Source organism: Arthrobacter liuii (assembly GCF_014639275.1).
Taxonomy (GTDB): domain Bacteria; phylum Actinomycetota; class Actinomycetes; order Actinomycetales; family Micrococcaceae; genus Arthrobacter; species Arthrobacter liuii.
On record NZ_BMFW01000023.1, the window covers coordinates 1 to 54239 of the forward strand.

The 54239-nt window shown below is 65.7% G+C and carries 62 protein-coding genes and 2 pseudogenes (1 of these 64 running past the window's edge); 34 read left to right on the forward strand and 30 right to left on the reverse strand.

Annotated elements, in window-relative coordinates; all coding sequences use genetic code 11:
* Positions 1-196: 196 nt before the first annotated feature.
* Positions 197-952: an IclR family transcriptional regulator gene (locus IEW19_RS17360; protein WP_188572852.1), complete on the reverse strand. Its 756-nt coding sequence runs from the start codon at positions 950-952 to the stop codon at positions 197-199.
* A 222-nt stretch (positions 953-1174) separates the two neighbouring features.
* Between IEW19_RS17360 and IEW19_RS17365 the strand changes: the two genes are divergently transcribed.
* The 4 genes from IEW19_RS17365 to IEW19_RS17380 are packed head-to-tail and all read left to right on the forward strand — an operon-like array spanning position 1175 to position 6362.
* Complete coding sequence (locus tag IEW19_RS17365) at positions 1175-2623, forward strand: NAD-dependent malic enzyme (protein WP_188572853.1); 1449 nt, start codon at positions 1175-1177, stop codon at positions 2621-2623.
* Between the two features lie 32 nt (positions 2624-2655).
* Positions 2656-4254 (forward strand): malate synthase A, encoded by a 1599-nt coding sequence (gene aceB / locus IEW19_RS17370; RefSeq protein WP_188572854.1) that lies wholly within the window; start codon positions 2656-2658, stop codon positions 4252-4254.
* Between the two features lie 3 nt (positions 4255-4257).
* Positions 4258-5535 (forward strand): DUF6986 family protein, encoded by a 1278-nt coding sequence (locus IEW19_RS17375; protein WP_188572855.1) that lies wholly within the window; start codon positions 4258-4260, stop codon positions 5533-5535.
* Positions 5536-5549: 14 nt separating this feature from the next.
* On the forward strand, positions 5550-6362 hold the full coding sequence (locus tag IEW19_RS17380; RefSeq protein ID WP_188572856.1) for a bifunctional allantoicase/(S)-ureidoglycine aminohydrolase: 813 nt from the start codon (positions 5550-5552) through the stop codon (positions 6360-6362).
* A gap of 82 nt (positions 6363-6444) precedes the next feature.
* On the opposite strand, the gene IEW19_RS17385 is transcribed toward IEW19_RS17380, so the two are convergent.
* Positions 6445-7626, reverse strand: coding sequence for a zinc-dependent alcohol dehydrogenase (locus IEW19_RS17385; protein ID WP_188572857.1), 1182 nt, complete (start codon positions 7624-7626; stop codon positions 6445-6447).
* Between the two features lie 190 nt (positions 7627-7816).
* Between IEW19_RS17385 and IEW19_RS17390 the strand changes: the two genes are divergently transcribed.
* Positions 7817-8065, forward strand: coding sequence for a hypothetical protein (locus IEW19_RS17390; protein WP_188572858.1), 249 nt, complete (start codon positions 7817-7819; stop codon positions 8063-8065).
* Between the two features lie 28 nt (positions 8066-8093).
* Here the strand turns inward: IEW19_RS17390 and IEW19_RS17395 are convergent, their stop codons facing one another.
* The 3 genes from IEW19_RS17395 to IEW19_RS17405 form a co-directional block, all read right to left on the reverse strand.
* Entirely contained in the window at positions 8094-8807 is a 714-nt protein-coding gene (locus tag IEW19_RS17395; RefSeq protein WP_188572859.1) for an HAD family hydrolase, read from the reverse strand.
* Positions 8807-9097: a hypothetical protein gene (locus tag IEW19_RS17400; RefSeq protein WP_188572860.1), complete on the reverse strand. Its 291-nt coding sequence runs from the start codon at positions 9095-9097 to the stop codon at positions 8807-8809. The genes IEW19_RS17395 and IEW19_RS17400 overlap by 1 nt, the downstream gene beginning before the upstream one ends.
* Before the next feature lie 114 nt (positions 9098-9211).
* Complete coding sequence (locus tag IEW19_RS17405) at positions 9212-11020, reverse strand: glycoside hydrolase family 15 protein (protein ID WP_188572861.1); 1809 nt, start codon at positions 11018-11020, stop codon at positions 9212-9214.
* 64 nt (positions 11021-11084) lie between these two features.
* Between IEW19_RS17405 and IEW19_RS17410 the strand changes: the two genes are divergently transcribed.
* Positions 11085-11816 (forward strand): DUF72 domain-containing protein, encoded by a 732-nt coding sequence (locus IEW19_RS17410; protein WP_188572862.1) that lies wholly within the window; start codon positions 11085-11087, stop codon positions 11814-11816.
* A 32-nt stretch (positions 11817-11848) separates the two neighbouring features.
* On the forward strand, positions 11849-12961 hold the full coding sequence (locus IEW19_RS17415) for an App1 family protein phosphatidate phosphatase (protein ID WP_229748546.1): 1113 nt from the start codon (positions 11849-11851) through the stop codon (positions 12959-12961).
* 32 nt (positions 12962-12993) lie between these two features.
* Here the strand turns inward: IEW19_RS17415 and IEW19_RS17420 are convergent, their stop codons facing one another.
* The 4 genes from IEW19_RS17420 to IEW19_RS17435 form a co-directional block, all read right to left on the reverse strand.
* A complete protein-coding gene (locus IEW19_RS17420; protein WP_188572864.1) occupies positions 12994-14556 on the reverse strand; it encodes a glycoside hydrolase family 1 protein in 1563 nt (520 codons plus the stop codon).
* Between the two features lie 99 nt (positions 14557-14655).
* Positions 14656-15033: a hypothetical protein gene (locus IEW19_RS17425; RefSeq protein WP_188572865.1), complete on the reverse strand. Its 378-nt coding sequence runs from the start codon at positions 15031-15033 to the stop codon at positions 14656-14658.
* Between the two features lie 71 nt (positions 15034-15104).
* Complete coding sequence (locus tag IEW19_RS17430) at positions 15105-15440, reverse strand: J domain-containing protein (RefSeq protein WP_188572866.1); 336 nt, start codon at positions 15438-15440, stop codon at positions 15105-15107.
* A 64-nt stretch (positions 15441-15504) separates the two neighbouring features.
* Positions 15505-15930: an Hsp20/alpha crystallin family protein gene (locus IEW19_RS17435; RefSeq protein ID WP_188572914.1), complete on the reverse strand. Its 426-nt coding sequence runs from the start codon at positions 15928-15930 to the stop codon at positions 15505-15507.
* Between the two features lie 140 nt (positions 15931-16070).
* Between IEW19_RS17435 and IEW19_RS17440 the strand changes: the two genes are divergently transcribed.
* A complete protein-coding gene (locus IEW19_RS17440; RefSeq protein WP_188572867.1) occupies positions 16071-16388 on the forward strand; it encodes a MerR family transcriptional regulator in 318 nt (105 codons plus the stop codon).
* 57 nt (positions 16389-16445) lie between these two features.
* On the opposite strand, the gene IEW19_RS17445 is transcribed toward IEW19_RS17440, so the two are convergent.
* The 4 genes from IEW19_RS17445 to IEW19_RS17460 all read right to left on the reverse strand — a co-directional run bounded on the left by IEW19_RS17445 (position 16446) and on the right by IEW19_RS17460 (position 20948).
* Positions 16446-17243 (reverse strand): phosphatase PAP2 family protein, encoded by a 798-nt coding sequence (locus IEW19_RS17445; protein ID WP_188572868.1) that lies wholly within the window; start codon positions 17241-17243, stop codon positions 16446-16448.
* Between the two features lie 187 nt (positions 17244-17430).
* Entirely contained in the window at positions 17431-19248 is a 1818-nt protein-coding gene (locus IEW19_RS17450; RefSeq protein WP_188572869.1) for a S8 family serine peptidase, read from the reverse strand.
* A 181-nt stretch (positions 19249-19429) separates the two neighbouring features.
* Complete coding sequence (locus IEW19_RS17455; protein WP_188572870.1) at positions 19430-20308, reverse strand: NAD-dependent epimerase/dehydratase family protein; 879 nt, start codon at positions 20306-20308, stop codon at positions 19430-19432.
* Between the two features lie 46 nt (positions 20309-20354).
* Positions 20355-20948 (reverse strand): adenylate kinase, encoded by a 594-nt coding sequence (locus IEW19_RS17460; protein ID WP_188572871.1) that lies wholly within the window; start codon positions 20946-20948, stop codon positions 20355-20357.
* Between the two features lie 249 nt (positions 20949-21197).
* Here IEW19_RS17460 and IEW19_RS17465 point away from each other — a divergent pair, with 249 nt between their 5' ends.
* Positions 21198-21941, forward strand: a complete 744-nt coding sequence (locus IEW19_RS17465; protein WP_188572872.1) for a GAF and ANTAR domain-containing protein — start codon at positions 21198-21200, stop codon at positions 21939-21941.
* Between the two features lie 67 nt (positions 21942-22008).
* The gene (locus IEW19_RS17470; protein WP_188572873.1) at positions 22009-22431 is read left to right on the forward strand and encodes a response regulator transcription factor; all 423 of its coding nucleotides are present in this window, start codon (positions 22009-22011) and stop codon (positions 22429-22431) included.
* 164 nt (positions 22432-22595) lie between these two features.
* Here IEW19_RS17470 and IEW19_RS17475 read toward each other — a convergent pair.
* A pseudogene (locus IEW19_RS17475) lies at positions 22596-23430 on the reverse strand (alpha/beta fold hydrolase).
* 99 nt (positions 23431-23529) lie between these two features.
* On the opposite strand from IEW19_RS17475, the gene IEW19_RS17480 reads away from it, so the two are divergent.
* The gene (locus IEW19_RS17480) at positions 23530-23907 is read left to right on the forward strand and encodes an ArsR/SmtB family transcription factor (RefSeq protein ID WP_188572874.1); all 378 of its coding nucleotides are present in this window, start codon (positions 23530-23532) and stop codon (positions 23905-23907) included.
* Entirely contained in the window at positions 23904-24986 is a 1083-nt protein-coding gene (locus IEW19_RS17485) for a cation diffusion facilitator family transporter (RefSeq protein ID WP_229748547.1), read from the forward strand. Before IEW19_RS17480 ends, IEW19_RS17485 begins: the two co-directional genes overlap by 4 nt.
* Before the next feature lie 104 nt (positions 24987-25090).
* Here the strand turns inward: IEW19_RS17485 and IEW19_RS17490 are convergent, their stop codons facing one another.
* From IEW19_RS17490 to IEW19_RS17500, 3 genes are all read right to left on the reverse strand, one after another.
* The gene (locus tag IEW19_RS17490) at positions 25091-26278 is read right to left on the reverse strand and encodes a fatty acid desaturase family protein (RefSeq protein WP_188572875.1); all 1188 of its coding nucleotides are present in this window, start codon (positions 26276-26278) and stop codon (positions 25091-25093) included.
* A 13-nt stretch (positions 26279-26291) separates the two neighbouring features.
* The gene (locus IEW19_RS17495; RefSeq protein WP_188572876.1) at positions 26292-27389 is read right to left on the reverse strand and encodes a ferredoxin reductase; all 1098 of its coding nucleotides are present in this window, start codon (positions 27387-27389) and stop codon (positions 26292-26294) included.
* Positions 27390-27532: 143 nt separating this feature from the next.
* A complete protein-coding gene (locus IEW19_RS17500) occupies positions 27533-28558 on the reverse strand; it encodes an LLM class flavin-dependent oxidoreductase (protein WP_188572877.1) in 1026 nt (341 codons plus the stop codon).
* Positions 28559-28612: 54 nt separating this feature from the next.
* On the opposite strand from IEW19_RS17500, the gene IEW19_RS17505 reads away from it, so the two are divergent.
* From IEW19_RS17505 to IEW19_RS17520, 4 genes are all read left to right on the forward strand, one after another.
* Positions 28613-28972, forward strand: a complete 360-nt coding sequence (locus IEW19_RS17505) for a YnfA family protein (RefSeq protein ID WP_188572916.1) — start codon at positions 28613-28615, stop codon at positions 28970-28972.
* 63 nt (positions 28973-29035) lie between these two features.
* A complete protein-coding gene (gene lhgD, locus IEW19_RS17510) occupies positions 29036-30238 on the forward strand; it encodes an L-2-hydroxyglutarate dehydrogenase (protein ID WP_188572878.1) in 1203 nt (400 codons plus the stop codon).
* 37 nt (positions 30239-30275) lie between these two features.
* Positions 30276-30680, forward strand: a complete 405-nt coding sequence (locus IEW19_RS17515; protein ID WP_188572879.1) for a YidH family protein — start codon at positions 30276-30278, stop codon at positions 30678-30680.
* A 4-nt stretch (positions 30681-30684) separates the two neighbouring features.
* Positions 30685-31017, forward strand: a complete 333-nt coding sequence (locus IEW19_RS17520; RefSeq protein WP_188572880.1) for a DUF202 domain-containing protein — start codon at positions 30685-30687, stop codon at positions 31015-31017.
* Here IEW19_RS17520 and IEW19_RS17525 read toward each other — a convergent pair.
* The gene (locus tag IEW19_RS17525) at positions 31014-31412 is read right to left on the reverse strand and encodes a hypothetical protein (protein WP_188572881.1); all 399 of its coding nucleotides are present in this window, start codon (positions 31410-31412) and stop codon (positions 31014-31016) included. The two genes, IEW19_RS17520 and IEW19_RS17525, sit on opposite strands and share 4 nt — an antisense overlap.
* 84 nt (positions 31413-31496) lie before the next feature.
* Here IEW19_RS17525 and IEW19_RS17530 point away from each other — a divergent pair, with 84 nt between their 5' ends.
* The 3 genes from IEW19_RS17530 to IEW19_RS17540 all read left to right on the forward strand — a co-directional run bounded on the left by IEW19_RS17530 (position 31497) and on the right by IEW19_RS17540 (position 34171).
* Positions 31497-31733: a DUF2630 family protein gene (locus IEW19_RS17530; protein ID WP_056330013.1), complete on the forward strand. Its 237-nt coding sequence runs from the start codon at positions 31497-31499 to the stop codon at positions 31731-31733.
* The gene (locus IEW19_RS17535; RefSeq protein WP_188572882.1) at positions 31733-32527 is read left to right on the forward strand and encodes a carbon-nitrogen hydrolase family protein; all 795 of its coding nucleotides are present in this window, start codon (positions 31733-31735) and stop codon (positions 32525-32527) included. The genes IEW19_RS17530 and IEW19_RS17535 overlap by 1 nt, the downstream gene beginning before the upstream one ends.
* A 324-nt stretch (positions 32528-32851) precedes the next feature.
* A complete protein-coding gene (locus tag IEW19_RS17540; RefSeq protein WP_188572883.1) occupies positions 32852-34171 on the forward strand; it encodes an ammonium transporter in 1320 nt (439 codons plus the stop codon).
* Between the two features lie 63 nt (positions 34172-34234).
* On the opposite strand, the gene IEW19_RS17545 is transcribed toward IEW19_RS17540, so the two are convergent.
* Positions 34235-34861, reverse strand: a complete 627-nt coding sequence (locus tag IEW19_RS17545; RefSeq protein WP_188572884.1) for a PadR family transcriptional regulator — start codon at positions 34859-34861, stop codon at positions 34235-34237.
* 178 nt (positions 34862-35039) lie between these two features.
* Between IEW19_RS17545 and IEW19_RS17550 the strand changes: the two genes are divergently transcribed.
* The gene (locus IEW19_RS17550) at positions 35040-37214 is read left to right on the forward strand and encodes a transglycosylase domain-containing protein (protein ID WP_188572885.1); all 2175 of its coding nucleotides are present in this window, start codon (positions 35040-35042) and stop codon (positions 37212-37214) included.
* Positions 37215-37227: 13 nt separating this feature from the next.
* Complete coding sequence (locus IEW19_RS17555; RefSeq protein WP_188572886.1) at positions 37228-37743, forward strand: GNAT family N-acetyltransferase; 516 nt, start codon at positions 37228-37230, stop codon at positions 37741-37743.
* Between the two features lie 44 nt (positions 37744-37787).
* Here IEW19_RS17555 and IEW19_RS17560 read toward each other — a convergent pair whose 3' ends face one another.
* The 3 genes from IEW19_RS17560 to IEW19_RS17570 all read right to left on the reverse strand — a co-directional run bounded on the left by IEW19_RS17560 (position 37788) and on the right by IEW19_RS17570 (position 39373).
* A complete protein-coding gene (locus tag IEW19_RS17560) occupies positions 37788-38384 on the reverse strand; it encodes a DnaJ family domain-containing protein (RefSeq protein WP_188572917.1) in 597 nt (198 codons plus the stop codon).
* A gap of 146 nt (positions 38385-38530) precedes the next feature.
* Entirely contained in the window at positions 38531-39028 is a 498-nt protein-coding gene (locus tag IEW19_RS17565; RefSeq protein ID WP_188572887.1) for an SRPBCC family protein, read from the reverse strand.
* A gap of 12 nt (positions 39029-39040) precedes the next feature.
* On the reverse strand, positions 39041-39373 hold the full coding sequence (locus IEW19_RS17570) for an ArsR/SmtB family transcription factor (RefSeq protein ID WP_188572918.1): 333 nt from the start codon (positions 39371-39373) through the stop codon (positions 39041-39043).
* A gap of 208 nt (positions 39374-39581) precedes the next feature.
* Between IEW19_RS17570 and IEW19_RS23620 the strand changes: the two genes are divergently transcribed.
* On the forward strand, positions 39582-39755 hold the full coding sequence (locus IEW19_RS23620; protein ID WP_229748548.1) for a hypothetical protein: 174 nt from the start codon (positions 39582-39584) through the stop codon (positions 39753-39755).
* The gene (locus IEW19_RS23625; RefSeq protein WP_229748549.1) at positions 39731-40147 is read left to right on the forward strand and encodes a type 1 glutamine amidotransferase family protein; all 417 of its coding nucleotides are present in this window, start codon (positions 39731-39733) and stop codon (positions 40145-40147) included. Before IEW19_RS23620 ends, IEW19_RS23625 begins: the two co-directional genes overlap by 25 nt.
* Before the next feature lie 55 nt (positions 40148-40202).
* On the opposite strand, the gene IEW19_RS17580 is transcribed toward IEW19_RS23625, so the two are convergent.
* Positions 40203-40937 (reverse strand): GAF and ANTAR domain-containing protein, encoded by a 735-nt coding sequence (locus IEW19_RS17580; RefSeq protein ID WP_188572888.1) that lies wholly within the window; start codon positions 40935-40937, stop codon positions 40203-40205.
* Between the two features lie 72 nt (positions 40938-41009).
* On the opposite strand from IEW19_RS17580, the gene IEW19_RS17585 reads away from it, so the two are divergent.
* From IEW19_RS17585 to IEW19_RS17620, 8 genes are all read left to right on the forward strand, one after another.
* A complete protein-coding gene (locus IEW19_RS17585; RefSeq protein WP_188572889.1) occupies positions 41010-41729 on the forward strand; it encodes a GAF and ANTAR domain-containing protein in 720 nt (239 codons plus the stop codon).
* Positions 41730-41738: 9 nt separating this feature from the next.
* Positions 41739-42098 carry a hypothetical protein gene (locus IEW19_RS17590; protein ID WP_188572890.1) on the forward strand — a complete coding sequence of 120 codons (360 nt, stop codon included), beginning with the start codon at positions 41739-41741 and terminating at the stop codon, positions 42096-42098.
* A 186-nt stretch (positions 42099-42284) separates the two neighbouring features.
* Complete coding sequence (locus IEW19_RS17595) at positions 42285-43016, forward strand: GAF and ANTAR domain-containing protein (protein WP_188572891.1); 732 nt, start codon at positions 42285-42287, stop codon at positions 43014-43016.
* Complete coding sequence (locus IEW19_RS17600; protein ID WP_188572892.1) at positions 43013-43264, forward strand: hypothetical protein; 252 nt, start codon at positions 43013-43015, stop codon at positions 43262-43264. The genes IEW19_RS17595 and IEW19_RS17600 overlap by 4 nt, the downstream gene beginning before the upstream one ends.
* Positions 43261-44028: a GAF and ANTAR domain-containing protein gene (locus IEW19_RS17605; RefSeq protein ID WP_188572893.1), complete on the forward strand. Its 768-nt coding sequence runs from the start codon at positions 43261-43263 to the stop codon at positions 44026-44028. Before IEW19_RS17600 ends, IEW19_RS17605 begins: the two co-directional genes overlap by 4 nt.
* Before the next feature lie 228 nt (positions 44029-44256).
* Positions 44257-44451, forward strand: coding sequence for a hypothetical protein (locus IEW19_RS17610; RefSeq protein ID WP_188572894.1), 195 nt, complete (start codon positions 44257-44259; stop codon positions 44449-44451).
* Positions 44452-44651: 200 nt separating this feature from the next.
* Positions 44652-45104, forward strand: coding sequence for an SRPBCC family protein (locus IEW19_RS17615; protein ID WP_229748550.1), 453 nt, complete (start codon positions 44652-44654; stop codon positions 45102-45104).
* A gap of 92 nt (positions 45105-45196) precedes the next feature.
* A complete protein-coding gene (locus IEW19_RS17620) occupies positions 45197-46234 on the forward strand; it encodes a nitronate monooxygenase (protein ID WP_188572896.1) in 1038 nt (345 codons plus the stop codon).
* Positions 46235-46249: 15 nt separating this feature from the next.
* Here IEW19_RS17620 and IEW19_RS17625 read toward each other — a convergent pair whose 3' ends face one another.
* Entirely contained in the window at positions 46250-47290 is a 1041-nt protein-coding gene (locus IEW19_RS17625) for an NAD(P)-dependent alcohol dehydrogenase (RefSeq protein ID WP_188572897.1), read from the reverse strand.
* 150 nt (positions 47291-47440) lie between these two features.
* Positions 47441-48457, reverse strand: a complete 1017-nt coding sequence (locus IEW19_RS17630; protein WP_188572898.1) for a zinc-dependent alcohol dehydrogenase family protein — start codon at positions 48455-48457, stop codon at positions 47441-47443.
* 140 nt (positions 48458-48597) lie between these two features.
* Between IEW19_RS17630 and IEW19_RS17635 the strand changes: the two genes are divergently transcribed.
* From IEW19_RS17635 to IEW19_RS17645, 3 genes and pseudogenes are all read left to right on the forward strand, one after another.
* Positions 48598-49491 (forward strand): helix-turn-helix transcriptional regulator, encoded by an 894-nt coding sequence (locus IEW19_RS17635; protein WP_188572899.1) that lies wholly within the window; start codon positions 48598-48600, stop codon positions 49489-49491.
* A gap of 5 nt (positions 49492-49496) precedes the next feature.
* Positions 49497-49952 (forward strand): annotated as a pseudogene (locus IEW19_RS17640) (LLM class flavin-dependent oxidoreductase); the annotation flags it as partial.
* Positions 49953-50152: 200 nt separating this feature from the next.
* The gene (locus IEW19_RS17645) at positions 50153-50575 is read left to right on the forward strand and encodes a universal stress protein (protein ID WP_188572900.1); all 423 of its coding nucleotides are present in this window, start codon (positions 50153-50155) and stop codon (positions 50573-50575) included.
* A gap of 74 nt (positions 50576-50649) precedes the next feature.
* On the opposite strand, the gene IEW19_RS17650 is transcribed toward IEW19_RS17645, so the two are convergent.
* The 5 genes from IEW19_RS17650 to ilvD all read right to left on the reverse strand — a co-directional run.
* Positions 50650-51045, reverse strand: coding sequence for a (R)-mandelonitrile lyase (locus IEW19_RS17650; RefSeq protein ID WP_188572901.1), 396 nt, complete (start codon positions 51043-51045; stop codon positions 50650-50652).
* A gap of 44 nt (positions 51046-51089) precedes the next feature.
* A complete protein-coding gene (locus IEW19_RS17655; protein ID WP_229748551.1) occupies positions 51090-52319 on the reverse strand; it encodes an MFS transporter in 1230 nt (409 codons plus the stop codon).
* Between the two features lie 98 nt (positions 52320-52417).
* Positions 52418-53236, reverse strand: a complete 819-nt coding sequence (locus IEW19_RS17660; protein ID WP_188572903.1) for an oxygenase MpaB family protein — start codon at positions 53234-53236, stop codon at positions 52418-52420.
* A gap of 72 nt (positions 53237-53308) precedes the next feature.
* Positions 53309-54106: a hypothetical protein gene (locus tag IEW19_RS17665; protein WP_188572904.1), complete on the reverse strand. Its 798-nt coding sequence runs from the start codon at positions 54104-54106 to the stop codon at positions 53309-53311.
* 102 nt (positions 54107-54208) lie between these two features.
* Positions 54209-54239 carry the end of a dihydroxy-acid dehydratase gene (ilvD, locus tag IEW19_RS17670; protein WP_188572905.1) on the reverse strand. The gene runs 1829 nt beyond the window's last position, so the window shows 31 of its 1860 coding nt (coding positions 1830-1860); its start codon lies beyond the right edge, outside the window; it ends in the stop codon at positions 54209-54211.

Here is a 54239-nt window from a genome sequence, read left to right on the forward strand (position 1 = left end):
GAGGCCTCCAGAATCGACAGCCCGCCGCACACCAAATCAACAAACTCAGTGCGGGCATTCGACGGGAACAACTTGACCATCTAACGCTCCATCAATCAGAGCGTTGCAACGACCCTATGACTTTGCCCCCGGGAACATTGCCGTGAACTGCCGTCTCGCGGGTGGAGAACGACGCCGGGGGCGCCGCCTGAGTGCCTCAGGTGCGGTTGAGTTCGCGGGAGATGGCGTCGGCAGCTTCCCGAAGGATGGGGACGGCCTTGTCAGCGAAGTTTTCGTCCACGCGGGAGACCGGCCCGGACACCGAAATTGCACTGGGCGTGGGGGCGTTGGGCACCGCCATGGCGAAGCAACGAACGCCGAGCTCCTGCTCTTCCTCGTCGATGGAGTAGCCACGCTCGCGGATGAGCTTGAGGTCGGCCAGGAGTTCGTCCACATCGCCGATGCTCTTGGCGGTGGGGGTGGGCATCCCGGCGCGGGCCACGATGCCGCGGACCGTGTTGTCGTCGAGCTGGGCCAGGATGGCCTTGCCCACGCCGGTGGCATGGGTATGGGCACGCCGGCCCACCTCGGTGAACATGCGCATGGAGTGCAGCGACGGGACCTGTGCCACGTAAATCACCATGTCCGAATCCAGCACGGCCATGTTGGAGGTTTCCCCCAGCCGGTCCACCAGGATCTTCAGCTGCGGCTGGGCCAGGGCGCCAAGCTGCTTGTTGGCGCCCTCCCCCAGCCGGATGAGCCGCGGGCCCAGGGCGTAACGCCGGTTGGGCAGCTGGCGGATGTAGCCAAGGGAGACCAGGGTGCGGAGGAGGCGGTGGATGGTGGGCAGCGGCAGGTCCGTGGAAGAGGAAAGCTCGCTGAGCGTGACATCGCCACCGGCATCCGTGATGAGCTCCAGCAGTTCGAAGACGCGCTCCACCGACTGCACCCCACCAGAGGCTTTTCCTGCCATTCCGCTGTCTCCTACGGTTCGGAATCCGACAACTCTTATCCGCATCGTGAAAAGAATTGCTTAGAACACCCAAGATACAGCACTGCCGCCACCGCCGCGACGCCGGCCGGCAGTCGCATTCGGAGGGGTTGTATTTCCATAAGGTAGATAATAATATCCATAATACGAAAACAATCCGGATCAATTCACCAGCCGGACAAGGCCTAACCAGGAGGACATTCAATGGCGAACCCCAGCCCCGGAAATTCGATCACCCTGCGCGTGGAAGCACCGTCGAGCTTCAGTGCCACCAGCGAGCTTGCCGCAGCCGTGGGAGCTGCCGGCGCTGCGATCACCGCGCTGGACGTCACGGAGTCCCACCACGAAACCCTGGTGGTCGACGTCACCTGCAACACCACCGACGACGCCCATGCCGCCCGCGTCAAGGACGCCCTGGACGCACTGGATGGCGTCACGGTCCAGCACGTCTCCGACCGCACCTTCCTGATGCACCTGGGCGGCAAGCTCGAGGTCGTGCCCAAAGTAGCCCTGCGCAACCGCGACGACCTGTCCCGCGCCTACACTCCCGGCGTCGCCCGCGTCTGCCTGGCCATCGCAGAGGACCCCGCGGCAGCCCGCAACCTGACGGTCAAGAGGAACACCATCGCCGTCCTCACCGACGGTTCGGCGGTCCTGGGCCTGGGCAACATCGGCCCCGCCGCCGCCCTCCCCGTCATGGAAGGCAAGGCCGCCCTCTTCAAGCAGTTCGCCAATGTGGACGCCTGGCCGGTCTGCCTGGACACCCAGGACACCGAAGAAATCATCATGATCGCCAAGGCCATGGCCCCCGTCTACGGCGGCATCAACCTGGAGGACATCGCCGCCCCGCGCTGCTTCGAGATCGAGAACCGGCTCCGCGAAGAGCTGGACATCCCCGTGTTCCACGATGACCAGCACGGCACCGCCATCGTCACGCTCGCCGCCCTGGCCAACGCCCTGCGCGTTGTGGACAAGAAGCTCGGGGACGTGAAGATCGTGGTCTCCGGCGTCGGCGCAGCCGGCTCCGCCATCATCCAGCTCCTCAAAGCCCAGGGTGCGCGCCACATTATTGCCGCCGGCCGGTCCGGCGCCATCCACGCGGGAGAAAAGTACGACGACGGGCACCGCACCTGGATTGCCGCCAACACCAACGAGGAAGGCTTCTCCGGAACCCTGCACGATGCACTGAAGGGCGCCGACGTTTTCATCGGCGTCAGCGCCCCACACGTGATCGGAGAGGAGCAGGTGGCCTCGATGGCGCAAGACGCCATCGTCTTTGCCATGGCCAACCCGACACCGGAAATCGATCCCGTCATCGCGTCCCGTCACGCCGCCGTGGTGGCTACCGGCCGCAGCGATTTCCCCAACCAGATCAACAACGTGCTGGCCTTCCCGGGCTTCTTCCGCGGCCTGCTGGACGCCGGAGCCTCGGACATCACGCCGGAGATGCTGGTGGCCGCCGCGGACGCCATCGCCAACCGCGTGGCTGACGACGAGCTGAATGCCAGCTACATTATCCCCAGCGTCTTCGATCCCCATGTGGCTGCCGACGTTGCCGCAGCGGTGGCCGCGGCCGCCCGGTCCGCACACGTTGCAACGGCTGAACCGACCGATTCCGCCACGGAACCAGCAGCAGCGCCAGCTTCCGCCTGACCGCCCGACGTCCAGCCAAGGAAAGGACCACAATGGCCATCACCGTCACAGATCCCCGGCCCATCGCACGCGCAGAGGAGATCCTCACGCCCAAGGCACTGGCCTTCGTCGAAGAGCTCCACAACCGGTTCGCCGGCACCCGCAACGAGCTCCTGGCGGCCCGTGCCGTCAAGCGGCAGCGGGTTGCCGCAACCGGCAAGCTGGACTTCCTGCCGAAGACCAAGGACGTGCGCGACGGCGGCTGGAAAGTTGCGCCCGCACCGGCAGCTTTGCAGGACCGCCGGGTCGAAATGACCGGGCCGGCGTCGCCGGCAAAGATGGCCATCAATGCCCTGAACTCCGGCGCCAAGGTGTGGCTGGCGGACCTCGAGGACGCCAGCACGCCCACCTGGGCCAACGTCGTCGACGCCATCCTGAACCTGCGGGACGCCGCCCAGGGCACGCTCAGCTACACCTCGGACGAAGGCAAGGAGTACCGGCTCCGCACAGACGCACCGCTCGCCGTCGTGGTGGCCCGGCCGCGCGGCTGGCACATGCAGGAAAAGCACCTGCTGGTCAATGGCGAACCGGCCGTTGGCGCGTTGGTGGACTTCGGGCTGCATTTCTTCCACATCGCCAAGCAGTTGGTGCTCAACGGCCAGGGCCCGTACTACTACCTGCCCAAGATGGAGAGCCACCTCGAGGCCCGGCTGTGGAACGACGTGTTCGTGTTCGCCCAGGATTTCCTGGGCCTGCACCAGGGCACCATCCGGGCAACTGTCCTGATCGAGACCATCCCGGCCGCCTTCGAAATGGACGAGATCCTCTACGAACTGCGGGACCACGCCTCCGGCCTGAACGCCGGCCGCTGGGACTACCTGTTCAGCATCATCAAGTACTTCCGCGATGCCGGCAACGAATTCGTCCTGCCGGACCGCGCCTCCGTGGCCATGACCGCGCCCTTCATGCGCGCCTATACCGAACTCCTGGTCAAGACCTGCCACAAGCGCGGCGCCTTCGCCATGGGCGGCATGGCGGCCGTGATCCCGAACCGCCGCCAGCCCGAGGTCACCGAGGCGGCGTTCGAGAAGGTCCGGGCGGACAAGACCCGCGAGGCCAATGACGGGTTCGACGGCTCCTGGGTTGCCCACCCGGACCTGGTGCCCACCTGCCGCGAGGTGTTCGATTCGGTGCTGGGGGACAAGCCCAACCAGGTGGACAAGCAGCGCCCGGAGGTTTCCGTCACCGCGGAGCAGCTGCTGGACGTTTCCTCCGCCGAGGGCCAGGTCACCGAGGCCGGCCTGCGACTGAACCTGTACGTTGCCGTGGCCTACACCGCCGTCTGGCTGTCCGGGAACGGCGCGGTGGCCATCCACAACCTGATGGAGGATGCCGCCACCGCGGAGATCTCCCGCTCGCAGGTGTGGCAGCAGATCCGCAACAAGTCCGTCCTGGCGGACACCGGCAATACCGTGACCCGCGAGCTGGTGGAGCGGGTCCTTGGCGAGGAGACCGACCGGCTCCGCACCGAGTTCGGCGACGAGGCGTTCCGCCGCTACTACCAGCCCGCCAGCGAGCTGATCGCGGATATCTGCCTGTCCGAGGACTACACCGACTTCCTCACCACCCCGGCCTACGAACTGGTGGGCTAGGCCATGGCAGCAACACCAAAACCGTCACTGAGCGCCGGGGACCTCGCGCACATTGACGGCCAGCTCGCCGCCACCGACCGGCTGCTGGAACAGAACTACCCCGGCGACGACGGCTCCCGCCAGCCCGTGCACACGGTGTACGTGCCCGCGGACCGCTTCACGCCGTCGTTCGCCGCCGAGTGGGGCGCCCAGGCAACCGCGACGGCGGACGCCCACGGCGGTTTCGAAGCGCTGGGCCGGCTCCTGGGCCAGGAAGCCACCCTGGCGGAGGCCGTGGCCCCGCGCGTGGCAGCAAAGCTGGCCGACGAGCCCATCGAGGACCTGCGCCTAGACTTCGAGGACGGCTTCGGGGACAGGGGCGACGACGCCGAGGACGCCGCAGCTGTTGCTGCGGCGTCCGCTGTGGCCAAGGCCGTCACGGCCGGGTCTGCACCCCCGTTCATCGGCATCCGCTTCAAGTGCTTCGAGGCGCCTACCCGGGCCCGCGGGCTGCGCACGCTGGACCTGTTCGTGTCCGGCCTCGCCGCGGTCGGCGAGTTGCCGGCGGGCCTGGTCCTGACCCTGCCCAAGGTCACCACCGTGGCGCAGGTCAAGGCGATGGATTACGCGGTGTCCCGCCTGGAGGAAGTCCACTCGCTGCCAGCGGGACGGCTCCGGTTCGAGGTCCAGGTGGAAACCCCGCAGCTGATCCTCGGCCCGGAAGGCACCTCCCCGGTGGCACAGCTGCCGCACGCCGTCCCGGGACGGATCAGCGGCCTGCACTACGGCACCTACGACTACTCGGCGTCGCTGCAGATCTCCGCCGAGTACCAGTCCATGGAGCACCCGGTGGCCGACTTCGCCAAGGAAGTCATGCAGCTGGCCGTGGCTGGGACGGGCATCCGGCTCTCGGACGGGTCCACCAACATCATCCCGGTGGGCGACAACGTGGCGAACGCCTGGCAGCTGCACGGCCGGCTGGTCCGGCGGTCGCTCGAGCGCGGCTACTACCAGGGCTGGGACCTGCACCCGGCCCAGCTGCCCAGCCGCTTCGCCGCCACCTACGCGTTCTACCGCCAGGGCCTTCCAGCAGCCGCAGCGCGCCTGCGGAACTACGTGGAACAAACTGCAGGCGGCGTGATGGACGAACCCGCCACGGCCCGTGCCCTGGCCGCATTCGTCCTCCGCGGCGTGCAGTGCGGCGCAGTAGGTGCGGAGGAAGTCCAGGCGCTTGCCGGCGTCGGAATTCCGCAGCTCACCGCGCTGGCCCACCCGCGGCTCGCCACCACTTCCAACTCCTAGGTAAGGACCTCTTCATGGGCAAGTACTACTCCCCCACCGGCGGACTGCCGCCGCAAACGCACCTGACCACCGAGCGGGCCATCGTCACCGAGGCGTACACGGTGATCCCGAAGGGCGTTATGACGGACATCGTCACGTCCAACCTGCCGGGCTTTTCCAACACCCGGTCCTGGATAATTGCCCGCCCCATCTCGGGCTTCGCCACCACTTTCTCGCAGCTGATCGTGGAGATCGGTCCGGGCGGGGGCGCCCCCAAGGCCGAATTCGAGGCCGGCGTCGAAGGCGTCATCTTCGTGACCCGCGGCAAGGTCAACCTCACCCTCGACGGCGAACTGCACCGGCTCGAAGAGGGCGGCTACGCCTACCTGGCTGCCGGTGCGGAGTGGGGGCTGGAGAACGTTTCCGACGACGTCGTGTCCTTCCACTGGATCCGCAAGGCCTACGAACGCCTGGAGGGCCACGAGGCCAAGTCCTTTGTTACGAATGAGAAGGACGTGGAGCCCACCTCCATGCCGGACACGAACGACGCCTGGAAGACCACCCGCTTCACGGATTCCAACGACCTTGCCCACGACATGCAGGTGAACATCGTGACGTTCCAGCCCGGCGGCGTCATCCCGTTCCCGGAAACCCACGTGATGGAGCACGGCCTGTACGTCCTGGAAGGGAAGGCCATGTACCTGCTCAACAACGACTGGGTGGAGGTGGAGGCCGGCGACTTCATGTGGCTGCGCGCTTTCTGTCCGCAGGCCTGCTACGCCGGCGGCCCGGGCGAGTTCCGGTACCTGCTGTACAAGGACATGAACCGCCAGGTCCGACTCACGTAGGCGCCTCCCCCAACTGGGTAGCGGTTGTTGTCGTTTTGGCGCCCCATAACGACAACAACCGCTACCTACTTGGGTTGAGGGCTCAGGCGCCGGGGTTCAGGACCACCTTGATGCAGCCGTCTTCCTTCTTCTGGAACTTCTCGTACAGGGCCGGTGCACCCTCCAGGCCCGAGCGGTGGGTGACCAGGTCCGTCACGCCCAGCGGATCGGCGTCGTCCTCCACCAAGGGAAGCAGCTGGTCGGTCCAGTGCCGCACATTGCACTGGCCCATGCGCAGCTGAAGCTGCTTGTCGAACATGGTCAGCAGGGGCATGGGGCTGGCCTGGCCGCCGTAGACACCGCTCAGCGACAGTGTGCCGCCCCGGCGGACTGCATCGATGGCGGTATGCAGCACCGCGAGCCGGTCCACCCCCGCGGTCTCCATCGCCTTTTGCGCCAGCTTGTCCGGCAGGAGGCCCAGCGCCTGGTGCGCAAACCCGGCCACCGGCGAACCGTGGGCTTCCATTCCGACGGCGTCAACTATTCCGTGCGGGCCCCTCCCATCGGTCATTTCCCGCAGTTCGTCGGCGACGCCTTTGGCGTAGTCAAGCGTTTCGACTCCGTGCCGGGCGGCCATCTCGCGCCGTTCGGGGACTGGGTCGATGCCGATGACCCGGTAGCCGCGGTGCGCTCCGATCCGTGCCGCGAACTGGCCCACCGGCCCGAGCCCGAAGACCGCCAGGACACCGCCGGGTTCAACGTTGGCGTACTCCACCCCTTGCCATGCCGTGGGGAGGATGTCCGAGAGGAAGAGGTAGCGCTCGTCCGGAAGCTCGCTGCCCACCTTGATGGGGCCGTAGTCGGCGTGCGGGACGCGGAGGTATTCGGCCTGGCCGCCGGGGACCGACCCATAGAGCTCGGAGAAGCCGAACAGGGCTGCGCCGGAGCCCTTCTCTTTCACCTGCGTGGTTTCACACTGCGACTGCAGGCCCTGGCTGCACATGAAGCAGTGGCCGCAGGAGATGTTGAACGGGACCACCACGCGGTCCCCCTTGCGGAGGTTGGTGACGGCGCTTCCCACTTCCTCCACGATGCCCATCGGTTCGTGGCCGACGACATCACCCTTGTGCATGTACGGGCCCAGGACCTCGTAGAGGTGCAGGTCAGAGCCGCAGATCGCGGTGGAGGTAATCCGCACAATCGCATCCGTAGGTTCCTGGATGACGGGATCGGGCACTTCTTCCACGCTTACCGACCGTTTTCCTTGCCACGTCAGTGCTTTCACAGTCTCCCTTTCGCTCTACTTTGCCCCTGGGGGTCTGCCCGGGGCGGGCAGGGCGCCCGCGGGCACCCTTTCTTCGACGCTATCGGTTTTGTGCGAAAAAAGTAAGCATGCTGATCAAAAGCTTGTGGGGGCCGCCCGCTGCTCATAGCGTGGGAAGGGCAGGCAAAAGACCACGTGAAAGAGGAACGCCATGTCGCTGTACCAGCCGGAACCGGTCGAGATCTCCACCCGCATGCGGCCTGGCGAGTGGACGGAAGCCAGCCTGGCGGAACTGGTCAGCACCTACCGGGCGCGGGTGCAAGAGATGGGCGCGCCCGCGGCCGAGGTGGTGACGGACGTCGAACGGAACGACGACGGCTCGGTAAAAGTGATGGTGTCATGGACCAAGCCCGCCATTGCCGGCGACGAGGGTTCGGTGCCGGGCGGCCAGCCGCTGTGACCGCCCGCCAACACCGGGAGTAGGGGAGTCAGGGCTTCGGCTGCAGTGCCAACAGGCGGCCGATGGCGCTTGAGCCCAGGTTCTCCAGCAGGTGGCGCGGCCCCTGGTAAACCTCCACCGCTCCGGCGTCGCGAAGTTGGGCTTCCTGGATTCCCCCGCAGGTAACCCCGATTGCGGGTATGCCCAGCGCCGACGCGGCCTTCATGTCCCATACCGCGTCACCCACGTAAACGGCATTGGCTGCGTGCATACCCAGGGAGTCCAGGGCCGCCTCCAGGATGTCCGGCGCAGGCTTGCTTTCCGCCGCATCGTTCGCACTAGTGGCGGCATCGATGAAGGCGTCAGCCTCCAGCACGGAGCGCATGACCTGCAGGTCCCGCTGCCGCGCCGAGGAGGCAAGTGCCACCGCCAGGCCGCCGGCGTGGCACTGGCCCAGCAGTTCCTTGGCGCCGTCGAGGGCCCGGAGCGAAGGCCAGTGCGAGGCGTAGAGGGCACCGTGGCTGGCCATGATGTCTTCGTCTTCGTCGCGGTCCCGGCCGGAGGGCAGGAGGTTGTCCACCAACCGGGCGCCGCCCATCCCTACGAGTTGGTGGATGGCCGCCATGGGCACGTCATGGCCGTACTGGCGGAACGCACCCCACCAGGCGAGGGTGTGGATGTACGACGAGTCGATCAGGGTTCCGTCAACGTCAAAGAGGACCCCCCGGCGCGCGCCGCCGGGGGGTGCAGTGGACTCCACCATCAGCTGACCGCCGCCCGTCGCGCCCCTGGCGCCTTTTTCAACCGGGCCGCCTCCTCCTTGGGCGTGTTGACGGGCCGGACGCGTTCACGGATCACGGATCCCGCGCCGGCCCGGCTCTTGTCCCGGATCAGGCCGGTGCCCGCAATTTCACGGGCCAATGCGACACCTGCCGCGGCGGCCCTCTTGGTGGGGAAGGTTACCGAGATGGCCATCAGGTTCCCGCTTCCGTCCATCATCCTGATCCGGTAACCACCGTCAGGGGCATCAACGAGCTCAAAAAATCCGGCCATAACTATCACTCCTCCGTCAACCACGGCATTGTGCTTGGGAGCACTCCATGAGGTGTAGTAAGTATACTTATCTATCCCGCGAAGGAGAAGTTCCAGGCCCCGGTCCGCGCCGCCTCAGCGCGAATCCGCCCTTGCGGACGGAAGGGGGGTGTCACTGCGCCGAACCGTATCCTGATGGAGCTCCAAGGCGCTAGTCACAAGGGCAAAGTGGCTGAATGCCTGCGGCGTGTTCCCCAGTTGTCGCCCGGCTTTCACCGCCCATTCCTCACTCAACAGCCCTACATCGTTGCGCAGTTCCAGCAGCCGCTCGAAAAGTACGCGCGATTCCTCATGGCGCCCGGCGCCCAGGAGCGCCTCCACCATCCAGAATGAGCAGGCAAGGAAGACGCCCTCGTCGCCCGGCAGGCCGTCGTCGCTCTCTTCCGGTTTGTACCGCAGCACGAACCCGTCCTGGGTCAGCTCCCGTTGGATGGCCTCGATGGTGCCGATGACCCTGGGGTCGTCGTTCGGCAGGAATCCCACCCGGGGAATCAGCAGCAGGCTGGCATCCAGTTCCGGCCGGCCGTAGGACTGGACAAACGTATTGCGCTCCGCGTCAAAACCGTTGGCCATGATGTCCTCGCGGATCTGGTCCCGCAGCGCCTCCCAGCGCTCCACTGGACCAGGGAGGCCGGAATCCCGCACGCCCTTCACCATGCGGTCGGCGGCTACCCAGGCCATGACCTTGGAGTGGGTGAAGTGCCGGCGCGGTCCCCGCATTTCCCAGAGCCCGTTGTCCGGCTGGTCCCAGATGGTTTCCAGGTGTTCCATCAGCGCGATCTGGACATCCCAGGCCTCGTCAGTGTGCTTCAGCAGCGAGTTCCGCGTCAGCGCAAGGCAGTCCAGGACCTCGCCCCAAACATCCAGCTGGAACTGTTCCGCCGCCGCGTTTCCGATCCGCACGGGGGCCGAGTTCTCGTAGCCCTTCAACCACGGCAGCTCCATCTCCGGCAGCCGCCGCTCGCCATGGATCCCATACATGATCTGCAGGTCTGCGGGGTCTCCGGCCACGGCCCGGAGCAGCCAGTCCCGCCAGGCGGCGGCCTCAGCGGTATATCCGGCGGCCAGCAACGCCTGCAGGGTCATGGCGGCGTCCCGGAGCCAGCAGTAGCGGTAGTCCCAGTTGCGTTGGCCGCCCGGCTGTTCCGGAAGGGAGGTTGTGACGGCAGCGACGATTCCCCCGGTGGGGGCGTAGGTCAGCGCCTTGAGCGTTACGAGGGAACGGACAACTGCGTCCTGGTATTTCCCCTTGACGGTGCATTGCGAGGACCAGCCCCGCCAGAATGCATGGGTGCTCTCAAGGACGTCCGCGGCGTCAACGCTTACCGGCCGTCCCACATGGCTGGGCGCCCACGTCAGCACGAACGGAACTTTCTCGCCGGCGTTGACGGTGAAATCGCTGACGGTGTGCATGTTCTCGCCGTGCAGGGGCGCGGGAGTGACCAGGTAGACGGCGTCCGGGCCCGCAATTGCGTGCAGCCCGCGCTTGTCCTTGCGCACCCACGGCACGATGTGGCCGTAGTCGAACCGCAGGATCAGCTCTCCGTGCATCCTGACGCTGCCGCTGACCCCTTCCACGATCCGGACGATGTCGGCAACGGAATCACGGGGCGGCATAAAGTCGGTGACCCGAACCGTTCCTCCAGGCGTCTCCCACTCGGTATCCAGCACCAGGCTGCCGTCGCGGTAACTCCGGCGGGTGCACGCGCCGCCGCCTTCCGGCGCCAGCAGCCAGCGCCCCGAGTCCGGCGTGTCCAGCAGTGCACTGAAGCAGGCAGGAGAATCGAACCTCGGGAGGCAAAGCCAGTCGATCGAGCCTTCCTTGCTGACCAGGGCCCCGGTCTGCAGATCGCCAACCACCGCATAATCTTCAATTCGCGCCATGACATTACCCTGCCACAGCAGGCCCCCGCGAGAAGGGGAAATATGCGGGTGTAGCCTGAGGGAAATGGCAATCCACATTGGCACCTCCGGCTGGAGCTACGACCACTGGGAGAACGTCCTGTACCCGCCTGGGCTCCCCGTCAGGGACCGGCTCCAATGCTACGTCTCCAGGTTCAGCACGGTGGAGCTGAACGCCAGTTTCTACCGGTGGCCACGGGACACCACCTTCGCGGGCTGGAACCGGCGCCTGCCGCCCGGCTTCAGCATGTCCGTCAAGGCTCCCCGGGGACTGACCCACGCCCGCAAGCTGTATTCACCGGAAGTCTGGGTGGAGCGCATCGAAAGATGCTGGCATGAACTGGGGGACAAGCGTGCCGTGCTCCTGGTCCAACTACCTCCCCAGCTGGAGCGCGACGACGCGCGGCTGGACTATTTCCTGGCCGCGGTTCCGTCCTGGATCAGGGTTGCCGTCGAGTTCAGGCACCCAAGCTGGGACAGCCCGGAGGTGTTTGACCTGGTGGAGCGGCACCGGGCGGCTTACTGCATCATGAGCGGCGCCAACCTGCCCTGCATCCTCCGTACCACTGCGCCCTTCACCTACGTCCGGCTGCACGGGCCGGACCACCAGCACCTGTACGGCGGCTCCTATTCGGATGCCGACCTCCACTGGTGGGCCGACAGGATCCGCGAGTGGGACGGCGCGGGCATCGACGTCTACGCCTACTTCAACAACGACGGCGGCGGGAACGCAGTGCGGAACGCCGAGACCCTGCGCGCGATCCTCGGCGACGGCTGATGGCTGCCGCGGCCCTGTGGCAGAGTGGTGGCATGGACACGGCTCCGAAGAACCCCGCCCAGCACACGGCACCCCTGGCCCGGCACAACGTCAAGGGCCAGTACGCGCTGTCGGGAAGCCAGTTTTTCCGCCTGGCGCACCGCTTGTCCGACGCGGTCAACGCCGTCCGGATCACGGTCGCCAAACAATGGAAGTTCGTGCCGCAGACCATCGCCTACCAGGGCTATGGTTCCACCACCCGGGTACGGGTACTGGGGCGGGTACTGCTGACACGGAAGCCGCTGCCCGGGAGCAAAGCCGAGCACGAAGCAAAGAACGGCAACCAGAACATCAGGGGCTGGCGGGCCTTCACGGGGGTGCCGCTGCAGTTTTCCGACGTCGAAATCACCATCGGCGATGTGGTCACCCGCGTAACGGCCGACCGGGGCGGGCTGATCGATACCGAAGTGGATGTGCAGCTGTCCCCCGGCTGGCACACTGCGGTGCTGCGCGCGGAGGGAACCGAGCCGGCGGAGGCACTGATCCAGGTGATCGCCCCCGGCGTGGAATTCGGCATCGTCTCGGACATCGACGACACCGTCATGGTAACGGCCCTGCCGCGGCCCTTCCTGGCGCTGTGGAACACCTTCGTGCTCAGCGAGCGGGCGCGCATGGCCACTCCCGGCATGGCCGTGCTGCTGGACCGGCTGACCGTCGAGCACCCCGAAGCCCCGGTCATCTACCTGTCCACGGGCCCTTGGAACGCCGCCCCCACGCTGGCACGGTTCCTGACCCGCAACATGTACCCCAAGGGCACGCTGCTGCTGACGGACTGGGGCCTGACCCAGGACCGGTGGTTCCGGAGCGGACAGGACCACAAGCACCGCAACCTGGAGCGGCTGGCCCAGGAGTTTCCGGACATGCGGTGGCTCCTGATCGGCGACAACGGCCAGCATGACGAGGCCATCTACTCCGCCTTCGCCACCGAGAACCCGGACAAGGTTGCGGCGATCGCCATCCGGCAGCTGTCCGTCAGCGAGTCTGTGTTCGCCGGCGGCCACTCGGAGGACGGCGACCACACCACTTCCCGGGTTCCGTGGATCTATTCCCCGGACGGCGCAGGGATCGCAAAGCAGCTTTCCATGCTGGACCTGCTCCGCAGCTGAACAGCAGCTGGTATTTGCACCAGCCCGCTCAGTTACTGGGCGCCGGCACCCAGGGGCGCGCCGTCGTCGGACGCTCCCCTGCCCTCTGGAACTTCCCCGACCGGGTCCGGCACCACTGCCTGCGCAATGGCAGCCCCCGCCGCGGCAGCCAGGTCGCGTTCCTCAATGAGCTCCTGGAACCAGAAGTAGGATGCCTTTGGCGTGCGCTCAAGGGTTTCCCGGTCCACGTGCAGGAGGCCGAAGGGCTGCTTGTAGCCGGCGGACCACTCGAAGTTGTCCAGCAACGACCACACGTAATAGCCGCGCAGGTCCACGGATTCCGCCACACCACCGGGCGCAGTGGCGCGCAGCGCGGTTTCAAGATGGTCGGAGATGTACTTCAGCCGGCGCTCATCGGGGATGAACCTGGTGTTGGTGGACTTGTCCCGGACGATGATGTCCTCGAAGCTGGCACCGCCTTCGGTGATGACCACGGGAGGCAGATTGGGGTACCGCTCCGCCATCTCTTTCAATGCCACCGCCATGTATTCGGGCTTGACCGGCCAGCCGTACGCGGTGATGTCCGCTTCCGGCCACGTTTCCACGTGGAACGGCGTAGCCCCGCTGCCCGCTGCGCTGAGGTCGCTGCCCATGGCCTCGGCCATGCTCGCCGGCACTGCCCCGTTTCCTGGCCCGACCGCCACCTTTGTGGGCATGTAGTAGTTGAGCCCGTAGAAATCCAGGGGCTGGGAGATGATCTCCATATCCCCTTCGGGATGCTCAAAGGAGCTGAAGAACTTGGCGGCGCGGACGAGGTCGGGGTATTTGCCTGTGAGGACGGGGTCGGCGTAGAGCCGGTTCTGGCCCAGGTCCATCAGCCCGGCACTGATCCGGTCCAACGGGTTGATGGAGTTCGGGACCATGGGCGAGTAGACGTTGGTCATGCCGATCTCGCCGGGCACCCGTGCGGCGCGCAGGGCCTGGACGGCGAGCCCGTGGCCCAGCAGCTGGTAGTGGACGGTGGGGAAGGCGCCCAGGGCCAGCTCCTTGCCAGGGGAATGCAGCCCCAGGGAGTAGCCGTTGGCACTTACGGTTGCCGGCTCATTGATGGTGACCCAGCGCGCCACCCTGTCCCCGAAGGCCTCGGCCACGATGGCGGCGTACTCCGCCAGCCGGTATGCAGTGTCCCGGTTCATCCAGCCGCCGGCTTCATCCAGTTCCAAGGGGGTGTCCCAGTGGTAGATCGTGGCCATCGGCGAGATGCCGTTGGCCAGGAGCTCATCCAGGAGCCGGTCATAGAACGCCATGCCGGCGCGGTTGGCGGGGCCAGTCCCACCGGGCTGGATGCGCGGCCACGAAAAGGAGAACCGGTAGGAGTCAACGCCCAGCTGCTTTAGGAGGGCCACGTCCTGCGGCATCCGGTGGTAATGGTCCGTGGCCACCACCGGGCTGTGGTTCTCCACGATTGCGCCGGGTTTGGCGGCGAACCTGTCCCAGCCCGCAGGTCCACGGCCGTCCTCGTCCAGTGCCCCTTCAATCTGGAACGCTGCAGTTGCGACGCCAAGGGTGAACCCCGGAGGGATGAGCGCTGCGAGGTCCTTGGCGGAGATATGCATTGGAGTCCAGCCTTGTGGTCACGGTGGTTCGGGTACGTCTCAGGATTGCACAGCCGGCGCCGGCTGACGAGCAGCAAGTCCGCGGGCCGGCAAGGGCGGCTACTGGGAACCGAAGAGGAACTCCTTGGCGTGCGCCACGGCCTTGCGGAAGGCGTCATTGCGCAGAGTCACAAGGTGCTCCGTGTCCCCGTCGGACGGCTCCAGGTATCCGGTATAGCCGGGCCGCAGGACCCAAATGTCCCCCGCCGGCGGAAGGTAGAACACCCCGAAGGAACGCTGCTGCCTCTCCTCCGCAGTCCAGACCGGAACCACCGCCAGGGCAGCGCCGGTTGCCGGATTGATCCACTGCGCCCGCGGCAGCGGCTGTTCATGCGGCTCGGGATCCAGGAAAGGCGCGGTTCCCGTTCCCCACCGCCGCTCAAAGCGCTCATGGAATGCAGGTATCAGGTGTGAATCGTAGCGCCGCCAGTCGCTCATTCAGGTCTCCGCCTCCTTCAATGAATGGCCCTCGCTGAATGAATGGGCCCTGGTATTGGCACGGCCTCCGGTCAGGACCAGGGCCCGCTTTCCCACCGCACCGGAGTGACACGGATGATGGGGCCCGATTGTGCGCCGATGCCGCGGATTTTCCGGACAGGAATCATTATTGGAGCCGCTGCCGCCAGCTTCCGGTCATAGTCGGCGCGGCGCACAGGGTCATGCAACACGTTGAACGCCTGCATAATCCGGAGGAGCTCATCCTCCTGTTTGTCGCCGTACGCCTGCCTGCCCTCCATGTCCGGATGATGGCTGCGCATGAGGGCACGGTAAGCGTGGGAGATCTCCTGCCGGGTGGCATCCCGGCCCACCCCCAGGATGGTGTAGTAGTCGGGGACATCAATCATTCCGGCTCCTGTTCCGCGGGCGGCCCTGCCCGGGAGGGCAGGGCGCCGTTGGGGAAACATGGTCCTAGGTGCCGATCTGGTGCATGTCGCCCTGCTGGGTCTGGATCTCGATCTTGCGCGGCTTTGCCTGTTCGGCAACCGGAATCCGCAGGGTGAGCACGCCCTGGTCGTAACTGGCCTTGATCTTCTCGGTGTCCAGGGTGTCGCCCAGGATCAGCTGGCGGCTGAACACGCCACGGGGACGCTCCGACGCTACGAGCTCGACGTTGGGCTGCGTGGGGTCCTGGCGCTCCGCCCTCACCGTGAGGACGTTCCGTTCAACATTCAGGTCCAGGGAGTCCACCTTCACGCCGGGAAGGTCGAACGCAACCACGAATTCCCCGTCCTCCTGCCAGGCGTCCATGGGCATGGCGGCCGGGCGGGCAGCGGTTCCAAAGACCTGCTGCGTGAGCCGGTCCAGCTCACGGAACGGGTCGGTACGCATCAACATCATTTCCCACTCCTTTAGCTTCCAGGTACTGGATCTGCAGCTACCCACCACCGCTAATCTATGGTGGTGGATATAGATTTTTTATAGCACTCGTGGGAAACTAAGGCAAGACATCGGCCGGAACGATTTTGGGAGAAGAAGTGGCAGAACCTGCAGCAGGGCGGGCAGCCCGCTCCCCCGGTTCACGGGCCCTGTACGCCATCTCGGTGGCTGCCGAGCTCACGGGAACCGGACAGCAGAACATCAGGCTGTACGAAACCCGGGGCCTGCTGACCCCGTCGCGGACAGCGGGCGGCACGCGCCAGTACAGCGATGATGACATTGCCGTGCTGCTGCGGATCGGCGAGCTCCTGGAGCAGGGGCTGAACCTGGCAGGCGTTGCCAAGGTCCTGGAGCTGGAGGCAACGAACCTTCAACTGCACCGGGACCTAAAGCGGGCCAGGTCCCGGCCGCAGTGAGTGCGGCCGGGACCTGGTCAACGCCGGCTTCAATGCCGGCTCAATGCCGCGGCGGCTTCACTCCCTGGCGGATTCTTCCTTTGACAGCTCTCCCGTGACGGGTTCCCCGGGAATCCTGGCCGTGCGCCATGTGTCCAGCGCTATGACTCCGCCAAGGATGAGCAGCGACAGGGAGAACGATGCAAGGGTATCCGTGGGCCAGTGGTAGCCCAGGTAGAGCCGGCTGGCGATGGCCAGGATGATCCCGATCCCGGCCCCGATGAAGCCGAACACCGCTGCCCGCGGGTTCCGGCGCCGGGAGAAGATCAGGTAGGCGCCCACCAGCAGGAAATCGCAGGCGCCCAGCACGTGCCCTGACGGGAACGAGAAGGTCTGGTCCGCGCCGAACAGCATCTGGTCCACCGGCGGCCGCGAGCGCTGGACAATGTGGAGGATGATCTGCGAGACGATCACCCCGGTCAGCATCGCGGACGCCAGCAGGATGGGCCGCCAGGCATGTTTGGCTGCTATTCCCCAGACCAGGATCACCACCAGCACGATGATGGGCAGGGCGATGGGGCCGAAGAACACGGCCAGGAAGATCATGATGGCAGTCACTGCTGCCGAACGCGTCGTCAGCAGCCAGTCGTGCACCGGATGGTCGGCAGCGGAAAGGCCGTCGGCCTGCACCACGCTGACCAGCGTGGCAATGAAGAGGGCCAGCCCCACCACGGCCAGGATGACCGATGCCCGGTACAGCCCCCTCCGGTCGGCAGGGTCTACGTAGCGCTCATCCACCACGAACTTCTCATGGAAGGTGCGCCACCTGCCAGCGCCTTTTTCCGTGACTGCGGAACCTGCTTTTTCGTGTGCCAATGTGTTGCCCGTCCCTGCGCCTTGTTACCTGCACGCCGAAATTGCGTGCGTGATGAATGCCTAGGCTGAAGATTATCCCGGGAAAGGGCCATTCACTCCATCATGCGGGGACAGCCACGCTGCTGCCGCGGACGCGTGGTCCGGGGCGGGCACGGGGTGCCCGGAGGGTTGGTCCGGGCACCCCGTGCTAGAACGAACCGGTGGTGAACTGCCAGCTGCGGGAAGCGAGCGGGTTCCCCGCCAGGTCCCGGATGCCGGTGGCGCCGCCGGTCAGCGTCACCGTGTACCGGGTCTTGGCGGCCAGCGTTGCCTGGGGATCGAGGATCCACTGGTTGGTGGTGCCATTGCGGTAGACCGTTGCTGCCACTACTGCCCCGGTGGATGCGTTCTTCAGCGTAAAGGTGGCCGTGGCAACGCCTTGGACCGTCTCGCTGAACGTGGCGCTGACGTTGCTGCTCCTGCGGACCAGGAGGGCATTGCTGCCCGGGCTGTAGCTGGTGACCGCGGGCGCGGGGCCGGTGGTGAACGTCCAACTGGTGGTGGTCAGCGGGGTGCCCGCGGCATCCCGGATGGCCGAGGTTCCGCCCACCAGGGTTGCGGTGTAAGTGGTGTCTGCGGCCAGGTTTGCGGCCGGATCAAGGGTGGCGGTCCTGGTGGTGTCGTTGTAGCTGACGGCGGCGGTGATGCTGCTGCCGGCCGCATTCCGCAGCACAAAAGTCCCCGCAGACACGCCCTGCACTGCGGTGCTAAAGGTGGCCGTCACGTTGGCGTCCACTGCCACCGCCGTTGCCTTCCCGGCTGGCGAAACGGCCGTGACAGTCGGCGCTGGGGCAGGTGCGGGAGCAGGTGCCGGTGCGTCCACCCCCGTGAACAGCAGGCGGTTCGGGGTCCCCGTGGTGGCCCCGCCGATCACTCCGGGCGTGGCGTTGGAGACCAGCGCAGCGGCCACATCGGCCGGCGTCAGGGCAGGGTTCTGTGACAGCAGGACGGCAGCGGCTCCGGCGGTGTGCGGGGCGGCCATGGAAGTTCCGGACATGGATGCCGTGGCGGTGGTGGAGGTGTAGTAGTCGGAGGTGATGCCCACGCCGGGAGCGTACAGGTCCACGCAGGAGCCAAAGTTGGAGAACGATGCCTGCTTGTCAGCGGAGTCGCTGGCTGCCACCGTGACGGCTCCGGGGACCCGTGCGGGTGAACCGGTGCAGGCGTCCGCGGCGGAGTTTCCGGCGGCCACTACGGTGGTGACGCCGTCGTCAAGGACCGCCTGGATGGCGTTGTCCACTGTGCTGCTGGCCGCTCCACCCAGGCTGAGGTTGGCGACTGCCGGTATTCCCGCGGCGTGGTTTGCCACGATCCAGTCCAGGCCGGCCACCACGTCCGAGTTATAGCCGGAGCCGCTGCAGTCAAGCACCCTGACCGGCACCAGGGTGGCGCTCTTGGCGACGCCGTACGTGGTGCCGGCAATGGTTCCGGACACATGGGTGCCGTGGCCGTTGCAGTCGGTGGTGCCGTTGCCGTCCGAGACGGCGGTCCAGCCGGCTGCCACCCGGCCGCCGAAATCGGTGTGCGAGGCGAGGATGCCGGTGTCCACCACGTAGGCGGTCACGCCGGCGCCCGCGGCGTTCCATGTATAGGTACCGGAGAGCGGAAGCGTCCTTTGGTCGGCGCGGTCCAGGCCCCAGGGGGCGGGCTGCTCCGTCCCGGAAACCTTGACGGGGGCGTCGGGCTCCACGGACAGCACTTTCCCGGACCTGGCAAGGGCTGCTGCCTGGGCGGGGTTGGCGGTGACGACGGCGCCGCGGATTGCATGTTCAAAGGTGCGGCCGACGGCGAGGCCCTGGCCGCGCAGCCCGGACACCAGTACGCCCACATCGGCAGTGGGGGCGTACTGGACGATGTAGCGGCCGGCTGCGCCAGCGTCAGCGGGGACGCCAGGGGCAGCACCGGCGGGCAGGGACGCCGTGGAAAGGGCGACGGCGGAGAGCAGCGCCGTGAGTGCAGGCAGCACGAGGAGTCGGGTACGAATTTTGGGGTCCTTGCGGCGGCAGGGGCGCCGACCTTCGGAACGGAAATCCGCCCCGGGAGTCGGCAACGGTGGGCTGTACCAAAAGGATAGGAGCCGGAAGCGTACGGCTTCCGGCTCCTTGGATGATCCTGCGCCAACCCTTGACGTTCCCTGCGGGCTGGGGTTAGCCCTGGTTTTCGCCTGTGCCGGAGCCGGCCGTCACGTGGTTCCGCCATGTGTGTTCGGGCTCGAAACCAAGCAGCCGCCGTGCCTTGTCGATGGACAGCATCGTTTCGTGCTCGCCCAGTTCCTTGGTGACCTTGACGCCGGGAAAGACCTCTTCGGCCAGGCTGGCGCTTGACCGGCCCATCACGGTATCGGCGTTGGCGATGATGAAGGCTTCGAACCCTGGCTTGGCGTTCTCCAGCGCCCGCACCACGGCCTGCGCCCCGTCCCTGCCGTCGATGTAGCCCCACAGGTTCCACTTCCGCAGCGTCGCGTCGGCGTCGAAAGACGGGAACCGGGCATAGTCGGCCTCGTCCATGACGTTGGAGAACCGCAGGCCCGTGACGCTCAGTTCCGGATCCCAGCGGGTCAGTTCCACCGCCATCCGCTCCTCCAGGGTCTTCACCAGGGAGTAGGTGCTTTCGGGCCGCGGCGGGTATTCCTCGTCCACGGGGATGTAGGGCGGGTCGATGTCGAACGGCAAGCCCAGCACGGTCTCACTGGAGGCGTACACCACCTTCTTGATGCCGGCGCGCCGCGCAGCCTGGAAGACGTTGTAGGTGGACAGCATGTTGTTCTCGAACGTGGCTGCGTCAGGGAGGATGCCCGGTGCGGGTATGGCACCAAGGTGCACCACGGCGTCGAACCCGTCATGCCGGTCATCAACGCCCAGCAGTGCGTCCACCACCTGACCATAGTCGCGCAGGTCCACCACCAGCAGTTCCGGGCTGCGGGCACCCGCGCGGTCCAGGGTGAGGACCTGGTGGCCATCGTCGGTGAGCCGGCGCACCACATGCCGCCCCAGTTTTCCGCTTCCGCCTGTAACTGCAATTCTCATCAGTGTTTCCTTCTGTTCGAGTGCGTTTCACCGTGCGGTGTTTCGGTCAGGACGGGGGCGGCGGGGCTGAGAGGAACTGCTCGACGGCAGCGATCGCCAGGGCGGTAATCCCGCCCGGATGGCCGCTGCCGTTGACGGTCACCAGAATGCCCCGGCCCGCGTACACCGAGACTACTTCATGCGTCTGCCGGTGGTAGAGGTCCAAGCGGCGGCGGAAGACGTCGATGGTGTCATCGGTGCGTCCCTGTTCCAGGGCCCGGCGGTGCATCCGCTGCTCCAGTTCCGCGTCGGGCGCCTGCAATTCGATGACGGCGTCCAGGGCATGCCCCTGGGCTGCGAGCATCCTGTCCAGTTCCGTTGCCTGCGGCGCTGTGCGCGGATAGCCGTCCAGCAGGAACCCGCGCCTCGCGTCGCCCTCCAGAAGCCGGTCTTTCACCAGGGCGTTGGTGAGGTGGTCCGGTACGAAATGGCCGCCGTCCAGGTACTGGGCGGCCTGGTTCCCCAGGTCTGTCTGCCGGCTGACGTTGCTGCGGAAGATGTCGCCGGTGGAAACGGCGGGAACCCGGAAGTGGCGCGCCAGGTGTTCGGCCTGCGTTCCTTTGCCGGAACCCGGCGGACCGATAATGAGAAGCCTGGTCATGTTCCTGTCCTTCCCCGGCAGCAGCGGCTCCGCTTCATTGTGCCGGTTGCCCCGGTCGGGCGCCAGTATGCGGCCGCGCAGGCCACGGGGGGCCTCGCCCTGCCGGGGTTGTATATACTCGGGATATCGGTTTAGCAGCAGGCCGTTGGAAAGTTCGTCGATCCAGCGACCATCACGGCTCCCGTCCAGCTGCGGGGCGTTCGTGTGTTGCAGGCTCGTTTTGACCTGAACGAATGGCACCAAGAAACCGTGGCCAGCGAGTCAACAGCAAAATCAGATACATCAATAACCGAGCACCTGCATGAACTGGTCCTCAATAGCTCCGACGTTGAGGAGTTCCTCAACGAACTGGCACAGGTGTCCGCACGCAACCTCTCCGAACCGGGCGATGAAATGCTGTGCGCCATCACCCTTCTCCGCCAGCGAAAAGCGGCCACGGTTGCCAGCAGCAGCCAGGAAGCAAAGTCCATTGGACGGCTCGAGCACGGGTTCACCGAGACCCCCGGCATGACAGCCTTCGCCGATCAGGAAATTATCCACGTTCCGGATCTCACCCAGGACGGCCGCTGGCCGGAATACTCCAGCGCAGTCATTGCCGAGGGGATCCGCTCGGTTGCGGCCCTTCCATTCCGGCTTGAAGGCGAAACCAAGGCAGCGCTGTTGCTGTACTCCCGCCGCGCCCGCCGCTTTGAAGGCCGCGTCCTGAAATTTGCCGAGGATTTCGTCAGCCAGACCTCACTGGCGCTGCGCCTGGCGGTGCGCTTTGCGCACTACAGCGAAACGGCGGCGAACCTCCGAGCCACACTGGAGTCCCGCACCGTGATCGACATGGCCGTCGGCATCATCATGGCCCAGAACCGCTGCAGCCAGCAGGACGCCTTCGACATCCTGAGGGCGGCCTCCAGTACCCGCAACTCCAAGCTGCATGACGTGGCCGCTGCCGTGGTGAACGCATTGGGCCAAGGGCCGGCGCGTACACATTACGACGGCTAGGGCAGCGGTCCCTGGCATCCGTTTCAGCCGCAGGTAGACTGGTGCCAACTTTTCGCCGGGGGGCTTGATGGAACAGCAGCGTATCTGCCTTGTCGTGGAGGATGACGACGATATCCGCGGACTGATCTCAGTGGTCATGACGCGGGCAGGCTTTGACGTCAGGGCCGTGGGTACCGGGGCGGAGGGAATCGCCGCCGCGGCTGATCCCGCCATTGCCCTGGTCACCCTGGACCTTGGCCTGCCGGACATGGACGGGCATGTGGTGGCACTCGCCATCCGGGCCCTCAGCGCCGCGCCACTGCTGTTCCTGACGGCCCGCTCGGAGGACGACGACGTGCTGGCAGGAATGGCTTCGGGGGCCGCAGGCTACCTCACCAAACCATTTAAGCCGGGGGAACTCGCGGCACTTGCCAGGCAGCTGTGCCCCGCACCGGTTTCAACAGCACCAGTTTCGCAGGAACCGCACACAAGGTGGAAATTCCCCCGCTAGGTTGGCCTCCTGGAAATGAGGCATGACGCCTCAGCAGCGACCAGCACGCAAACCCGGACGCGTCCGCCGCGCCGTCACGGCAGTGGCGGCGGACCCCGCGGGTGATCGCCGGTTTCCTGCCGCTTCCGACGGCGGTTCCTGCCGCCGTCGGAAGCGAGCGTGTCCTACTTCGAGAGGAAGCCGAGCAGTGCTTCGTTGACCTCTGCGGCATGCGTCCACAGCATGCCGTGCGGGGCGCCCTCGATCTCCACGTACTCGGCGCCCGGCACGGCCTTGGCGAACAACTGGCCGGTGGAGTCAATGGGCAGGATGTTGTCACGGTGCCATGCACGATCAGGGCGGGAACATCGATCTTGGGGATGTCCTGGCGGAAGTCCGTGAGCCAGGTGGGCTGGGCGGCAACAGAGGCCGTGGCACCGGCGCCAGAGGCAACGTTCCAGCTGGCGGTCACCGCTTCCTGGCTCAGGCGCGGGGTGCCCAGGAAAGTGTCTGAGTTGTAGAAGTTCTTGAAGAACTCGATGAAGAAGGCATAGCGGTCAGCCGTGACGGCTTCCTCGAGTCCGTCGAACACGTCCTGCGGGACGCCGCCGGGGTTGTCGTCGGTCTTGAGCAGGAACGGCTCCAGGGACCCGGGGAACGCCGCGCGGGCCACACGGGCGGAGCCGTACGTGCCGAGGTAACGGCCCACCTCGCCGGTACCCATGGAGAAGCCCACCAGCACCACATCGTTCAGGTCCAGGGTAGTGAGCAGGGTGTTAAGGTCCGCCGCAAGGTGTCGTAGTCGTAGCCCTCGGTGGGCTTGCTGGATTTGCCAAAGCCGCGGCGGTCATAGGTGATGACGCGGTAACCGGCGCCAAGGAGTGCTGCGGCCTGCTTTTCCCAGGAGGATCCGTCCAAGGGGTAGCCATGGATCAGCACGACGGGCTGGCCCGAGCCGTGGTCCCCATAATGGAGCTCGATATCAGTGCTGTTCTCAGTACCTACGGTGATGAAAGCCATCGGGGTAAATTCCCACGCCTGCACTCGGCAGCCTTCATGGGACGACGGCGGCATCCGCCAAAAGTGCGTGACGGGCCGAGGTTATGACACTATATGCGTATGAATGCAGATAGGAATGCTTGCTCCCTGGGGACGGACAGCCAGTATGTGGAGTTGGCCGTGGAGGTCTTTGCCATGCTGGCGGACGCCACCAGGGTGCGGATCATTTTGGCGCTCCGCGACGGGGAGATGGCGGTGGGGGCCTTGGCGGACGTAGTGGGCAAGTCTCCCGCAGCAGTGTCCCAGCACCTGGCCAAGATGCGCCTGGCGAGGATGGTGTCCACGCGGCAGGACGGGACACGGGTGCTCTACCGGCTGGAAAATGAGCACGCCCGGCAGCTTGTGGCCGACGCCATCTTCCAGGCCGAGCACGCCCTTGGCGGAGAGCCGGCCCATCACCGCATCACCAACCACGCAGCGCAAAGGAGTGCCTCATGAGCGGTCCGCACAAGGAGTCAACGCATCCGCACAACCACCCGCAGGCGGAGGGCAATGGCGGACACCACCATGACCACGATCATGGCCATCCGCACGACCACGACCACGACCACGACCACCCTCATGACCACGACCACCATCACCATGCCGGTTTCAAGGGCTGGCTGATCGAGCTGTTCGTCCCGCACACGCACGACGCCGCGGATTCCATTGACGACGCCATGGAGGCCAGCACCGAAGGAATCCGGGCGCTGAAGATCAGCATGTTTGTCCTGCTGGCCACCACGGTGCTGCAGTTCCTGGTGGTCCTGTTCAGCAGTTCCGTCGCCCTGCTCGCCGACACCATCCACAACTTCTCGGACGCCCTGACCGCGGTGCCCCTGTGGGTTGCCTTCATCCTGGGACGCAAGGCGGCCACCCGCCGGTACACCTATGGCTACGGCAGGGCCGAAGACCTGGCCGGCCTGTTCATTGTGGCCGTGGTGGCCCTCTCCGCCGTCGTGGCCGGCTGGCAGTCCGTAGACCGGCTGCTCCATCCCCAGCCGCTGCAGAACCTCGGCTGGGTCATGGCAGCGGGCCTGATCGGTTTTGCCGGAAATGAAGCCGTGGCAATTTACCGCATCCGGGTTGGCCGCAGGATCGGTTCCGCCGCTCTCGTCGCGGACGGCGTGCACGCCCGCACGGACGGCTTCACCTCGCTCGCCGTGGTAGTCGGCGCCGTCGGGGTCATGCTCGGCTTTCCGCTGGCCGACCCGATCGTCGGCCTGATCATCTCCGCAGCGATCATGGTGCTCTTGTGGGGTACCGTCCGCAGCATCGGGCGGCGGCTCATGGACGGCATCGAACCGGAACTCGTGTCGCGCGCCCAGGCCGCCCTTGAGGACACGCCTGGCGTCCGTGCTGTCCAGCACCTGCAGCTGCGCTGGTCCGGCCACCGATTGCAGGGCTCCGCACGCATCGTCCTGGCCGACACGGAGTTGTCGCAGGCGGAGGAGATTCTTGACAGCGCCGAACACCGGCTCCGGCATGCGCTGCCTAAGCTGGACCACATGCTCCTGGCTCCCGGAACACGGCACTAAGCGGCGCCAACAGCGGGCTTGCCACTTTCCAGCGAACACCAAGGCGCCCCTGCGGATTCCGCAGGGGCGCCTTGGTGTTGAGCCTTGGTGCTGGCCGGAACCTGTTAGGCCCGGGCAGCTTTGCCGGGCAGTGCCAGCTTGAAGACCTTCGCCCAGGATGAGCCCACCTGCTTCAACAGCGGCCCGGTGGTGTATTTCAGGCCGTAGCGCTGACAGATTTCGCGGACCCTGGGTGCCACCTCGGCGTACCGGTTGGAGGGCAGGTCCGGGAAGAGGTGGTGCTCAATCTGGTGGGAGAGGTTGCCGGTCATGAGGTGCATGAACCTGGACCCCGAGATGTTGGCAGAACCGATCATTTGGCGTACGTACCAGTCACCGCGGGTTTCGCCGTCCACCATCTCCTCGGTGAAGGTGTCGGTGCCTTCCGGGAAGTGGCCGCAGAAGATGACGGCGTGCGCCCAGACGTTGCGCACCGCGTTGGCTGCGATGGTGCCGAAGAGTGCCTGCTTGGCCGAGCCGGTCAGCATGGCTACGGCCGGAGTCGCCGCATAGTCCTTGGTGAACTGGGTGATGACCTTCTTGCCCAGGGCCTTAAGGTCCTTGAGCAGGGCCTCCTTGGACTTGGTGCCTTCCTTGTACTCGGTCAGTTCGAGGTCGTAGATGGCGATGCCCCACTCGAAAACCGGCGCCAGGATGGCGTTGAACAGCGGGTTGGCAAGGTTGATGGGCTTCCACGGCTGCTGCTCATCCATGCGCAGGAGGTTGTATCCGACGTCGTTGTCCTTGCCCACCACGTTGGTCCAGCGGTGGTGGAGGTCGTTGTGGGTATGCTGCCACGACCGGGACGGGGTGACGAAGTCCCACTCCCAAGTGGTGGAGTGGATGTCAGGGTCCCGCATCCAGTCCCACTGGCCGTGCAGGATGTTGTGGCCCAGTTCCATGTTTTCCAGGATCTTGGCCAAGCTCAGAAGGGTGGTGCCGGCGACCCAGGCGGCCTTGTTCTTGCTGACCAGGAGGGCGGCGCGCCCGGAGATTTCCAGGCCCCGCTGGATCTTGATCATGCGGCGGATGTAGGCGGCATCCTCGGCTCCGCGCTTGCCCAGGATCTCGTCCCGGATGGCGTCGAGCTCACGGCCCAGCTCCGCCACCTGTTCATCGCTGAGGTGGGCGGCAGCCGGCGGCCGAACGGTGGGGCTGCCCGATTCGGCCAGCTTGCCGGGGCGCGTCCTTGAGGTGCCGGCGCTGGCGCCGGTGGCGGCGGCAGTGGCTTTTGCGGGTGAGATGACAGACATGCGGTGCTGCTCCTCAGAGTTCGAGGTTGACGGGTCCGGCGGCTGCCGAGACACACGTTTGGATCAGTTGGCCGGGTTCGCCATGGATCTCCCCCGTGCGGAGGTCACGGACCTGGCCGGCCAGGAGCGGGGTGAGGCAGCTGTGGCAGATACCCATGCGGCATCCGCTGGGCATCAGCACCCCGGCGTCCTCGCCGATGTCCAGGATGGGGGTGTCGCCGTCGGCCTCCACCTCCCGGTCGGAGGCTTCGAAGGTGACCAGCCCGCCGTCGTGCCCTACACCGGCGCTGAAGGTGGTGTTGAAGCGCTCGATCATCAGGTTGCCGGCGCCTCCCGCCACTGCAACGTCGGTCCCGGGTGCGCGTGTGGTCAGGGCGGCCCGCTTCCACAACGCCTCGGCATCGTCCAGGAAGCTGTCCGGACCGCAGGCGTAGGCTGCACGTTCCTTCCAGTCCGGGCAGATCTCGTCCAGCTCATTGGTGCTGGAGAAGTCCATCCGGCCCTGCTCGCCGGTATACCAGTGCGCAAGCCGGAAGTTGGGGAACTGGTCAGCGAGCTCTGCCAGCTCCTCACGGAACAGGCTGTCGCCCGGCGTGCGGGCCGAGTGGACCAGGACGACGTCGGCGTCGGGACGCCGCGGCACAAGCGTACGGATCATGGACATCACCGGAGTGATGCCGCTGCCGGCGGTAACCATGAGGAGGGGACGGGGATGCTCCGGAAGCACGAAATCACCCTGCGGCGGGGCCAGGAAAAGGACATCGCCGGGCTTGGTGGTGCGCACCAGGGTGCCGGAGACTGCGCCGACGTCGGTGACGGTGATGGCCGGGTCCTTGCCGGCGGGCGCACTGAGCGAGTAGGAGCGCCAGTGGCGGACGCCGTCGAGTTCGACGCCGATGCGGGCCCACTGCCCTGCAAGGTGCGCCTTCCAGCCGCGGCCGGGGCGGAAGAAAATGGTTGCCGACTGGGCGGTCTCCTGGACCACCCGGGTGACCACACCGCGCAGCTGCCGGGCAGAGTAGACAGGGTTGAACAGGGCCAGGATGTCCTCTGGTGCCAGTGGCGTGGTGAGCACGGTGGCCGCCTGGGCCAGCTGCCGAAGCCGGATCATGCGGTAAAGCCTAGGGCGGCGCGAGCCATATTTCTCTCTCTCCGTCATATGACCGTTCCGTAGTCACACTGTTGTAGGGGCGCGAAGCCCCCACGCCGCACTTAAAGAGTAACGGTTCGGTATCACAATAGGTTCCCAGCGTCCTATCGGCCCAATCCCAGGGCCGGGGCCACGAACTGCACAATGTGGCCCAGGAGCTTGGCGTTGAAGTCCACGCCCAGCTGGTTGGGAACGGTCAGCAGCAGGGTGTCGGCCGCCTGGACCGCCGTATCGGCCGCTAGTTGTTCCGCCAGCTGGTCCGGTGGGCCCACGTAGCTCTTGCCGAACCTGGCCGTCAGCCCGTCAATGACACCTACCTGGTCCCGGCCGTCGCGCAGCGCGCTGCCAGCGAAGTAGTAGTTGTCCTCTTCGTCGACGATGGGAAGGACGCTGCGGCTGACCGAAACACGCGGGGTGTGTGCATGTCCTGCTGCTGCCCAGGCGTCCCGGAACAGCTGGATCTGTTCGGCCTGGAGTTCGTGGAAGGGGACGCCCGTGTCCTCGGTGAGCAGCGTGGAGCTCATCAGGTTCATGCCCAGTTCCGCGGCCCACACCGCGGTCTTCCTGCTCCCGGCGCCCCACCAGATCCGTTCCGCCAGACCCGGGGACTGGGGCTGGACAGGCAGGAGGCCGGCGGCACCCCCGGCGTACCGTGGATCTGCCTGGGCCATGCCGGCGCCGGTGATGGCCTTACGGAACGCAGCGGTGTGGCGCCGGGCCATGTCCGCATCGGTCTCCCCCGGCTGCGGCCGGTACCCGAATGCTGACGCTCCCTCCCGGGCGGGTTCGGGTGACCCCCGGCTGATGCCCAGCTGCAGCCTGCCGCCGCTGATCAGGTCTGCCGCCGCAGCCTCTTCTGCCATATACAGCGGATTCTCGTAGCGCATATCGATGACACCGGTGCCGATTTCGATGCGGCTGGTGCTGGCGGCGATGGCTGAGAGGAGCGGAAAGGGCGATGCCTGCTGGCGGGCGAAGTGGTGGACCCGGAAGAACGCACCGCCCACTCCAAGCTCTTCCGCGGCAACCGCCAGTTCGATGCCCTGGAGGAGGGCGTCCGCCGCTGTCCTGGTGCGGGAACCCTGCCCGGGGCCCCAGTGGCCGAATGAAAGGAATCCGATATGCTCCATACCCTCCCCAACTGTCCGGCCAGCAGCCGCATTCCCGGCTGGGATGATGGCTGCGTGGGTATTCCGGGCGACACTGTCAACATTTTCAAGACCATTGTGCTGTTCGTGCTGGCCGCTGCAGCTGAAATCGGCGGCGCCTGGCTTGTGTGGCAGGCAGTCCGCGAAGGCAGGGACTGGTGGTGGGCCGGTCTGGGCGTCATCGCACTGGGCGCCTACGGCTTTGTGGCCACCCTCCAGCCGGACGCCCATTTTGGTCGAATCCTGGCGGCCTACGGCGGCGTGTTTGTGGCCGGCTCCCTGGCATGGGGAATGCTCTTTGACGGCTTCCGTCCGGACCGGTGGGACATCGCCGGATCCCTGGTCTGCCTGTTGGGCGTCGCCGTGATCATGTTTGCACCGCGGAGTGGCGGATAACTTCGAAACGGAGCAAAAACAGCAGGCCGTGGCTAGAATCTAGCCACGGCGAAAGGCGGACCTGTGGATCGGACGGACTACTGCGTTGTCGGCGGCGGGATCGTGGGCCTTGCAACCGCCTATCAGCTGCTGCGGAAGCAGCCAGGCGCCTCGCTGGTCCTGCTCGAAGCCGCGGAGACACTGGCTTCACACCAGACCGGGCACAACAGCGGAGTGATCCATTCCGGCATCTACTACGCCCCGGACAGCCTGAAAGCGCGGTTCAGCAAGGCCGGGTCGCAGCAGACGAAGGAATTCTGCCGGGAGCACGGAGTCAGTTACGCCGAGCCGGACAAGCTGCTGGTGGCCACCTCGGCCGTGGAGCTTGGGCGGCTGGACCGCCTGGAGGAGCGCGCGGCCGTGCACGGACTCGGCTGCGAGCGCATTGACCGAACGGAACTGAAGGGGCGCGAGCCCAATGTTTCAGGCCTGGGCGCACTGTTCATTCCCAGCACGGGCATCGTGGACTACCGCGAGGTGGCGCTCAAGCTTGCGGAACTCATTTCCAATGCCGGCGGACGAGTCGTAACGGGAGCCGGAGTGCGCTCGATCATGGAGCATTCCGACCGCGTGGACGTTGGCACGGACCATGACCTCTATTCCTGCCGCCGCCTGGTGGCCTGCGCGGGCCTGCAGTCGGACCGGCTGGCGGAGCTGGCTGGAATGGACATCGACGTCCAGATCATTCCCTTCCGCGGCGAGTACTTTGAGCTGCCGGAAAGCAAGCGGGACTACGTGACCCATTTGATCTACCCCGTGCCGGATCCTGAGCTGCCTTTCCTTGGCGTGCACCTCACTCCCACCATCAACGGCAGCATCACCGTGGGACCCAATGCCGTGCTGGGCTTGGCCCGGGAGGGTTATCCCAAGTTTTCGGTGGACCTTAAGGACGTGGGCCGCTACTTGCGCTTTCCCGGACTGTGGAACGTCGCCAGGTCCAATGCCGCCACCGCGGTGCGGGAAGTCCGGAACTCGCTGTTCAAGGGAAGCTACCTGCAGGAATGCCGCAAATACGCACCCGGACTGACCAAGGCGGACCTGCTGCCTTTTGAGGCGGGCATCAGGGCCCAGGCCGTGCGCCGGGACGGGACGCTTCTTCATGATTTCCTGCTGGCGGAGACGGAACGGATGATCCACGTGTTGAATGCGCCGTCCCCCGCCGCGACCGCCGCACTGCCCATCGGCGAACACCTGGCCGGCAAGGCGGCACTGCGCCATGCTTCCTGACGAGCAGGCACAGACCCGCCACGGCTAAACTGGCCCCGTGATCAACAGTGAGCAGCCGCACGGGCCAGCGGCACCGCCGTCGCGCGGGAAACTGGCCGAACGGCTGCTGCCTGGCGGCGAGGAACCGGACCCGCGCTTCACCCTTGCGAACGAGCGCACCTTCCTGGCCTGGATCCGTACGTCGCTCGCGCTGCTGGCGGGCGGCATTGCCATCGAGGCGTTCACTTCCGGCCTTTTCATCGAACCGGTCCGGAAAGGCCTGGCTGTCCTTTTGCTGCTGCTGGGCATGATGCTCAGTGGCGGTGCTGCCGTGCGGTGGCTTCGGGTGGAGCGCAGCATGCGCACCAAGGCTCCGCTGCCCCTGCCGTTTTTTGTCCCCCTGTTGGCCGGGGCAGGGGCGCTGGCTGCCGCCGTCGTGCTGGTCTTTATTCTCTGGCGCTGATCCCGTGGCATCGCGCGCACCCAGCCCGCACGGCGATCCCGGTCTCCAGCCTGAGCGCACGGCACTCGCATGGGGCCGGACCATGTTGGCACTGGTGACGGCCAGCGCCTTCTTCCTGCGCTGGCTTCCCACATACGGGCCGCCCATCCTGATGCTGCCGGTGATTTCCGGTGGGGCCGCCCTCGCCATCTACCTCACCCAGCGCCGCCGTTACAGGGCCAGATCCCACGGACTGGCAGGCGAAAGCATCGAAGCCGACCTGCCCGCCGTCCTGTGGACTGCCTTTGCGGGCGTCGCTCTGGGGTGCCTGGGAATTGTCGTGGTCCTGGTCAGCTAGAACATCGGCAGGACGAAGCCGGCCAATAACGCCACGGCGCCGATCGCGGTCAGGCAGCGGCCCAGGACCGAGGCCGTCCTGCCCGCCTCCTCCGGCCTGGTGGCCTGCCACTGGGTCGGGCGCTTGGGGTGGTAATAGACGGGCAGGGTGTCGCCCACGGCCATGTCCCTGATGTCGTAGGGGGACATGGGCGCGTTGTGCACCTGGTGCTTCCGGTCGAACCAGCGGAACCCCACCCCGGTGGAATCCGAATAGACCACGGCCTCGGCCACATCCCACGGGTGCACGAAGCGGCGGAGGAATCCGGTGTAAAAGAGCAGTCCCAGCCCGGCGGGCAGGCACAACCAGGTGAGCACTTCCAGGATGGGACCTGCCATGTCGAGCGCAGTGGGCATGAAGTGATGGTACAGCCCGGGGACTGGTGGCTTCAGCGCCTACTACGTACGCTGAAGGGGACCGGACCGGAGTAAGGGGAAGCCATGAATGATCAGGACATCTTGACGCACATCCAGGCCCTGGTGGAGGAGGAGCACTCGCTGCGCGAGGGTTCGGGGGACGGGCAGGCGCCGGACCAGGCGCGGCTCAAGTACGTCGAAGAAAGCCTGGACCAGTGCTGGGACCTGCTGCGCCAACGGAGGGCCAAGAAGGAGTCCGGCGAAAACCCGAACGACGCCGAGGCCCGCCCCATCAGCGAGGTTGAGGGATACAGGCAGTAATGCGTATCGCAGTAGCCCAGGTCATCAGCAGTGCCGACACCGCCGCCAACCTGGAACTGATTTGGGACTTCGCGTCCCAGGCCAGTAATGCAGATGCGCGACTGGTGGTCTTTCCCGAGGCGACGATGCGCGCCTTCGGCCATTCGTTAAAGGACATTGCCGAGCCGGTTGACGGCCCATGGGCAAGCGAGGTCCGCAGGATTGCCAAGGACCTGGACATCACGATCGTGGCCGGCATGTTCACCCCGGGGAAGGATGGCCGTGTCCGCAATACACTGCTGGTCACCGGCCCCGCGGTGGAGGCTTCTTACGACAAGGTCCACCTTTTTGACGCCTTCGGCTTCACCGAGTCCAGGACGGTGGACGCGGGGGAAGCGCCGGTGACCTTCGAGCTGGATGGAACGGTGTTCGGGCTTGCCACCTGTTACGACGTCCGCTTTCCGGGCCTGTTCACGGCCAATGCCAACGCAGGTGCCCAGGTGAATATCGTGTGCGCTTCCTGGGGGGCAGGCGAAGGCAAGGCCGAGCAGTGGGACCTCCTGGTGCGCGCCCGGGCGCTGGACAGCACCACGTTTGTTGTTGCCTGCGGCCAGGGCGACCCCGAAACCGTTGGGGCAGGTCCGCCAGGAACAGCCCCCACGGGGATCGGCCACAGCGCCGTCGTCACACCCCTGGGCAAGGCGGTGGTGGCCCTTGGCGGAAAGCCTGAACTCGCCGTCGTCGATATCGACCCCTCAGCCGTCGATGACGTACGGGCAAAACTGCCGGTGCTGGCCAACGCCCGCAGGTTCTGACCGCGTGAGGCGCCGTTCATAACGCCGAAACAGACGGCAAAGAGCGTACGACGGCGGTTCTCACCTTCGAACGGGCAGCGCGGCCTGCAGTGGCGGGGAAATGGAGGGGCGGGCGCGGTGCGGTGCGTGGCGGGCGTGGAGGTTCCGTTTACATTCCCGAAACATAGCTGACACGCGAACTTCACGCGGGAGCGATTTGTGTAACGTGACCGCAACTTTATGAGCCGTTTGTTGAAACACGCAACGCCAAAAATGGATCCCGGGGGAAATGCCACGGGGCCACACGGGTCCTGCAAAAATGTCACGTTGCGAAGGGACCCACCGGTGGAAATCACTGCCCAACAAGTCTGGCTGATGATTTCAGCAGCAATGGTTCTGCTGATGACCCCCGGGCTCGGCCTCTTCTACGGCGGCATGACCCGCGCCAAGTCCGCGCTCAACATGATCATGATGAGCTTCATCTCGGCAGGGATCGTCGGCGTGGTCTGGGTCCTCTATGGCTACTCCCTAACCACCGGCGAAGGAGTGTTGGGCCTGTTCGGCAATCCCTTCACCAGCTTTGGCCTGCAGAACCTCATGGGGTCCCCGGACCTCCTCAAGGCCGGGTACAGCGCCACCTTCGCCATTATCACCGTGGCCCTGATCAGCGGCGCCATCGCCGACCGCGCCAAGTTCAGCGCCTGGGCCCTGTTCGTGCCTGTCTGGATCACATTGATTTACTGCCCCCTCGCCTACATGATCTGGGGAGGCGGGCTGATGAGCGCCGGCGGCGCCGTGACGGCAATCTTCGGCCAGGTCATCGACTTCGCCGGCGGCGCCGTGGTGGAAATCAGTTCAGGAACCGCCGCCCTGGTCCTGGCCATCATCGTCGGCCAGCGCCACGGCTTCGCCAAGGACCCCAACCACCGCCCCCACAACCTCCCGTTTATCATGCTGGGTGCCGCCATTCTCTGGTTCGGCTGGTTTGGCTTCAACGCCGGCGCAGCCACCAGCGCGGAACAGGCAGGCCTCATCTGGATCAACACACTGGTGGCCCCCGCCGCAGCCATGCTGAGCTGGCTGGTCACCGAAAAGATCCGCCACGGCCACCCCACATCCCTTGGTGCGGCCTCCGGCGTCGTAGCCGGGCTGGTGGCCATCACCCCTTCCTGCGCCAACATCAGCCCTCTCGCGGCAATCGCGCTGGGCCTGGTGGCCGGAGCGGCCTGCTGCGTCTTCGTGGACCTCAAGTACCGCTTTGGCCTTGACGACTCCCTGGACGTGGTGGGCGTCCACCTGGGGGCGGGCCTCATTGGCACGCTGTCCCTGGGGCTCATCGCCCTCCCCGTGGACGGCCAGGGCGGCGGCCTCTTCTACGGCGGCGGTGTCCAGCAGCTCATTGCCCAGGCGGCCGCCGTAGTCATCACCCTGCTGCTGTCCGGGATTGGGACCGCTGTCATCGGCCTGGTCATCAACAAGACCGTCGGCTTCCGTGTCAGCCGGGAGGCTGAAACCGCCGGTGTTGACCTGTCCGAGCACGCCGAGACCGCCTACGCCCTCGGTGAGATGGGCTCCGGCTTCAGCACCCTGGGCCAGATGCTGGCGCACCACGCAGCGGCTACGGCCCCGGCCGAACGCCGCGCCAAGGAAGACTCCTTCGCGTAGCTTCCCTGGGCCGGGTTCCGCTCACAGGGCCGGCCGGGACAATGGGCGCCTGGCGGGCGCCCACTAGTCAGCGAGGATCTTGTAAAGCGCACGGCGGGTTTCGTCCATCTTCTCGACGGCAGCACCGCGCTGTTCCTCCGTCACACCGGTACGGAACTGATGGATGGCACCCAGAAGCTTGCCGATGCTTTGGTGGAAGTCCCTGTCCGCACTGTCCGGTTCAGCATTCCAGGCGTTCTCCATTTCCTCACCGTGTTCCGCCACATAGGCCTTGCCTGCGTCCGTAAGGGCAAACTCAGTCCCGCGGCCTTCGCTGAGGGCCCCAATCAGGCCCTCGTCCACCAACTGCTGGAGCGTGGGGTAGATGGATCCGGGGCTGGGCCTCCACATCCCGCCGGTTTTTGCGGCGATGGTCTTGATCAGTCCGTAACCATTGGATGGCGCTTCTGCCAGGAGCGAGAGGATGGCCGCCCGGACGTCACCCCGGCTGGCCCGACGGCCGCCCCGCCCGAAACCCGGACCAAAGCCTGGCCCGAAGCCGGGTCCAAAACCGGGGCCAAAGCCTGGCCCGAAGCCCGGGCCGAACCCAGGTCCCCTGTGCCCGTGCGGTCCCCGACGCCCCCTCCCCCGCTCGAAGCGGCCCTTGCCGAACTCCGGACCAGGATTTTTGTCATCAAATATGCCTTTCATGGTGGCATCGTCCTTTCATCTTTTCAGTAATCGCTGCTTATTCAGCGATATCTAACGATATGTCGCTAACTATCGCTGGTCAATGGTTTGGCGTGACCAAATCCTGACCTTTCCGCCTCTGGTTCGCCCCTCGGCGGGAGCGTATCCTGATCCCACCTTCGAGCGCGAGGGCTGAGGAATGGCGAAGAAGCGGAAGCGCAGGCGGCACGGTTTTGGCGCCGGAATGGGACGCCTGGTGGGGTTCGTTGCCGCAAGTATCCTGTGTGGCATCCTGGCAGCGAGCCTCGTGGTCCCGGCCGTAGCGGCCGCAGGAATGGGCGTCAGTACCTCCATCGGATTCTTTGAAAGCCTGCCGGCGGAACTCAATGTCCAGCCGCCGTCGCAGGCCACCAAGGTCCTGACCGCCGATGGGCAGCAAATCGCTACGTTCTACGCGGAGAACCGTGTGAAGGTGCCGCTGGACCAGATGTCCCCCTTCATCAAGGACGGCATAATTGCCGTTGAGGACAGCAGGTTCTACGAGCACGCAGGCGTAGATCCGCAGGGGATACTGCGCGCGCTGGTATCCAATTTGACCAAGGGTGGCGAGCAGGGCGCGTCCACCATCACCCAGCAGTACGTCACCAACGTCCTGAACGAGGCGCAGCTCTCGCAGGACAGGCCGGACGCGGTGGTGTTGAACGGGCAGAAAACCCTCGCTGACAAGCTGCGGGAGATGAAGCTCGCGGTCACCATGGAAAAGAAGTACACAAAAGACCAAATCCTCGAGGGTTACCTCAACATCGTTTTCTTCAGCAGCAACGCCTACGGCATTGAAGCCGCAGCACGCTACTTCTTCAGCACCAACGCAAAAGACCTCACCCTCCCCCAGGCAGCATTGCTGGCTGGCTTGGTCAACAGCCCCACCCTGTACAACCCGGCCACCAACCCGGACAAGTCGATTGCGCGGCGGAACCACGTTCTGTCCGAGATGCTGCGCCTGGGCAAGATCAGCCAGGCCCAGCACGATGAGGCCGCGGCCACGCCGATCCAACTGAAGATCACCCCCCAGCAACAGGGCTGCGCCAATGCGGCCATGGCGCCGTACTTCTGCGATTACATTTCCCACCTGATCCTGAACAATCCCGCCTACGGGCCGACGGAAGCTGAACGCGAGCGGAGACTGTTCCGCGGCGGCCTGACCATCGTCACCACCCTGGACAGCAGGCTCCAGTCCGCCGCCCAAGCCCAGGTGGACGGGACGGCCGGCGCAAATCCGGACCGGTGGGCGGCCTCGCTGCTGACCATCCAGCCGGGCAGCGGCAAAATCCTGGCGATGGCGCAGAACACTGTGTTCCTGCCAGCTCCGGGCAAGTTCGATACCAACCTGAACTTCAATGTGGATGCCAAGGACGCCCAGGGCAACGACCTGAACGGTGCCGGCGGCTTCCAGCCCGGGTCCACCATGAAGCCGTTCACGTTTGCTGAGTGGCTGAACGAGGGCAAGTCGCTCACCGCCCCGGTTGACGCCTCACGCCGCGTTTACCCGCTGGGATTCCCGTGGAGGGACAGCTGCGGGAAGGTGCTCGGAGCCTATAGCACGGCGCAGTCAAACCCTGCCCTTGGTGCTGCCGACGACCTGCAGAACGCCGAGGACGGCTTCTACCGGCCCATGCCCGTCAACTATGGGCTGTATAACTCGATCAACACCGCCACGTTCGCATCGGCTGCGCAGCTTGATTTCTGCGGTATCCAGAAGATGGTGGACTCTGTAGGCCTGCACAGCGGCCTGGACAGCGCCCCGGTCAACATGCACCAACTGGGCAACCTGCTGGGCGGCATCGGCGTTGCCCCCCTCACCCTGGCAAACGCCTTTGCCACATTCGCCACGGAGGGCCGCTACTGCGCACCTATCGCCCTGGTTGACGTTACGGATGCGGCAGGGGCAAAGCTGCCGGCCCAGGCCCCGGACTGCCATGACGCAGTGAAGCCGGATGTGGCCCGAGGCGTCAACTCGGTGCTGCAGGACGTCCTGAAGAAGGGCTCCGGCGTCTGGATCAACCCAAAGGTTCAGGACAAGGTTCCCACCGCAGCCAAGACGGGCACCTCGAACACCAACGGGTCCACCTGGGTGGTGGGCTACACCACCGGCATGGTCACCGCGTCCTTCTTCGGGGATGCGCTGGAAGGCCAAAAGCGGGCAGGCCAGAACGTGACCATCAACGGCACCTTCTACCCCCGCCTGGACGGATACATGATCGCCGGGCCGCAGTGGGCCAACTACATGCTCAAGGTGGCACCGCTCTATCCCGCAGCCCCGTTCGCACCACCGCCCGGTTCAATGATCGGACCGAACCCCAGCCCGAAGCCCTAGACTCATGGGTGGCATGCAGACCCTCAAGACAGAGCGGCTCATCCTGCGGCCCTGGGAGCCGGACGACGCCGGCTTTGTCCTGGACCTCTATTCCCGCTGGGAGGTGCAGCGCTTCATAGGCAACCAGCCACGGATCATGACCAGCATTACCGAAGCCCGGGAGCGCATCGACTTGTGGCGCACCATGAACAATCCTGTGCATGCGGCTTGGGCGGTGCAGCTCAAGAGCGAAAACCCAAACCGCCACAACCCCTCTGCCCAACCCGCCGGAGCGCTGCTCCTGAAGGCCATCCCGGCGTCGGGCGCTGACCTGCCGCTCCAGCCCTCGGGCGACACGGAGATTGGCTGGCACTTCCACCCGGACCACTGGGGCAACGGCTACGCCACGGAGGCAGCGCAAGCTGTTCTCGAGTACGCGTTCTCCAGCGGGCTGCCCCAGGTTGTCGCGGTAACCCATCCCGCGAACACCGCGTCGCAAGGGGTTTGCACCAGGATCGGGCTGATCCATCGAGGGCAGACGGACAAGTAGTACAACTCGCTTTGTGAGCTGTTCGAGCGCTCGAACCCCGTGCCCTAACCGGCCCCCTTCCACAACCGTTTCCACCAGGAGCGTCGGGGTTCCGGTTCCGCAGCGGCTTGGACAACCAGCGCTGCGGCACGCCGGGTGCGCCAGCGCCCCACTTCCTCCTCCACGTCGCGGGTCCTGGTGACCACCGGCGGTCCGCCCTGCAGCTGGCGCCGGGCATCAATCACCCGCCGGTTGAAATCCTGCAGGATATCCCGGACCTGCTGCTCCGTGTATTGGGCGTCCAGCTTGGCATCGAGTTCGGCATCCTCGGTACGGAGCAGGATGGCCGCTGGGCCCAGGCCGCTGATGTTCTCCCGCTGGATCAGCCCCTTGACCCACCAGTCGGGGTCGTAGGATTCTCCCAGGCCGGGAATCGGTTTACCCGCGTACTTGAGGTTGTCGAACTTGCCCTGCGCCATGGCATCCCTCACCAGGTACTCCGCGCGGGCGGCGTCGCTGACCTTCCTGCGCTTCTCCCGCTCCTGCGCGTCGAGGGCGTCCAGCGCGGCTTCCTCCTCGGCGCTGATCCCGGCGCCGCGGTACGAACGGACCTCGGCTGCCCGCTCCAGGCGCTTACGGAAATCCCCTGCCCCGCCGCTCACTGCTGCCACCGCCTTCCCTCGGCCTGATCCCACCTTCCAGTATTCAGCGGAGGGCTTGCGCGTTCAACGCCAAAGGGGAGCGGACGACGGCGGGACGCCCCGCCGTCGTCCACTCCCCTGGGGCCGGGGGAAAGGCTGCGATGGAATCAGGCGTTGGCGTGCTGGGCAAGGATGCTGTCGATCTGACCGACAGCCTGCTTAAGGCCCTCTTCCATTCCCATCGCCATTATTTGCTCCAGCTGCTCCTCGGACTCGAACGTGGATTGGATGGTCATGCGGGTCCGCTGCCCCAGCGACTCCAGGTCTACGGTTGCGTGAGAGATGCCCAGCTCGCCCGTGGGGTTGCCGTCGCTGTCCGCAAAACCGTCGTTGAACTCGAGCTGGCGCGGCGCGTCTATGCTGGTGAACTCCCACCAGCCGTGTGCCTTCTGCCCTTCCGGCCCTGTCATGTAGTACTTGGCCGCGCCTCCCGGCACGAACTCATGCCTGTAGAAGGTCGCCGGATAGGTTGGCGGGCCCCACCAGCGCTCCAGCTGACGCGGGTCCTCGAACAGCTGCCAGACGCGTTCGACTCCTGCGTCGAACTCTGCAACGAGGGTAAGGCTCAGGGCCTCGGGGTTCTTATCCGTACTGATGACTGTCATGGCAATGCCTTCCTAACCTTCAGCGAGAATGTCTGCCATCCTGGCGGCGCGCTGCCGCCAGATCTGTTCATATTCGTCGAGCAGCCGCCGGGCTTTTTGCAGTCCTTCGTGATTGCCCCGCACGATCTGCTCCCTTCCGCGCTTTTCCTTGGTGACCAATGACGCGCGCTCCAACACCGCCACATGCTTTTGTACGGCGGCGAAACTCATGGCATAGAGGACTGCCAGCCCCGAGACGGAGTAGTCGGCCACAGTGACGCGGCGGACAATGTCCCGGCGGGTGGAATCGGCGAACGCCTGGAAGAGGCGGTCCAATTCGGTTTCGCTGAACTGATCTACAACCATTTGGTTGTACATTAGCCCAGCCCAAAGCATGCGTCAATGGTTCTGTAGCTTGTGGGCATGAGCATTTTCCTGGTGGGCGCCGGGCCGGACGCGGGTAGTTCCCCGAGGTGTTTGACAGGTTTGCCGCCGAGGCGGAGCTGCGGGCAGGCCCGGGACGACAGGCCCGCATCGCCGTAGTGGTCCATGACAGCGGTCCCCAATGGGCCGGGTGGCGGAATATGCCGGCCCATTGCAGGAGCGGCTTGCCTGCGACGTGGTTCCTGTACTGCTCGGCAACGGAACACCCACAGATTCCTCGGTGTTTGACGGCGTGGACGGCGTGGTGGTGGGCGGCGGAATGACGCCGGGCTACTGGGAGTGCCTTCGCCCGCGGCAACCGTGATCTCGCGGCTGGCCGCTGCCGGCGCCCCCTATTTGGGTTTTTCCGCGGGAGCCATGGTGTCGTCCCGTGAGGCGCTGACCGGCGGGTACCGGATCAACGGGGTGGAAGTGTGCCGGGAGGAATGCTCTAAAGGCCTGGACGCGGTGGACATCCGCCGGGGCCTGGGGCTGGTCCCGGAGGATGTTCATGCGGCCCAAGCCGGAACATTGAGCCGGGCGGTAGGCGCCGTAGCGGCGGGCATGGTGGAATGGGCCGTCGCCATCGATGAGGGCACGGCGGTGGTGCTGGAATCAGCGGGAGGCAAGGAATATGGCGTTATGGGCAGCGGCAACTGCTGGGACATCCGTCACTCCGGCGGCGACCCCACCGTATCGGTCCGGGCAGCTGGCTGACTGGACCGGGATGGCGCCCGGTCACCGACCGAACCCGCGGCCCGGAACGGGCCGGCTAGGAGTCGAAGTGGGTCTGGACGCTGCTGCCGGACAGCTGCTCGATCAGTTCCTTGGCCACGTCCCGCAGTTTCCGGTTTCGGTTGCTGGAGACCTTGGTGAGGATCTCCATCGCTTCCTCCTGCGAGCACCGGTTCTGCGCCATGATCACGCCGCACGCCAGATTGATTGCGGTCCTGCTTTCAAGCGCCGCCTCCAGGTCGTCGGCCCGGTTCTGCGCGTTATCGATGCGGACGGAGAGGTGCAGGGTGTTGTGGGCAGCGGCGGCAAAGCCCACCGCCTTGTCGTAGACGTCAGCCGTGAACACCCCGGGTTTTGTGGCAAAGAAGTTCAGCGCAGCGCTGGCATCGGCGCTTATCTCCAAGGGCACTCCCAGGGTGCTTCGCACGCCATGCTCGGCAAATTTTCGGTTTAGGGTTTGCCACCGGGGATCCTTGGCAACGTCGTCGATAATCACCGGCGCCATCTCCCGCAGTGCCCGGATGCAGGGGCCATCCCCCACGGACTGCTCGATATGGTCCAGTTCCACAGCGCGGGCACTGCTGCCGGCGGCAGTTGCGGGGCGGCGGCGGAGCTTCAGGGTCACGGCGCACTCAATCGCGTCACCGGAAGCTTCAGACAGTGCCGCTGCCGCCAATCCTGAGAGTCCCGACAGGAATTCCACAGCATTCCCGGCACCCACCAGAATCTCCTGCAGGTGCTGGACGGTCTCTTTATCGGCAGAATTCAGCATGGGGTTCATCTTACGGCGGCCTTTGCCCGCACGGCAGCGCAGCCGTCGGCTCCGGGGGCTTATCCTGATGGAATGGCGCATCAGCTTCCCCTTGACGAGCTAGGCACGGTAATTGCGCGCATCCAAGGGCTGCTGCTGACCGAGGAAAAAGTTACCAGCGCCGTCCATTCCCTCGCCCGTGCGGCCAAGGAGTCCGTGGCAGGAACGATCGGCGCAGGGGTTTCTTTGCTGGATGCCAGGGGGCGCCGCACCAGCAGCGGCTACACCGACCGGACCGTTGAACAGGCGGACGCTGCCCAGTACGAACACGGTGAGGGTCCGTGCCTGACGGCGTGGGCAACGGAGTCGCCCGTGCTGGTGCAAGACGTTCGTGGAGATGAGCGTTGGCCTGCGTGGCAAAAGGCGGTCCTGCATCTGCCCATCCGGTCCGTCGTCAGCGTTCCGCTGATTGCCGGCAAGGAATCCATCGGCGCGCTGAAACTGTATGCCGCTGCCGCCGACGCCTACAGCTCCTCGAGCCCAAGCCTGGTGCAGCTCTTCGCCGCCCCTGCGGCGACCCTTCTCTCACACATCCAGGCCAGCGAGGCACCCCGGAAAATGACGGAAGGACTGCAGTCCTCCCTGTACAGCAGGGATCTCGTCAACCGTGCTTGTGGAGTGCTGATGGAGCGGCTGGCACTCAGCCACGAGGACGCTCTGCAGCAACTGATGAGGGAAGCCCGGGAAAGCGGCAGCCGGCTGCAGGACGTGAGTGCATCGATTCTGGCCGGGACGCCGGCCCTGCGCGACTAGGAACGGTCCGTGGGCTTTGATCGGAATGAGCCGGAACAACGGCGCCGGCTCCGCGCAGCATTGAAGGCAGCTGATATCTCAGTGTCCGAGTTGTGGCTGAAATACTTCAGCCTGTCCGGCGACGCAGGGGAATATGAGGTGGAGGCCTACCTGCAGGGACTCCTCTCCTTACCGGCAATCCAGCGAGACCTGCTGGCGCTTGCCGCAAACGAACTCATCGACGATCTTCCCCGCCCCCGGGCGCCCTACTCCGATGATTTCGCCTCCAGCCGGCCGGCCATGGACGGCGATGAGGGGGGCGGCAGGGACACCAAGGCGGAAAGCGATGACGACGGCGGCGAGACTGGGACGTTGGCGCCCGGGTCCTAGCCGCCCCATTCACGGGGAGAATCGGCCTCTATATCAGAAACCGCCGCAGGAGCGTAGTGTCAAAGGTAGGAGATTTTCGGGATAACAAGACGATCCGGAGGTTGAATACACGGGCTGGCCGCGCCAAGAGCGGAAGCCAATAGCCAGGAGCAACAGCACTTGGCGCAATTTCGGGATTGAGGCCAAATGGCCAGCAACGATGCACTGACCACGGCCGACGAATACCAGGATCTCCTCTTGGAAAGTCCCGGATTCAGCGAGTTCCTCCTGGGCCTCGCCACCCTGTCCGCCTCCCGGCTGGGCGCCGACGGCAGCACCGTGGAGTGCACCATTACCGTGGAACGCGACCGCGCACCCTCCACTGTTGCCGCCAGCAGCGTAGAAGGCCAGCGGCTCGACGAAACCCAATACGGTTTCGGCTCGGGCCCTTGCCTCACAGCCCTCCGGCAGCAGCGGACGGTACTCATTGACGACTTAGCCAACGACCAGCGGTGGGGCCGGTACATGGCCAGCATCGCGAAGGCCGATGTTCGCTCCGTCCTGGCGGTTCCCATCCCTACAGATCCTTCCGCACGTGCAGCCCTGAATTCCTATGCGCACACCACCCACGCTTTCGATCCCGCTGCCGTGGCGTTGGTGGAGGACCATGCCGCTTCAATGTCCCGCATCCTTCGCCTTGCCCTGCGGCTGCATGCCCCGGAAGTCCTCCCGGGCAAGCTCCGGGCCGCCCTCAAATCCCGCGCCGTCGTGGACGCGGCCGTCTCGCTGGTCATGCTGCAGACTCGCGGCGGAAGGGACGGCGCCCTTGAACTCCTCCAGGCGGCTGCCAGTTCCACCAACCGGCGGATCCAGGAAATTGCACGGGAGATCGTCGAAGGAACACAACTCCCATACAGCCCGGATGGAAGTAAACGGTGAACGCTGACTGGACCGGCGGCCCGGATCAACTGGTTGAAGCCGACGGGCAGCGGCGAACTGCAGCGAGGCGTTTCCGTGATGCCAGCGTGCCCCTCATCGAGCTGTGGACGTACTACTACGGCCTCGGAGGCGACGTCGACGAGATGTCCTTGGACGCCTACCTGAACGAGGCCCTGCGCCTTCCGGCAGCCCAGGTGGGTCTCATCACCACGGCAATGAATGAATTTTTTGGAGTTGACCCCGAATGACGGACAACGATGGTTTCCGGCAGGGACCAGGCGGCTTCGGCCCAGGGCCGGATACGGAGCTGACGCTGCAGCAGTTGGTACTGGAAAGCACTGACATCAAGGCTTTCCTGACGGAGCTGGCGGTCCTGGCATCATCCCGGCTGTCGGTGCCGGGGAACACCATCCACAGCGGCGTCACAGTTCTCCGGCACAAGAGGCCGGAGGCGGTAGCCGCCAGCGACGCCGCAGCCAGCGCGCTGGACGAGTTGCAGAACGGTTTTGGCGAAGGCCCCTGCCTCACCGCGCTCCGGAACGGGCACACCATCCTCGTTCCCGATCTTGCCGCCGAAACCCGGTGGGAACCATATATCCGGACTGCCATGCACCACGGCGTGTCTTCAATCCTTGCCGTCCCGTTGGATCTCGCCGGGGAAGCCGAAGCCGTCCTCAACCTCTACTCGGGATGCAGCAACGGGTTCTCGGCTGAGGACACAGCCACCGCCGAAAGTTTCGCGGGCCAGGCGGCAAGCTCGCTCCGCCTGATTCTGCGGATCACGCAGCTCAGCGAAGCCAGGAACGACATGTCCGTGGCCATGCAGTCACGGACAGTGATCGATATGGCAGTCGGGGCAATAATGGCGGAGAACAGGTGCAACCGGGACACGGCCTTCGGCATCCTGACACGCGCGTCGAACACCAGGAACGTCAAGCTCCGCGAAGTGGCCGCAACGGTCATCACCTCCATCTCAGGGGAAGAGAAGATCACCGCGCACTTCGATGATTAGGCGTTGGCCCACTGCCCACACGTGATGAGAAACACCTGCAAAATAGACCGATTCGGTTGAGTCACGGCTTTCCGCCCGGGCACTATGGATGGGAGGGGTGGAACATCCGCCCCTGAAATCCTGGTGACGCAACGAGGCCCACCGGTGAGCACTGGCCACCGACCCTCCGAGCGCGGACAGGCCACTGCCGGACGCCGAGCCGGCTTGACTCAGGGAAAGTACTGAACAATGACGTTTAACACTGCCGAATCCGTGACGCTGAAGATCTGGGACCGGGGCTCACTCCACGAAACCCTGGATTCCGCGGTCTCCGACCTTTCCTCGCGCCACAACACCACCACCTGCCGCATCGCCGTCACGTGCAGCGGCCCCAACACCTTCACGTTGAGCGTGCGCGGGGACGAGCCGGCGCTGGCCCTCTAAGCGGTCCACCCACTCAAGGCGCGGACGCACGGCGGGACCCTCTCGCCGTGCGTCCGCGCCTTTTTTACTGCCCTGGGGCAGACGACACAAGGTTCTCCAATCCTCCGGGGCTTTGGCCCCTAGCTGGGCCCGGAGCGGCCTAAGTAGCGTCTGTACTTGATCATCACCAATCATCCGGCCGCAAGCATAAGGAGTATCCCATGGGCCATATCAAGGTGAGCATTCCGATCGACGCGCCGGTGGAGCGCGTTGTCGAGGTGGCATCAGACCCCAGGCAATGGGCGGCGTGGTGGGTCAACCTGGGTGAAGCTGAGAAGATCGAGGGCGACGGCGGTGCGGGAACCGTCGTCGAGCACAAGTACCTCATGGCGGGTGTCCCCTTCCACGTGACCACAAGGGTTACGGGGAGGGAAGAGACAGCCGGCGGTGGACAGCGGGCGCGCATTGAGTTCGAAGGCCCCCTTAAGGGGTGGCAGACGTGGGACTACGAGCCCGGCGGGAACGGCACCACCCTGGTGACTGCCGAGTTTGAGTACAACGTACCCGGGAGCGCGGTGGGGAAGCTCGCTGATCAGCTCATCATCGAGCGAATGCAGGAACGGGCGCGCCAGCAGACCCTGGAGAACCTCAAGCTCCTCGTCGAAGCCGGGTGACGCGGACCAGGACGGTCCTCCCCCGCCGCTTCGAACGGAAGCGCAGACCGGCGTAGCATTCGTCAGGTAGGCGCAAAGAGCGGAGAGGGCAGATGGGTACGCAGCAAAAGGCCGGCAGGTTTCGCCTCAAGTCCCTGCCACTGCCCGTCATCCAGGCCCCAATGGCCGGCGGACCCTCAACCCCGCGACTCGCGGCTGCAGTCAGCGCGGCCGGAGGGCTGGGCTTCATCGCTGGGGGCTACAAAACCGCCGGGGCCATGCGCGCCGAGATTGAAGCAGTCAGGTCCCTCACCGGCCGGCCTTTCGGGGTCAACCTTTTCGTCCCCCAGGCCTCAGTCATCAGCCACAAGTCCCTGCAGCGGTATGCCGATTCCCTGGCCCCGGACGCTGAACGCTTCGGCGTCAGCCTGGGAGAGCCAAGGCATGACGACGACGACTGGCAGAAGAAGCTCGACGTCCTGCTGGACCTGGCACCGGACGTTGTTTCGTTCACCTTCGATCTTCCCGCATCCAGCGTGGTGGAAGCCCTCCAGCACCATGGCGTGTACGTGATCGCCACGGTAACGGACCGTCAGGAAGCACTGCAGGCGCTTGCGGCAGGCGCTGACGCGCTGTGCGTCCAGGGCCCGGAAGCCGGCGGCCACCGCGGAACTTTCAAGGCCGACGCCCCTCCTCCCCTGGTGCCGCTTCACGGGATCCTCGGAGAGCTGTCCGATCTTGAAGCGCCGCTCATCGCGGCAGGCGGAATTGCCACCTCGGAGCACACCCGTGCTGCGCTCGCCGTCGGTGCTGCGGCGGTCCAGGCCGGCACGGCATTCCTCCGTGCTGACGAAGCGGGAACCAAGGCTGTGCACCGGGCCGCCCTGGCGGCGTCAGACCGTTTCACCACCACCGCCGTCACCCGCGTCTTCTCCGGGCGCAATGCGCGGGGACTGCACAACGAATTCATGCGCCGCCATCACGGCGACGCACCCTACGGCTACCCGGAAATCCACCACCTCACCACTCCCCTGCGCGCCGCGGCCGCGGCCGCAGGGGAGCCGGAGTGGCTGAATCTGTGGGCCGGCATCAACTACCGGAACACCACTGAAGGCTCCGCAGAATCGATTCTGCGGAGCCTTCAGCCGTAAGGGTTTGTCCGTGCTTTAGAGGGTGGCGGTGTCAATCACGAAGCGGTACCGGACGTCCGAGGCGAGGACGCGCTCGTAGGCGTCGTTGATCTTTTCGGCCGGGATGACCTCGATCTCGGCGCCCAGGCCGTGCTCGGCGCAGAAGTTCAGCATTTCCTGCGTTTCGCGGATGCCGCCGATCATGGATCCGGCGAAGGAACGGCGGCCGCCGATCAGTGCGAAGGCATTGACGGGAAGGGGCTCGGCGGGAGCGCCGACGTTCACCAGGGCACCGTCGAGCTTCAGCAGGCCCAGGTAGGAGCTGATGTCGATCGAGGCGCTGACCGTGTTGATGATCAGGTCGAACTGGCCCGCGAGCTGCTCGAAGGTGGCGGGATCGCTGGTGGCGAAGTAGCTGTCAGCGCCCAGGCGCAGCCCGTCTTCCTGCTTCTTCAGCGACTGCGACAGGACCGTCACGTCCGCGCCCATGGCGTGGGCGAGCTTGACGGCCATGTGGCCCAGGCCGCCAAGGCCGACGACGGCGACCTTTTTGCCGGGACCGGCGCCCCAGTGCCGCAGCGGGGAGAACGTGGTGATGCCCGCGCACAGCAGCGGTGCCGCGACATCAAGCTCGATGCCCTCGGGGATGTTGACGACGAAGTCCTCGGTCACCACAACGTGGGTGGAGTAGCCGCCCTGGGTGATGGTGCCATCACGGTCCACGGCGCCGTAGGTGCCAACGTTGCCCTTGAGGCAGTACTGCTCCTCGCCCTTCTGGCAGTTGACGCACTCCTTGCAGGAGTTGACCATGCAGCCAACACCAACGCGGTCACCCACCTTGTGCTTGGTCACCTCTGCGCCCACCTCTGTGACGATGCCCGCGATTTCGTGGCCGGGCACCAGCGGATACTGCTGCGGGCCCCAGTCGCCGCGGACGGTGTGGATGTCCGAGTGGCAGATGCCGGCGAACTTGATGTCGATCAGGACGTCATGGGGACCCACTTCGCGTCGCTCGATAGTGGTTGCCACCAGGTCCTCCGTGGCGGACGGGGATGCATAAGCCTTGACGGTAGTCATGGTTCTCCTGTGATCTGTTGGGGGATATTCGAAATGCTACAGGGGCTTGCCTGGTGAAACCCTGTGTATGGGCACAGCCAACGTGGCCCTGCTGTAACTGGTCTTGGGAGTCCTACCCTTGGCGGCCGTTGCGGCCGCAGGGAAAAGCGGTCACGGGCGGAGGAGCACCTTGATGGCGCTGCGGTCGTCCATGGCCTTGTATGCCTCGGCTGCCTGTTCAAGCGGGAGCTCGAGGTCGAAGACCTTTCCGGGATTGATCCCACCACGGAGGATCAGGTCGATCAGCTCGGGCAGGTACTGCCGGACCGGAGCCGGACCGCCGTGCAGGTGGACGTGTGAGTAGAACAGGTCCCGGCCAGGCAGCGCTACGTCATGGGACACGCCCACGAAACCGACGTGCCCGCCTGCCCTGGTGGCATGGATGGCCTGCAGCATGGACTCCTGCGTGCCCACGGCTTCGAGGACGGAGTGCGCACCCAGGCCGCCGGTGAGTTCCTTGATTTTCGCCACCCCCGCATCGCCACGCTCTTCAACGATGTCGGTGGCACCGAACTCGCGGGCCAGTGCCTGCCGGTCGGCGTGGCGGGACATGGCGATGATCCTTTCGGCGCCCATCTGCTTCGCTGCCAGGACCCCCAAAAGGCCCACGGCGCCGTCGCCCACTACGGCAACCGTTTTGCCGGGGCCCACCTCGGCCGCCTTGGCGGCAAACCATCCTGTACCCAGGACATCGGAGGCCGCCAGCAGCGACGGAACCTTGTCGGCGTCGGGCATTCCCGGCGTGGCCACCAGGGTGCCATCCGCCAGCGGGACGCGCAGGTACTCCGCCTGGGCTCCGCCCACTCCTTGCCGGTGGACGCAGCCGCTCTGGTAGCCGGAGCGGCAGATTTCGCAGGTGTTGTCCGACGCAAAGAAGGAGCCGACGACGAACTCGCCCGGCTGGACGTTCTTCACGTCGGAACCGACTTCCTCGACGATCCCCACGTACTCGTGGCCCATCGCCCTCGGCTCGTGGATCGTGTCAGCGCCGCGATAAGGCCACAGGTCGGACCCACAGACACAGGCGGCAACGAGCTTGATGACCGCATCCGTGGGTTGCTGGATGGCTGGCTTGTCACGGTCCTCGACGCGGACGTCTCCGGGGGCGTGCATGATGGTTGCGCGCATGCTGGGTCCTCCAAGTGGTGAAAGGCTGAAAGCGGACAATCCCATCAAACCCGGCCCCGCGATTCTTAGCGAGGGCCCTGCCGTAACTGGTTCTGGCAGAACCTCCTTACGGTTGCGCCATCCGTCGTAACGTGGTCCCTATGGATAACCGAGCCGAGGTACGACAGTTCCTGTCCTCCCGCCGTGGGCGCATCACCCCGGAGCAGGCAGGCATCGAACCGTACGGCGGACGGCGGCGCGTTCCCGGGCTTCGGCGCGAGGAAGTGGCCCGGCTGGCAGGAGTCAGTGTGGACTATTACACGCGCCTGGAACGTGGGAACCTCAGCGGTGTCTCTGACAGTGTCCTCGATGCCATTGCCGGCGCGCTGGAACTGGACCGCGCGGAGCACGACCACCTCTATGACCTGGCCAGGGCGGCCAACACGTCCGGGCGAAAGCGTGCCGCGAGCGCCGGCGGTTCCGCACCCTCGAAGGTCCGGCCGGAGCTCCAGTACCTCCTGGACACCATCACCGGGGCGCCTGCCTTCATCGGCAACAACCGGCTGGACATCGTGGCCGCCAACACCCTGGGCTACGCGCTGTATTCGGACATGTACCGCACCCCGTCACGGCCCGCCAACCACTCCAGGTTTATCTTCCTGGACCCCCGCGCCCATAACTTCTACACGGACTGGGACCGGGCAGCGAACACCAACGTGGCCATCCTGCGCCGCGAAGCCGGACGCAACCCCCACGACAAGGGCATTGCCGAACTCATCGGCGAATTGTCCATGCGCAGCGACGAATTCCGCACGCTCTGGGCGGCGCACAACGTCCGCCGCCACTATGCGGGCACCAAGTTCTTCCAGCACCCCGTGGTGGGGCTCCTCGAGTTGAACTACCAGGTCCTGGGCCTGGAAGAAGACCCCGGGCACACCCTCACCGTTTATCCCGCCACCCCCGGGAGCCCTTCCGAGGAAGCCCTTCAACTCCTGGCTTCCTGGGCCGTCACCGAGAACATCGCCGAAACGGCGCGGAGCCAGGTCCGCGCCTAAGCCGCAAGGCCCTGCGCGTGGACCCGGAGGACCTGCCGCTGGACCGCCAGCTGCCGGACAACCTGCCCAGCGAGGACCAGATCGAGGGCGCCAAGAGCCGTTACACGCTGATCGTGCAGCTGGCCCGGCGGGAGCAACTCACGGTGCGCCAGCTGATCGGACGCCTGGGCGGCGGGCGCGGGCACCGGACCTTCGCGGGTACACCGGTGCAGGTGGCTGATGCCATCCAGGAGTGGTTCGACGGCGGCGCGGCGGACGGCTTCAACATAATGCCACCGGTGCTCCCGTCGGGGCTGGAGGCGTTCGTGGACCAGGTGGTGCCCATCCTGCAGGAACGCGGGCTGTTCCGCACCGAATACACGGGCCGGACGCTGCGCGAGCACTACGGGTTGGCGCGGCCGGACAACCAGTACGCAGGGGCCGCCGCGCCGGAGCTGGCCTCGATCGGATCGGCGCTGTGATGCTGAAGCTCAACCTGTTCATCTAACTTCGGCCTGGACCGTACAGAAAGCCAGTACAGCCGTGAGCTGGAAACCGTTGCCGGGGCGGTGCACTGAAAAGTGTTGTCAGCGGCTGTGTGCTTAGCAAGGACCCAACCGGGTAGTCCCTAGACTGGCAGGTGGACGATTTTATGCCAGGACTTAGGACGAAGGATCAGAAGATGAGTGGAGTAGTTGTTGTAGGTGTGGACGCCAGTCCGTCGGCACGGAAGGCTGCGGAAGTGGCGTTGGGCCTGGCGGAGTCGCTGGGAGCGTCCCTCCACGTGGTGACCGGCTTCGAGATCGAGAACGCCGAAACCTTCGGTGTGGGGTCTGACAAGGTGCGGATCTCCAACGCGGACAGCTCTGAGATGGTGGCCAAGTCCCTGGCCGCATCACGGCCGGGAGTGGAAATCACCCACTTCGCCGCCCGCGGCAAGCCTGCCGAGTCCCTCATCAAGGAAGCCATCCGCCTGGATGCCCGGCTGATCGTGGTGGGCAACCGCAGGATGCGCGGCATCGGCCGGCTGCTGGGGAGCGTCGCCAACAGCGTGGCGCACAACGCCCCGTGCGATGTCTACATCGCGAACACCTACGAGGACTGACCCACCCCACGCCGAGATGGGCGGACGACGGCGGAACCACCCGCCGTCGTCCGCCCATCTTCTCCGGGGGCTGGTCAGGCCCCGTATTCCTCGTCGGTGACGTGGTCGAGCCAGGTCACCACCTGCCCGTTCCCGTCAGCTTCCTGCATGGCCACATGCGCCATGAACCGGCCCGATGTTGCGCCGTGCCAGTGTTCCTCTCCCGGCTCGATGTAGACCACGTCGCCGGGACGGATCTCCTGGATTTCCCCGCCCCGCCGGGCCACCAGTCCGATTCCGTCCGTAACGTAGAGGGTCTGGCCCTTGGGGTGGTGGTGCCAGGCGGTGCGGGCGCCCGGGGCGAACCGGACGTGCGCACAGCCGATCGCTGACTGCTCATCTGGGTTGCGGATCCCGTCGATCTGCACCGTTCCGGTGAACCATTCCTTGGGTCCGGCTCCGGTCTGGCCGCCGCTCTTGGTGTACTTCATGTTCTCCTCCTGTTGTTCGGCTTAAAGGCAAATCTGCTGGTTGGTCATCTTTTCTGCTCCGTGGCGCGGCTGGCCAGGAAGGCCAGGACTGAGGCCGCCGAAAGAACTCCCGCGCTCACCAGGAAGGTGCCGCTATGGCCAACGGAGTCGAACAGCACACCTCCCAGCGTGGAGCCGACGGCGATCGATGTTTGGACGACGGCCACCATCAGGCCACCGCCCGCCTCCGCGTCGTCGGGCATGGCTTCCGCGATCCAACTCCACCAGCCCACGGGTGCGGAGGTGGACATCAGGCCCCACAAGCCCAGGAGCACTACGACGGCGTCGATCCAGCCGCCGGTAGGAACAAGGGCCGCGGCGACGATCGCCATGAGCGCCGGAATGATGACCAGCGTCCGGTACAGGCCCTTCCCCAGGAACCGGCCAATCAGCAGGGTGCCTGCAAAGCCCGCCGCACCGATGACCAGCAGGACAAGGGACACCGTGGCCACATCGACACGGGTCACCGTCTCCAGGAACGGGCGGACGTAGGTGAACAGCACGAACTGCCCCATAAAGAAGGTGCCGCAGGCGGCCATCCCCCATGCAATGGGCGCACTCTTGAGCGCCCTGAAGATCCCGAGCACGCTTCCGGAACCCGAATTGCGCACCCCGGCCTTCATGGAAGGAAGGCTGATCCACTGCCAGACCAGCGCGAGCACCGCCACGGGCACCAAACAGAAGAACGCTCCGCGCCAGCCGATGACAGAGCCAAGGTAGCTGCCCAACGGCGCCGCCAGAACTGTGGCGAGGGCATTGCCGCCGTTGAAGATCGCCAGGGCGCGCCCCACCTGGTGGGCCGGCACCAGCCGCATGGCGGTAGCTGTGGACATGGACCAGAACCCGCCAATGACAACGCCAATGAGGGCGCGGCCGATCATGAAGAGCAGGTATTCCGGCGCCAGCGCAACGACTGCCCCGGAGACCGCCATCACCGCGGTCAGGCCCAGCAGCAGCGTCTTGCGGTTCATGCTGCCGGCCAGCGTGGACACCGACAGGCTGGTCAGCACCGCGAAGACGCCGGAGATCGCGATGCCCTGCCCCACCATCCCCTCTGAGACCTTGAGTTCTGAGGCCATCGGCGTGAGCAGGCTGACCGGCATGAATTCGGAGGCGATCAGCGCGAAGACGCACAGCGACATGGCGAAGACGCCGCCCCAGTGGGCTGGATGATGCACGGCGCTATTGGGTTTTTGCGTCTCGCTGGGTGTGGTGACAGTTTTTTCGGGGGCCATGGTCTCCATCAAACCGTGCTCCCAAGGCCCTAGCGAGGGCCCTGCTGAAACGGGTTACGGCAGGCCCCCCTTACCGCAGCTGCGCGCAGGAAGTGGGACTAGGCACGGATCCCCTCTTGCTGGACTGGCCGCGCGGCCTTGCGCAGGTCTTTTTCCAGCTCACGGAGGCAGTAGTCCTTGAACCAGTGCCTGATGCCCACAGGCAGCCTGGGGTAGGCAACGGCCAGGATGCGCATGGTCCGGTCGAAGCGGCGCTCCCGCCGCTCGTTCCAGGGAAGGCCGAAATCCTCCCGCAGTTGTTCGGGCAGGAGCCCGGCGGTGAGGAACCTTGCCGGCGGGATGATGGCCCGGTACCAGAGCGCCGTGTGCTTGGGATACAGGAGTCCGTGCGCCACCCCGGCGCCGGCCTCCTCCGCCCGGAGGGTGGAGAGCTGCCCCTCCCAATAGGCTGCAAACGCTGCCCGGTCCGCGGGCCACTTGCTTGCCGGCAACTGCAGGGCGGTGCCAAGTTTCGCATAGTCCCGGTACATCGAGTCGGCGGAGTCGTCGTCGAGCGGACCGTAGATCCTCTCGATGATGGTGCGTGCGGTGTCGTACAGCGTGGCGACCACCCAAAGCTGCAGTTCGGGGTCGTAGGCGTTGTAGCCGGACGAGGTTTCCGTGTCCGTGCTGCGCACCGGTACGTGCGCCCGGTTAACCCGGCGCCGGACTTCCTTCACCTGTTCATCCGTACCGTAGACGATGGCGTAGACGTACGTCAGCGTGCCCTTGAGCCTGTTTACGGGGCGCTGGGTAAAGGTGCTGTGTTCCGCCACGCCGCGCCCAATGGCCGGATTGGCAAGCTGCAGCAGGATGGCCCGGCCTGCCCCGGCAAGCAGGATGACTTCCCCTCGGTAGTCACCACGTCCCTGCTCCATGGCAACAGGGTACCGGAGGGATATGTCAACCGGTGGGGGCCTTTGGCCCGTTGTCCTGGCGGTACGCTGGCCCTAGTACCTGCCACCCGCCACCGGACGCAGCGACGTGATCATTTGCTTGATGTCCGCGTACTCAGCAGTGTCCCGGTACTTCCGCGCCCTCTCGAGGTAGGGCAGCGACGGGTCGCCTGGTGTCGCGTTGTTTTCGGGGTCATAGGACGCACTGAACATGGCAGCGTTCGGCGGCCAGCGGAAAAATTGGAAGATGGGGCAGGCGTCGGGGCCGCTCGGCGCGGGGCCGGATGTGATGCCGTAGCCGGCCGCCGGGGTGTGGTACATGCCCGGCGTTGCGGCGTTTCCACGGGTCTCGAAGACAAACTGCGGCACCACGCCGCCCTGGGCCAAAGCGGGGATGTCCACGCTGTCCAGGACTTCGTACGGGTACCTCTCGGTGCACGTGGATCCGGTGGCCATGTTGGTCCGCAGCGTCGCCATCACCTTTCCGGCCTGGTTCCGCACCTCCGCAAAGGCCCCTCCCCCCTCGGCCAACTCCCCTGCCGGGTCCTTGACTGTCCAGGCGGCCGGAACGTCGAACACCATGGTTCCATCCGCCGTCTTAAACGTGGTCCATTTCGCCGCAGCGGTGCTGGGTGCTTGCGTGTTGGATGCCTGGGTGCCGGGCGCAGCCGGCGGCGTGGAGGAAACGTTCGACGGCGTTGGTGCGGCGGGCGTGCCGGTCACCGTTGCCGATGGGCTGCCAGCGCCGGAAGCGGACGACGTCGGCTGCTGGCTTCCCAACTGCGGCGAGCACGCTGCCAGGACAAGCAACGCGGAGGACGCTGCCGCGAGCGCCTTGATGAACCTTTGCACCACACCCTCCTTGGGCCTGACGATGACCCTTAAAGTGTGGCGCGGTGTTCCCCGGAGGGGGAGGGCCGGAGGGCCCGCCGCTCCCCCGCCCGGGGAAAGGAGCTACCGCTCCAGCAGCGACACGTCCCGGACT

Excerpts from the sequence above, each read along its gene's own strand:
- IEW19_RS17470 (WP_188572873.1), top strand. The coding sequence starts at position 22,009 with ATGGAACAGCAGCGTATCTGCCTTGTCGTGGAGGATGACGACGATATC.
- IEW19_RS17580 (WP_188572888.1), bottom strand. The coding sequence starts at position 40,937 with ATGCTGAATTCTGCCGATAAAGAGACCGTCCAGCACCTGCAGGAGATT.
- IEW19_RS17360 (WP_188572852.1), bottom strand. The coding sequence starts at position 952 with ATGGCAGGAAAAGCCTCTGGTGGGGTGCAGTCGGTGGAGCGCGTCTTC.
- IEW19_RS17460 (WP_188572871.1), bottom strand. The coding sequence starts at position 20,948 with ATGACCAGGCTTCTCATTATCGGTCCGCCGGGTTCCGGCAAAGGAACG.
- IEW19_RS17485 (WP_229748547.1), top strand. The coding sequence starts at position 23,904 with ATGAGCGGTCCGCACAAGGAGTCAACGCATCCGCACAACCACCCGCAG.
- IEW19_RS17585 (WP_188572889.1), top strand. The coding sequence starts at position 41,010 with ATGGCGCATCAGCTTCCCCTTGACGAGCTAGGCACGGTAATTGCGCGC.
- IEW19_RS17525 (WP_188572881.1), bottom strand. The coding sequence starts at position 31,412 with ATGCCCACTGCGCTCGACATGGCAGGTCCCATCCTGGAAGTGCTCACC.
- IEW19_RS17400 (WP_188572860.1), bottom strand. The coding sequence starts at position 9,097 with ATGGCCGGATTTTTTGAGCTCGTTGATGCCCCTGACGGTGGTTACCGG.
- IEW19_RS17500 (WP_188572877.1), bottom strand. The coding sequence starts at position 28,558 with ATGGAGCATATCGGATTCCTTTCATTCGGCCACTGGGGCCCCGGGCAG.
- IEW19_RS17410 (WP_188572862.1), top strand. The coding sequence starts at position 11,085 with ATGGCAATCCACATTGGCACCTCCGGCTGGAGCTACGACCACTGGGAG.
- IEW19_RS17555 (WP_188572886.1), top strand. The coding sequence starts at position 37,228 with ATGCAGACCCTCAAGACAGAGCGGCTCATCCTGCGGCCCTGGGAGCCG.
- IEW19_RS17655 (WP_229748551.1), bottom strand. The coding sequence starts at position 52,319 with ATGGCCCCCGAAAAAACTGTCACCACACCCAGCGAGACGCAAAAACCC.
- IEW19_RS17435 (WP_188572914.1), bottom strand. The coding sequence starts at position 15,930 with ATGTTGATGCGTACCGACCCGTTCCGTGAGCTGGACCGGCTCACGCAG.
- IEW19_RS17530 (WP_056330013.1), top strand. The coding sequence starts at position 31,497 with ATGAATGATCAGGACATCTTGACGCACATCCAGGCCCTGGTGGAGGAG.
- IEW19_RS17420 (WP_188572864.1), bottom strand. The coding sequence starts at position 14,556 with ATGCATATCTCCGCCAAGGACCTCGCAGCGCTCATCCCTCCGGGGTTC.
- IEW19_RS17635 (WP_188572899.1), top strand. The coding sequence starts at position 48,598 with ATGGATAACCGAGCCGAGGTACGACAGTTCCTGTCCTCCCGCCGTGGG.
- IEW19_RS17455 (WP_188572870.1), bottom strand. The coding sequence starts at position 20,308 with ATGAGAATTGCAGTTACAGGCGGAAGCGGAAAACTGGGGCGGCATGTG.
- IEW19_RS17620 (WP_188572896.1), top strand. The coding sequence starts at position 45,197 with ATGGGTACGCAGCAAAAGGCCGGCAGGTTTCGCCTCAAGTCCCTGCCA.
- IEW19_RS17430 (WP_188572866.1), bottom strand. The coding sequence starts at position 15,440 with ATGATTGATGTCCCCGACTACTACACCATCCTGGGGGTGGGCCGGGAT.
- IEW19_RS17415 (WP_229748546.1), top strand. The coding sequence starts at position 11,849 with ATGGACACGGCTCCGAAGAACCCCGCCCAGCACACGGCACCCCTGGCC.
- IEW19_RS17405 (WP_188572861.1), bottom strand. The coding sequence starts at position 11,020 with ATGGCGCGAATTGAAGATTATGCGGTGGTTGGCGATCTGCAGACCGGG.
- IEW19_RS17650 (WP_188572901.1), bottom strand. The coding sequence starts at position 51,045 with ATGAAGTACACCAAGAGCGGCGGCCAGACCGGAGCCGGACCCAAGGAA.
- IEW19_RS17545 (WP_188572884.1), bottom strand. The coding sequence starts at position 34,861 with ATGAAAGGCATATTTGATGACAAAAATCCTGGTCCGGAGTTCGGCAAG.
- IEW19_RS17630 (WP_188572898.1), bottom strand. The coding sequence starts at position 48,457 with ATGCGCGCAACCATCATGCACGCCCCCGGAGACGTCCGCGTCGAGGAC.
- IEW19_RS17660 (WP_188572903.1), bottom strand. The coding sequence starts at position 53,236 with ATGGAGCAGGGACGTGGTGACTACCGAGGGGAAGTCATCCTGCTTGCC.
- IEW19_RS17605 (WP_188572893.1), top strand. The coding sequence starts at position 43,261 with ATGACGGACAACGATGGTTTCCGGCAGGGACCAGGCGGCTTCGGCCCA.
- aceB (WP_188572854.1), top strand. The coding sequence starts at position 2,656 with ATGGCCATCACCGTCACAGATCCCCGGCCCATCGCACGCGCAGAGGAG.
- IEW19_RS17495 (WP_188572876.1), bottom strand. The coding sequence starts at position 27,389 with ATGATCCGGCTTCGGCAGCTGGCCCAGGCGGCCACCGTGCTCACCACG.
- IEW19_RS17615 (WP_229748550.1), top strand. The coding sequence starts at position 44,652 with ATGGGCCATATCAAGGTGAGCATTCCGATCGACGCGCCGGTGGAGCGC.
- IEW19_RS17610 (WP_188572894.1), top strand. The coding sequence starts at position 44,257 with ATGACGTTTAACACTGCCGAATCCGTGACGCTGAAGATCTGGGACCGG.
- IEW19_RS17570 (WP_188572918.1), bottom strand. The coding sequence starts at position 39,373 with ATGGTTGTAGATCAGTTCAGCGAAACCGAATTGGACCGCCTCTTCCAG.
- IEW19_RS17625 (WP_188572897.1), bottom strand. The coding sequence starts at position 47,290 with ATGACTACCGTCAAGGCTTATGCATCCCCGTCCGCCACGGAGGACCTG.
- IEW19_RS17550 (WP_188572885.1), top strand. The coding sequence starts at position 35,040 with ATGGCGAAGAAGCGGAAGCGCAGGCGGCACGGTTTTGGCGCCGGAATG.
- IEW19_RS17645 (WP_188572900.1), top strand. The coding sequence starts at position 50,153 with ATGAGTGGAGTAGTTGTTGTAGGTGTGGACGCCAGTCCGTCGGCACGG.
- IEW19_RS17395 (WP_188572859.1), bottom strand. The coding sequence starts at position 8,807 with ATGGTGGAGTCCACTGCACCCCCCGGCGGCGCGCGCCGGGGGGTCCTC.
- IEW19_RS17595 (WP_188572891.1), top strand. The coding sequence starts at position 42,285 with ATGGCCAGCAACGATGCACTGACCACGGCCGACGAATACCAGGATCTC.
- IEW19_RS17490 (WP_188572875.1), bottom strand. The coding sequence starts at position 26,278 with ATGTCTGTCATCTCACCCGCAAAAGCCACTGCCGCCGCCACCGGCGCC.
- IEW19_RS17535 (WP_188572882.1), top strand. The coding sequence starts at position 31,733 with ATGCGTATCGCAGTAGCCCAGGTCATCAGCAGTGCCGACACCGCCGCC.
- IEW19_RS17380 (WP_188572856.1), top strand. The coding sequence starts at position 5,550 with ATGGGCAAGTACTACTCCCCCACCGGCGGACTGCCGCCGCAAACGCAC.
- IEW19_RS17365 (WP_188572853.1), top strand. The coding sequence starts at position 1,175 with ATGGCGAACCCCAGCCCCGGAAATTCGATCACCCTGCGCGTGGAAGCA.
- IEW19_RS17375 (WP_188572855.1), top strand. The coding sequence starts at position 4,258 with ATGGCAGCAACACCAAAACCGTCACTGAGCGCCGGGGACCTCGCGCAC.
- IEW19_RS17480 (WP_188572874.1), top strand. The coding sequence starts at position 23,530 with ATGAATGCAGATAGGAATGCTTGCTCCCTGGGGACGGACAGCCAGTAT.
- IEW19_RS17425 (WP_188572865.1), bottom strand. The coding sequence starts at position 15,033 with ATGAGCGACTGGCGGCGCTACGATTCACACCTGATACCTGCATTCCAT.
- IEW19_RS17565 (WP_188572887.1), bottom strand. The coding sequence starts at position 39,028 with ATGACAGTCATCAGTACGGATAAGAACCCCGAGGCCCTGAGCCTTACC.
- IEW19_RS17390 (WP_188572858.1), top strand. The coding sequence starts at position 7,817 with ATGTCGCTGTACCAGCCGGAACCGGTCGAGATCTCCACCCGCATGCGG.